Annotated in this window: 55 protein-coding genes, 1 tRNA gene and 1 riboswitch (2 of these 57 only partly in view); of the genes, 37 read left to right on the top strand and 19 right to left on the bottom strand. The window is 69.6% G+C overall.

Annotated elements, in window-relative coordinates; translation table 11 throughout:
* Positions 1-1,537 carry the 3' portion of an acetate--CoA ligase gene (acs, locus tag PY257_RS09155; RefSeq protein ID WP_275741057.1) on the top strand. Its footprint begins 485 nt before the window's first position, so 1,537 of the gene's 2,022 nt are visible here — the last part of the coding sequence; its start codon lies beyond the left edge, outside the window; the stop codon is at positions 1,535-1,537.
* Between the two features lie 89 nt (positions 1,538-1,626).
* Complete coding sequence (locus PY257_RS09150; RefSeq protein WP_275741056.1) at positions 1,627-2,100, top strand: LapA family protein; 474 nt, start codon at positions 1,627-1,629, stop codon at positions 2,098-2,100.
* A 51-nt stretch (positions 2,101-2,151) separates the two neighbouring features.
* Here the strand turns inward: PY257_RS09150 and PY257_RS09145 are convergent, their stop codons facing one another.
* Positions 2,152-2,460 carry a c-type cytochrome gene (locus tag PY257_RS09145; protein WP_275741055.1) on the bottom strand — a complete coding sequence of 103 codons (309 nt, stop codon included), beginning with the start codon at positions 2,458-2,460 and terminating at the stop codon, positions 2,152-2,154.
* A gap of 122 nt (positions 2,461-2,582) precedes the next feature.
* Between PY257_RS09145 and PY257_RS09140 the strand changes: the two genes are divergently transcribed.
* The gene (locus tag PY257_RS09140) at positions 2,583-2,825 is read left to right on the top strand and encodes a TIGR04438 family Trp-rich protein (RefSeq protein WP_275741054.1); all 243 of its coding nucleotides are present in this window, start codon (positions 2,583-2,585) and stop codon (positions 2,823-2,825) included.
* Positions 2,826-2,912: 87 nt separating this feature from the next.
* On the opposite strand, the gene ilvD is transcribed toward PY257_RS09140, so the two are convergent.
* Together ilvD and PY257_RS09130 are read right to left on the bottom strand one after the other, a co-directional pair.
* Positions 2,913-4,607, bottom strand: coding sequence for a dihydroxy-acid dehydratase (gene ilvD, locus PY257_RS09135; protein ID WP_275741053.1), 1,695 nt, complete (start codon positions 4,605-4,607; stop codon positions 2,913-2,915).
* A gap of 435 nt (positions 4,608-5,042) precedes the next feature.
* The gene (locus PY257_RS09130; protein ID WP_275741052.1) at positions 5,043-5,501 is read right to left on the bottom strand and encodes a hypothetical protein; all 459 of its coding nucleotides are present in this window, start codon (positions 5,499-5,501) and stop codon (positions 5,043-5,045) included.
* Positions 5,502-5,550: 49 nt separating this feature from the next.
* Here PY257_RS09130 and lgt point away from each other — a divergent pair, with 49 nt between their 5' ends.
* Entirely contained in the window at positions 5,551-6,363 is an 813-nt protein-coding gene (lgt, locus tag PY257_RS09125; RefSeq protein ID WP_275741051.1) for a prolipoprotein diacylglyceryl transferase, read from the top strand.
* Positions 6,364-6,421: 58 nt separating this feature from the next.
* Complete coding sequence (locus PY257_RS09120) at positions 6,422-7,219, top strand: enoyl-CoA hydratase/isomerase family protein (protein WP_275741050.1); 798 nt, start codon at positions 6,422-6,424, stop codon at positions 7,217-7,219.
* A 190-nt stretch (positions 7,220-7,409) separates the two neighbouring features.
* Here the strand turns inward: PY257_RS09120 and PY257_RS09115 are convergent, their stop codons facing one another.
* Together PY257_RS09115 and PY257_RS09110 are read right to left on the bottom strand one after the other, a co-directional pair.
* The gene (locus PY257_RS09115; RefSeq protein WP_275741079.1) at positions 7,410-8,057 is read right to left on the bottom strand and encodes a LysE family translocator; all 648 of its coding nucleotides are present in this window, start codon (positions 8,055-8,057) and stop codon (positions 7,410-7,412) included.
* 53 nt (positions 8,058-8,110) lie between these two features.
* A complete protein-coding gene (locus tag PY257_RS09110; protein ID WP_275741049.1) occupies positions 8,111-8,557 on the bottom strand; it encodes a universal stress protein in 447 nt (148 codons plus the stop codon).
* Positions 8,558-8,716: 159 nt separating this feature from the next.
* Between PY257_RS09110 and PY257_RS09105 the strand changes: the two genes are divergently transcribed.
* From PY257_RS09105 to PY257_RS09065, 9 genes are all read left to right on the top strand, one after another.
* A complete protein-coding gene (locus tag PY257_RS09105; RefSeq protein WP_275741078.1) occupies positions 8,717-11,032 on the top strand; it encodes a heavy metal translocating P-type ATPase in 2,316 nt (771 codons plus the stop codon).
* Positions 11,033-11,170 (top strand): cbb3-type cytochrome oxidase assembly protein CcoS, encoded by a 138-nt coding sequence (gene ccoS, locus PY257_RS09100; protein ID WP_275741048.1) that lies wholly within the window; start codon positions 11,033-11,035, stop codon positions 11,168-11,170.
* 68 nt (positions 11,171-11,238) lie between these two features.
* Positions 11,239-12,678: a cytochrome-c oxidase, cbb3-type subunit I gene (ccoN, locus tag PY257_RS09095; protein ID WP_275741047.1), complete on the top strand. Its 1,440-nt coding sequence runs from the start codon at positions 11,239-11,241 to the stop codon at positions 12,676-12,678.
* An 18-nt stretch (positions 12,679-12,696) separates the two neighbouring features.
* The gene (gene ccoO / locus PY257_RS09090) at positions 12,697-13,326 is read left to right on the top strand and encodes a cytochrome-c oxidase, cbb3-type subunit II (RefSeq protein ID WP_275741046.1); all 630 of its coding nucleotides are present in this window, start codon (positions 12,697-12,699) and stop codon (positions 13,324-13,326) included.
* Between the two features lie 27 nt (positions 13,327-13,353).
* Positions 13,354-13,494: a cbb3-type cytochrome oxidase subunit 3 gene (locus PY257_RS09085; RefSeq protein WP_275741045.1), complete on the top strand. Its 141-nt coding sequence runs from the start codon at positions 13,354-13,356 to the stop codon at positions 13,492-13,494.
* 22 nt (positions 13,495-13,516) lie between these two features.
* A complete protein-coding gene (ccoP, locus tag PY257_RS09080) occupies positions 13,517-14,431 on the top strand; it encodes a cytochrome-c oxidase, cbb3-type subunit III (protein ID WP_275741044.1) in 915 nt (304 codons plus the stop codon).
* Between the two features lie 12 nt (positions 14,432-14,443).
* The gene (gene ccoG / locus PY257_RS09075) at positions 14,444-15,910 is read left to right on the top strand and encodes a cytochrome c oxidase accessory protein CcoG (RefSeq protein WP_419095682.1); all 1,467 of its coding nucleotides are present in this window, start codon (positions 14,444-14,446) and stop codon (positions 15,908-15,910) included.
* A 20-nt stretch (positions 15,911-15,930) separates the two neighbouring features.
* A complete protein-coding gene (locus tag PY257_RS09070; protein ID WP_275741042.1) occupies positions 15,931-16,224 on the top strand; it encodes a FixH family protein in 294 nt (97 codons plus the stop codon).
* Between the two features lie 63 nt (positions 16,225-16,287).
* Positions 16,288-16,578 (top strand): hypothetical protein, encoded by a 291-nt coding sequence (locus PY257_RS09065; RefSeq protein ID WP_275741041.1) that lies wholly within the window; start codon positions 16,288-16,290, stop codon positions 16,576-16,578.
* Between the two features lie 99 nt (positions 16,579-16,677).
* Here PY257_RS09065 and fnr read toward each other — a convergent pair whose 3' ends face one another.
* Positions 16,678-17,397, bottom strand: coding sequence for a fumarate/nitrate reduction transcriptional regulator Fnr (fnr, locus tag PY257_RS09060; RefSeq protein WP_275741077.1), 720 nt, complete (start codon positions 17,395-17,397; stop codon positions 16,678-16,680).
* A 193-nt stretch (positions 17,398-17,590) separates the two neighbouring features.
* Between fnr and hemN the strand changes: the two genes are divergently transcribed.
* From hemN to PY257_RS09040, 4 genes are all read left to right on the top strand, one after another.
* Positions 17,591-18,973, top strand: coding sequence for an oxygen-independent coproporphyrinogen III oxidase (gene hemN, locus PY257_RS09055; RefSeq protein ID WP_275741040.1), 1,383 nt, complete (start codon positions 17,591-17,593; stop codon positions 18,971-18,973).
* A 3-nt stretch (positions 18,974-18,976) separates the two neighbouring features.
* Positions 18,977-19,657, top strand: coding sequence for a sulfite exporter TauE/SafE family protein (locus tag PY257_RS09050; RefSeq protein WP_275741039.1), 681 nt, complete (start codon positions 18,977-18,979; stop codon positions 19,655-19,657).
* A 300-nt stretch (positions 19,658-19,957) separates the two neighbouring features.
* Positions 19,958-21,250 carry a cyclic di-GMP phosphodiesterase gene (locus PY257_RS09045; protein WP_275741038.1) on the top strand — a complete coding sequence of 431 codons (1,293 nt, stop codon included), beginning with the start codon at positions 19,958-19,960 and terminating at the stop codon, positions 21,248-21,250.
* Positions 21,247-23,670 (top strand): sensor domain-containing protein, encoded by a 2,424-nt coding sequence (locus tag PY257_RS09040; RefSeq protein ID WP_275741037.1) that lies wholly within the window; start codon positions 21,247-21,249, stop codon positions 23,668-23,670. The genes PY257_RS09045 and PY257_RS09040 overlap by 4 nt, the downstream gene beginning before the upstream one ends.
* Before the next feature lie 338 nt (positions 23,671-24,008).
* Here PY257_RS09040 and PY257_RS09035 read toward each other — a convergent pair whose 3' ends face one another.
* Both PY257_RS09035 and PY257_RS09030 read right to left on the bottom strand, forming a co-directional pair.
* Complete coding sequence (locus tag PY257_RS09035; protein ID WP_275741036.1) at positions 24,009-24,326, bottom strand: cell division protein ZapA; 318 nt, start codon at positions 24,324-24,326, stop codon at positions 24,009-24,011.
* Positions 24,323-24,556 (bottom strand): cell division protein ZapB, encoded by a 234-nt coding sequence (locus PY257_RS09030; RefSeq protein WP_275741035.1) that lies wholly within the window; start codon positions 24,554-24,556, stop codon positions 24,323-24,325. The genes PY257_RS09035 and PY257_RS09030 overlap by 4 nt, the downstream gene beginning before the upstream one ends.
* 48 nt (positions 24,557-24,604) lie before the next feature.
* Positions 24,605-24,844, top strand: a riboswitch (cobalamin riboswitch).
* An 85-nt stretch (positions 24,845-24,929) separates the two neighbouring features.
* Here PY257_RS09030 and PY257_RS09025 point away from each other — a divergent pair.
* From PY257_RS09025 to mobA, 7 genes are all read left to right on the top strand, one after another.
* Complete coding sequence (locus tag PY257_RS09025; protein ID WP_275741034.1) at positions 24,930-26,783, top strand: TonB-dependent receptor domain-containing protein; 1,854 nt, start codon at positions 24,930-24,932, stop codon at positions 26,781-26,783.
* Between the two features lie 349 nt (positions 26,784-27,132).
* A complete protein-coding gene (locus tag PY257_RS09020) occupies positions 27,133-27,702 on the top strand; it encodes a bifunctional adenosylcobinamide kinase/adenosylcobinamide-phosphate guanylyltransferase (RefSeq protein ID WP_275741033.1) in 570 nt (189 codons plus the stop codon).
* Positions 27,699-28,577, top strand: a complete 879-nt coding sequence (locus PY257_RS09015; RefSeq protein ID WP_275741032.1) for an ABC transporter substrate-binding protein — start codon at positions 27,699-27,701, stop codon at positions 28,575-28,577. Before PY257_RS09020 ends, PY257_RS09015 begins: the two co-directional genes overlap by 4 nt.
* Positions 28,574-29,593, top strand: coding sequence for a FecCD family ABC transporter permease (locus PY257_RS09010; protein WP_275741031.1), 1,020 nt, complete (start codon positions 28,574-28,576; stop codon positions 29,591-29,593). The genes PY257_RS09015 and PY257_RS09010 overlap by 4 nt, the downstream gene beginning before the upstream one ends.
* Positions 29,590-30,402 (top strand): ABC transporter ATP-binding protein, encoded by an 813-nt coding sequence (locus PY257_RS09005; RefSeq protein WP_275741030.1) that lies wholly within the window; start codon positions 29,590-29,592, stop codon positions 30,400-30,402. The genes PY257_RS09010 and PY257_RS09005 overlap by 4 nt, the downstream gene beginning before the upstream one ends.
* Before the next feature lie 176 nt (positions 30,403-30,578).
* Positions 30,579-31,679 carry a GTP 3',8-cyclase MoaA gene (gene moaA / locus PY257_RS09000; RefSeq protein ID WP_275741029.1) on the top strand — a complete coding sequence of 367 codons (1,101 nt, stop codon included), beginning with the start codon at positions 30,579-30,581 and terminating at the stop codon, positions 31,677-31,679.
* Between the two features lie 159 nt (positions 31,680-31,838).
* A complete protein-coding gene (mobA, locus tag PY257_RS08995; protein ID WP_275741028.1) occupies positions 31,839-32,483 on the top strand; it encodes a molybdenum cofactor guanylyltransferase MobA in 645 nt (214 codons plus the stop codon).
* Positions 32,484-32,511: 28 nt separating this feature from the next.
* Here the strand turns inward: mobA and rnhA are convergent, their stop codons facing one another.
* A complete protein-coding gene (gene rnhA, locus PY257_RS08990; RefSeq protein WP_275741027.1) occupies positions 32,512-32,964 on the bottom strand; it encodes a ribonuclease HI in 453 nt (150 codons plus the stop codon).
* The gene (locus tag PY257_RS08985) at positions 32,961-33,725 is read right to left on the bottom strand and encodes a class I SAM-dependent methyltransferase (RefSeq protein ID WP_419095681.1); all 765 of its coding nucleotides are present in this window, start codon (positions 33,723-33,725) and stop codon (positions 32,961-32,963) included. The genes rnhA and PY257_RS08985 overlap by 4 nt, the downstream gene beginning before the upstream one ends.
* A 19-nt stretch (positions 33,726-33,744) precedes the next feature.
* On the opposite strand from PY257_RS08985, the gene gloB reads away from it, so the two are divergent.
* Both gloB and PY257_RS08975 read left to right on the top strand, forming a co-directional pair.
* Positions 33,745-34,521, top strand: coding sequence for a hydroxyacylglutathione hydrolase (gloB, locus tag PY257_RS08980; protein WP_275741025.1), 777 nt, complete (start codon positions 33,745-33,747; stop codon positions 34,519-34,521).
* Positions 34,518-36,005: a transglycosylase SLT domain-containing protein gene (locus PY257_RS08975; protein ID WP_275741024.1), complete on the top strand. Its 1,488-nt coding sequence runs from the start codon at positions 34,518-34,520 to the stop codon at positions 36,003-36,005. The genes gloB and PY257_RS08975 overlap by 4 nt, the downstream gene beginning before the upstream one ends.
* On the opposite strand, the gene PY257_RS08970 is transcribed toward PY257_RS08975, so the two are convergent.
* Positions 36,006-36,248, bottom strand: a complete 243-nt coding sequence (locus tag PY257_RS08970) for a hypothetical protein (protein WP_275741023.1) — start codon at positions 36,246-36,248, stop codon at positions 36,006-36,008. It abuts the gene before it with no gap.
* Positions 36,249-36,605: 357 nt separating this feature from the next.
* Here PY257_RS08970 and PY257_RS08965 point away from each other — a divergent pair, with 357 nt between their 5' ends.
* On the top strand, positions 36,606-36,839 hold the full coding sequence (locus tag PY257_RS08965) for a hypothetical protein (RefSeq protein WP_275741022.1): 234 nt from the start codon (positions 36,606-36,608) through the stop codon (positions 36,837-36,839).
* 147 nt (positions 36,840-36,986) lie between these two features.
* Here the strand turns inward: PY257_RS08965 and PY257_RS08960 are convergent.
* The 4 genes from PY257_RS08960 to PY257_RS08945 all read right to left on the bottom strand — a co-directional run bounded on the left by PY257_RS08960 (position 36,987) and on the right by PY257_RS08945 (position 41,204).
* Positions 36,987-37,063, bottom strand: a tRNA-Val gene (locus PY257_RS08960).
* Between the two features lie 38 nt (positions 37,064-37,101).
* Positions 37,102-39,327 (bottom strand): RelA/SpoT family protein, encoded by a 2,226-nt coding sequence (locus PY257_RS08955; RefSeq protein ID WP_275741021.1) that lies wholly within the window; start codon positions 39,325-39,327, stop codon positions 37,102-37,104.
* Between the two features lie 10 nt (positions 39,328-39,337).
* On the bottom strand, positions 39,338-40,258 hold the full coding sequence (locus tag PY257_RS08950) for an alpha/beta fold hydrolase (protein ID WP_275741020.1): 921 nt from the start codon (positions 40,256-40,258) through the stop codon (positions 39,338-39,340).
* A 238-nt stretch (positions 40,259-40,496) separates the two neighbouring features.
* Complete coding sequence (locus tag PY257_RS08945) at positions 40,497-41,204, bottom strand: SIMPL domain-containing protein (RefSeq protein ID WP_419095680.1); 708 nt, start codon at positions 41,202-41,204, stop codon at positions 40,497-40,499.
* 176 nt (positions 41,205-41,380) lie between these two features.
* Here PY257_RS08945 and ompR point away from each other — a divergent pair, with 176 nt between their 5' ends.
* Together ompR and PY257_RS08935 are read left to right on the top strand one after the other, a co-directional pair.
* Entirely contained in the window at positions 41,381-42,112 is a 732-nt protein-coding gene (gene ompR / locus PY257_RS08940; RefSeq protein WP_275741019.1) for an osmolarity response regulator transcription factor OmpR, read from the top strand.
* Positions 42,113-42,115: 3 nt separating this feature from the next.
* Positions 42,116-43,648 (top strand): ATP-binding protein, encoded by a 1,533-nt coding sequence (locus PY257_RS08935; RefSeq protein ID WP_419095679.1) that lies wholly within the window; start codon positions 42,116-42,118, stop codon positions 43,646-43,648.
* On the opposite strand, the gene ispF is transcribed toward PY257_RS08935, so the two are convergent.
* Positions 43,616-44,110, bottom strand: a complete 495-nt coding sequence (gene ispF / locus PY257_RS08930; RefSeq protein ID WP_275741018.1) for a 2-C-methyl-D-erythritol 2,4-cyclodiphosphate synthase — start codon at positions 44,108-44,110, stop codon at positions 43,616-43,618. The genes PY257_RS08935 and ispF overlap by 33 nt on opposite strands.
* Positions 44,101-44,931 (bottom strand): 2-C-methyl-D-erythritol 4-phosphate cytidylyltransferase, encoded by an 831-nt coding sequence (ispD, locus tag PY257_RS08925; RefSeq protein ID WP_275741017.1) that lies wholly within the window; start codon positions 44,929-44,931, stop codon positions 44,101-44,103. Before ispD ends, ispF begins: the two co-directional genes overlap by 10 nt.
* 91 nt (positions 44,932-45,022) lie before the next feature.
* Here ispD and mfd point away from each other — a divergent pair, with 91 nt between their 5' ends.
* From mfd to PY257_RS08900, 5 genes are all read left to right on the top strand, one after another.
* A complete protein-coding gene (gene mfd / locus PY257_RS08920; RefSeq protein ID WP_275741016.1) occupies positions 45,023-48,490 on the top strand; it encodes a transcription-repair coupling factor in 3,468 nt (1,155 codons plus the stop codon).
* 215 nt (positions 48,491-48,705) lie between these two features.
* Positions 48,706-48,945: a type II toxin-antitoxin system ParD family antitoxin gene (locus PY257_RS08915; RefSeq protein ID WP_275741074.1), complete on the top strand. Its 240-nt coding sequence runs from the start codon at positions 48,706-48,708 to the stop codon at positions 48,943-48,945.
* Complete coding sequence (locus PY257_RS08910; RefSeq protein WP_275741015.1) at positions 48,942-49,271, top strand: type II toxin-antitoxin system RelE/ParE family toxin; 330 nt, start codon at positions 48,942-48,944, stop codon at positions 49,269-49,271. The genes PY257_RS08915 and PY257_RS08910 overlap by 4 nt, the downstream gene beginning before the upstream one ends.
* Positions 49,272-49,330: 59 nt before the next feature.
* Complete coding sequence (gene serB / locus PY257_RS08905) at positions 49,331-50,044, top strand: phosphoserine phosphatase SerB (protein WP_275741014.1); 714 nt, start codon at positions 49,331-49,333, stop codon at positions 50,042-50,044.
* A 53-nt stretch (positions 50,045-50,097) separates the two neighbouring features.
* On the top strand, positions 50,098-51,339 hold the full coding sequence (locus PY257_RS08900; RefSeq protein WP_275741073.1) for a DEAD/DEAH box helicase: 1,242 nt from the start codon (positions 50,098-50,100) through the stop codon (positions 51,337-51,339).
* On the opposite strand, the gene PY257_RS08895 is transcribed toward PY257_RS08900, so the two are convergent.
* Both PY257_RS08895 and PY257_RS08890 read right to left on the bottom strand, forming a co-directional pair.
* On the bottom strand, positions 51,336-51,644 hold the full coding sequence (locus tag PY257_RS08895) for a DUF6172 family protein (RefSeq protein WP_275741013.1): 309 nt from the start codon (positions 51,642-51,644) through the stop codon (positions 51,336-51,338). The genes PY257_RS08900 and PY257_RS08895 overlap by 4 nt on opposite strands.
* A gap of 217 nt (positions 51,645-51,861) precedes the next feature.
* A complete protein-coding gene (locus PY257_RS08890; protein WP_275741012.1) occupies positions 51,862-53,067 on the bottom strand; it encodes an aminotransferase-like domain-containing protein in 1,206 nt (401 codons plus the stop codon).
* 18 nt (positions 53,068-53,085) lie between these two features.
* Here PY257_RS08890 and nth point away from each other — a divergent pair, with 18 nt between their 5' ends.
* Positions 53,086-53,730, top strand: coding sequence for an endonuclease III (gene nth / locus PY257_RS08885; protein ID WP_275741011.1), 645 nt, complete (start codon positions 53,086-53,088; stop codon positions 53,728-53,730).
* A gap of 16 nt (positions 53,731-53,746) precedes the next feature.
* Positions 53,747-54,748: the 5' portion of a GGDEF domain-containing protein gene (locus tag PY257_RS08880; RefSeq protein ID WP_275741010.1), read on the top strand. The gene runs 150 nt beyond the window's last position; only the first 1,002 of its 1,152 coding nucleotides appear in the window; it begins with the start codon at positions 53,747-53,749; its stop codon lies off the right edge, out of view.

The raw sequence follows: 54,748 nt of genomic DNA, 5'->3' as shown, positions 1-54,748 counted from the left end.
CGCGCGCATCGGCGCCACGCACAGCGTGGTGTTCGGGGGCTTCTCGGCCAAGGCGCTGCAGGAGCGCATCGTCGATGCCGGCGCGGTGGCCGTCATCACCGCCAGCTACCAGATGCGCGGCGGCAAGGAGCTGCCGCTCAAGGCCATCGTGGACGAAGGCATCGCGCTCGGCGGCTGCGAGAGCGTGAAGACCGTGCTGGTCCACGAGCGCACGGCCAGCGCATGGAACCGCGTGGCGGGCCGCGATCAGACCTTCGTCGAAGCGCTGCAGGACCGCAGCACCGAGTGCGCGCCCGAGCCCGTGGGCGCCGAGCACCCGCTGTTCATCCTCTACACCAGCGGCTCCACCGGACGCCCCAAGGGCGTGCAGCACAGCACCGGCGGCTACCTGCTGTGGGCCAAGCTGACCATGGATTGGACATTCGACATCCGGCCCGGCGACGTGTTCTGGTGCACCGCCGACATCGGCTGGATCACCGGCCACACCTACGTGGCCTACGGGCCGCTGGCGGCCGGGGCCACGCAGGTCATCTTCGAGGGCGTGCCCACCTACCCGAACGCCGGGCGCTTCTGGCAGATGATCGAGCGGCACCAGGTCAGCGTGTTCTACACCGCGCCCACGGCCATCCGCTCGCTCATCAAGGCCGCCGATTCGGACGCTGCGGTGCATCCGCGCAACTGGAATCTGTCGAGCCTGCGTATCCTCGGCAGCGTGGGCGAGCCCATCAACCCCGAAGCGTGGATGTGGTACTACACGCACGTCGGCGGCGAACGCTGCCCCATCGTCGATACCTTCTGGCAGACCGAGACGGGTGGCCACGTCATCACGCCGCTGCCGGGCGCCACGCCGCTGGTGCCGGGCTCGTGCACGCTGCCGCTGCCGGGCATCATGGCCGCCATCGTGGACGAGACGGGCCACGACATTCCCGACGGCGCGGGCGGCATGCTGGTCATCAAGCGGCCCTGGCCGTCGATGATCCGCACCATCTGGGGCGACCCGGACCGCTTCGTCAAGAGCTACTTCCCCGAGGAGATGGGCGGCACGATCTACCTGGCCGGCGACGGCGCGGTGCGTTCCGCCGGCGGGCCCGCCGGTTCCGGGGTGGACCGGGGCTACTTCCGCATCACGGGCCGCATCGACGACGTGCTCAACGTTTCGGGCCACCGCATGGGCACGATGGAGATCGAGTCGGCGCTGGTCGCCAAGACCGACCTCGTGGCCGAGGCTGCCGTGGTGGGCCGCCCCGACGACCTGACCGGCGAGGCCATCTGCGCCTTCGTGGTGCTCAAGCGCGCCCGGCCCACGGGCGAGGAGGCCCGCCAGATCGCCAACGAATTGCGCAACTGGGTCGCCAAGGAGATCGGCCCCATTGCCAAGCCCAAGGACATCCGCTTCGGCGACAACCTGCCCAAGACGCGCAGCGGCAAGATCATGCGCCGGCTGCTGCGCAGCATCGCCCGCGGCGAGCAGATCACCCAGGACACGAGCACGCTGGAAAACCCGGCGATCCTCGATCAGTTGGGGCAGACCAACTGATGTAGGACGGGCGCGGAAAATCCACCTTTCTTCCGGTGGCGGCGGGGCATTGGGGTAAAAATGCCCTCTGCCCATCCAAAGGAGTCCCCATGCGCGCCCGCACCATCGTTCTCGCCCTGATCGTCTTGGCCACCGCCGCGCTGGCCACGCTGAACTGGGGCGCGCTGGCGACGCCCATGCCCATTTCGCTGGGCATCGCGGTGGTGGATGCACCGCTGGGCCTCGTCATGCTCGGCCTGACAGTGCTGCTGGGCGTGCTGTTCGTCGCCTACGTGCTGGCGCTGCAGGGCACGGTGCTGCTGGAGACGCGCCGGCATGCCAAGGAGATGCAGGCGCAGCGCGAACTGGCCGACCGCGCCGAAGCCTCGCGCTTCACCGAGCTGCGCAGCTTCATCGAGCTGCAGAACCAGAGCGCGGCGCAGTCGGAGGCCGCGCTGCGCGCTGCGCTGCTGGAGCGCATCGACGGCCTGGAGCACACCCTGGCCGCGCGCATCGAGCAGTCCGACAACGCCACGGCGGCCTACGTGGGCGAACTCGACGACCGCCTGCGCCGTAGCGCCTGAAACCGGACGGCACCGCAGGCCGCGCAGCGAGGCCGGCCAACCGGGGAGGTTTTATTTGATCGACAGCACCCAGGCCGCGAGCTTCCTGGCCTCGGCCTCGGTGACCTGCGTGTTCGCGGGCATGGGCACCGGCCCCCACACGCCTGAGCCGCCCTTGAGGATCTTGGTGGCGAGCTTGTCCGCCGCATCCTTCTGGCCCGCGTACTTGGCGGCCACGTCCTTGTAGGCCGGGCCCACGAGCTTCTTGTCCACCGCATGGCAGGCCATGCAGTTCTTGCTGGTGGCCAGCGCCTGGTCCGCCAGCGCCGGCGCGCATGCGATGAGTGCGGTCAGCGGAAGAAGGGCGGCGGTACGTTTCATCGTTTCTTTCCTTTTGCGGGGCTTGGAGTACATTCGCTCACGGCCATTGTAATGAGCGGGCAGGCCCCCTCTGTCCTTCTGTACCTGCCGGCGGCAAGGGCCGCGGCGATGGAGATGAAACCATGTATGCACTCGGGTTGGGCGTTCTGCTGCTGCTGTTGAAGTACCTCGAAATCGGCCCCGTGGCCACCTGGGACTGGTGGTGGGTGCTGTCGCCGTTCGCGGTCGCCGCGCTCTGGTGGGCCTGGGCCGACAGCACGGGCTACACCAAGCGCCGCGCCGTCGAGAGAATAGAGCAGCGCAAGAAGGACCGCATCGCAAAGCACAAGGAAGCCATGGGCATCCGCCCGCGCAAGCCGCGCTGACCAGGCACCGGCGGCTCCGCAAAAAAAGCCCTGGCGCGCGCGGCGCGCCAGGGCTTTTTTGCATGGTGGGAGCTTGGTGAACGCCGGTCAGAAATCGTCGAGCACCGCGCCCTTGCTGGCGCTGGCGGCGTTGAAGGCGAACTTGGCCAGCACGCCGCGCGTGTAGCGCGGGGCCGGGGCCTGCCAGCCCGCGCGGCGCCGGGCGATTTCGGCCTCGGGCACGTTGAGTTCGAGCTTGAGCGCGTGCGCGTCGATGGTGATCGAGTCGCCCTCCTGCACGAAGGCGATGGTGCCGCCCGCATGGGCCTCGGGCGCCACGTGGCCCACCACCATGCCCCAGGTGCCGCCCGAGAAGCGGCCATCGGTGATCAGGCCCACGCTCTCGCCCAGGCCGGCGCCGATCAGCGCGCCCGTGGGCGCCAGCATCTCGGGCATGCCGGGGCCGCCCTTGGGGCCCAGGTAGCGCAGCACCATCACGTCGCCGGCCACGATTTTTCCGTCCAGAATGGCCTTGAGCGCCGACTGCTCGTCGTCGAACACGCGCGCCGGGCCGGTGATGACCGGGTTCTTCAGGCCCGTGATCTTGGCCACCGCACCCTCCGGGCTCAGGTTGCCCTTGAGGATCGCCAGATGGCCGTGGGCATACATCGGGTCGCCGATCGGGCGGATCACGTCCTGGTCGGCGCGCGGCTGGTCGGGCACGTCGGCCAGCGTCTCGGCCACGGTCTTGCCGGTGATCGTCAGGCAGTCGCCGTGCAGCAGGCCGGCGTTGAGCAGCACCTTCATCACCTGCGGAATGCCGCCCGCGCGGTGCAGGTCCACGGCCAGGTACCTGCCGCTGGGCTTCAGGTCGCACAGCACCGGCGTCTTCTGGCGCACGCGCTCGAAGTCGTCGATGCTCCACTCCACGCCCGCCGCGTGGGCGATGGCCAGGAAGTGCAGCACCGCGTTGGTGGAGCCGCCCGTGGCCATGATGACGGCCACGGCGTTCTCGATGCTCTTCTTCGTCACGATGTCGCGCGGGCGGATGTTCTGGCGGATGGCCTCGATCAGCACCTTGGCCGACTCCCTGGCCGAGTTCTGCTTCTCGTCGTGCGGGTTGGCCATGGTGCTGGAGTAGGGCAGGCTCAGGCCCAGCGCCTCGAAGGCCGAGGACATGGTGTTGGCCGTGTACATGCCGCCGCACGAGCCCGTGCCGGGAATGGCGCGCTGCTCGATCTCGTGCAGGTCGTGGTCGCTCAGCTTGCCCGCGGCGTTCTGGCCCACGGCCTCGAACACGCTGACGATGTTCAGGTCCTGCCCCTTGTAGTGGCCCGGCAGGATGGTGCCGCCGTACACGTAGATGGCCGGCACGTTGGCGCGCAGCATGCCCATCATGCCGCCGGGCATGTTCTTGTCGCAGCCGCCCACCACCAGCACGCCGTCCATCCACTGGCCCTGCACGCAGGTCTCGATGCAGTCGGCGATCACCTCGCGGCTCACCAGGCTGTACTTCATGCCCTCGGTGCCCATGGCCATGCCGTCGGAAATGGTGGGCGTGCCGAATATCTGCGCGTTGCCGCCGGCCTCCTCGATGCCGGCCACCGCCGCGTCGGCCAGCCTCTGCAGGCCCGAGTTGCAGGGCGTGATGGTGCTGTGGCCGTTGGCCACGCCCACCATGGGCTTCTTGAAATCGTTTTCCTCGTAGCCGAGGGCGTAGAACATCGAACGGTTGGGGGCGCGCGACTTGCCTTCGGTGATGTTGCGGCTGCGGCGGTTGATCTGGATGGTCTTGGTGTCCATGCGTTTTGTCTCGTGGGGAAAAAGAGAGCTGCCGAGTATGCGCCGCCCGACTGATTGGCTCCAATCCATTTTCGATGCACTATTGATATGCTCGGCATATGAACCTGGAAACGGCAGGGCAGTTGACCGCTATGCACCTGCCAGCACCGCGCTCGGCGCGCCATGCGGCGTTGCTCCTCCTGGCGGGCAATAGCCCGCCGCGTCGTCGCCCTTGCAGGGCGCAGGCCTGTCGGAGACAGGCCTTCTTCGCGCTGTCCAACAGCACGCAGGTGCTGTTGGAGCCGCAGCGCTCAGCCTTGCCTGGCACCCCGATCACGGCACCGGCGGGCGCATCCAACTGCCGTTTCCAGGTTGAATAGCGCAGGGCCCCCGTGAATCGGGCGCGAGCGGGAAGATTTTTCCTGAGATGGTTTTCCTGAGATGGCGCGTCGCGTTCTACATCGCGCCGCCGCAGTACAGCTCCCAGCGGTTCTTGAAGTCCGCCAGGTACACCCGCTTCTGTACCAGCGCTTCCGCCGCGCCCTGCGCGCGCAGGGCGGCATCGGCGCTGCGCTGCGCCTGCTCGGCCTGGCTCCATGTCTCCAGACCGCCGGGCAGGGCGCGCAGGCCCTGGCCTTCCACGTCGCTGAACTGGCCGCCTTCCACGATGTAGCGGATGTACGGCCCCGCGCCCGGCGCCACCTGGCCGCAGAGCGCGCGGCCCAGCCGGAGTTGGTCGTTGCGGAAGACGGCGCCGCTGCCCGCCGTGCCCAGGCGCTCCCGGATGGCCTGGTGCAGCGCCGCGATGCGGGCCGCGTCGGCATCCGCGGCCTGGCTGGCCGTATCCGCGTTGCAACCCCCCAGCAGTAGCGCCAGCACGGCGGCGAAGGGGCGCAAAGACGGGGCGAGGGGCATGGCGGTTGAAGGGACCAAGGCGGCATTCTAGACAGGCAGAATACGCCCCATGCTCATGTATCCCCACATCGACCCGATCGCGCTGCGTCTCGGGCCTCTGGCCATCCACTGGTACGGGCTGACCTACCTGGCGGCCTTCGCGCTATTCATATTTCTGGGCATGCGCCGGCTGCGGCACCCGCCCTTCGCCGCCATGGCCGGCCCGCAGGCCTGGACGCGCAAGGACGTGGAAGACCTCCTGTTCTTCGGCGTGGCCGGCGTGGTGGCCGGCGGGCGGCTGGGCTACTGCCTGTTCTACAAGCCGGGCTTCTACCTCACGCACCCGCTGGAGGTGTTCGCCATCTGGCAGGGCGGCATGAGCTTCCACGGCGGGCTGCTGGGCGTGATCGCCGCCATGGTCTGGTTCGCCCGTTCGCGCCGCCGGCCCTGGCTGCAGGTGGCCGACTTCGTGGCGCCCTGCGTGCCCACGGGTCTGGCCGCGGGGCGCGTGGGCAACTTCATCAACGGCGAGCTGTGGGGCCGCTTCGCCAGCCCGGACCTGCCGTGGGGCATGGTGTTCCCGCAAAGCGGCTCGATGCTGCCGCGCCATCCGTCGCAGGTGTACCAGTTCCTGCTCGAAGGCCTGCTGCTGTTCGTGCTGCTGTGGCTCTACGCGCGGCGCGAACACGCACGCGGCCAGGTGGCGGCGGCGTTTTTGTTGGGCTATGGGGTGCTGCGCTTCGTCGCGGAGTTCTTCCGCGAGCCCGACAGCTTCCTGGGCCTGCTGCCGCTGGGCATGAGCATGGGCCAGTGGCTGTGCGTGCCGATGATCGTGGCCGGCATCGCGCTGTGGCTGTGGGCGCGGCGGCAGGCAGCGCGATGAGCGCCGCGCCGCGTCGCCCCGAACAAGCGCGTACCGCAGCCTTGGCGAAGGTGCTTCGGTGAGCGGTGCGGTGCTGTACGACTGCGGCGGCGCCGGCCCGGCGCCCGGCGTGGTGGAAGTGGTGCTGGCCCACCCGGGGCGCCTGAACGCCATGACGCGTGCCATGTGGCGCCAACTGCGCTCTGTTTTCGAGAGCATCCAGTGCAGTGCGGACGCGCGCTGCGTGCTGGTTTCGGGGCAGGGCGGCGCGTTCTGCGCGGGCGGCGACATTTCCGAGTACCCCGGCTTCCGCTTCGACGAGGCGGCGCTGCGCGGCTTTCACGAGGACGACGTCTGGGGCGGGCTGCAGGCCATGCTCGACTGCGACGTGCCCATCGTGGCCTGCATCGAAGGCGCGTGCATGGGCGCGGGCGTGGAGATCGCCAGTTGCTGCGACGTCCGGCTGGCCGCCGCCGACGCGCGCTTCGGCGCACCCATCGCCAAACTCGGTTTCGCCATGGCGCCGCGCGAGCTGGCGCTGGTGGCGCGCGCGGCGGGCGAGCTGACCACGCGCGAGCTGCTGCTGCAGGCCGCCGTGCTCGACGCCTCCACGCTGCGGGCGCGCGGCTTTCTCAACCACGTGCTGCCGCAGGCCGATGCGCGGGGCGAGGCGCTGGCCGCGGCGCGCCGCATCGCCGCCCTGGCCCCGCAGGCCGCGCGCCGCACCAAGCAGACGCTGCGCGCGCTGGCGCAGGTGCAGGGCGGGCAGGCGCCCGCCTGGTCCGCGCTGCTGGCCACGGCCTATGGCTATGCCGGCGATGCCGAGCACCGCGAGGGCATCGCCGCCTTCCTGGAGAAACGCCCCGCCAGGTTTTGAGGCTGGGGGAGGGGGTTCGCGGTCTGCCGAGGCGCTCTGCATGCCTCTGTTTTTCGATACTCCCTGGGAGTATATGCCTTCTTCGCCCTGTTCTTCTGCGCTGGCAGAGTGATGGGTGGGGAGTATATTGTTATTGCCGCCCATTGCCGGGCCGCGGCGGCAAGCCCGGCGGCGGCCGGGAGGCTGCCCCTCAGCGGTGCGCCGCCATCAGCAGCCCGCCGGCCCCGATGAAGAAGCCCCCGGTGGCCTTGTTGAGCCGCGCCACGCCCTTGGAGGAGCGGATCACGCGGCGGATCTGCCGCCCGCCCGTGGCGTAGGCCAGCGAGGACACGAACTCCGCCAGCAGGTAGGTGGCGCCGAGCACGGCGAACTGGCGCAGCGCGGGCTTCGCGGGGTCGATGAACTGCGGGAAGATGGCCGCGAACAGGATGATGGCCTTGGGGTTGCTGATGCCCAGCAGGAACTCCTGCCGCACCAGTTGCCGCAGGGATGCGCCGGGCGGCTGCGGCGCGCCCGCGGCCGTCGTGGCGGCCTCGTCGCCGGCCAGCGGCGCGCCGCCGAAGTCCGTGCTGCGCCAGGCCCGCGCGCCCAGGTAGAACAGGTAGGCCGCGCCGGCCCACTTGACCGCGGTGAACGCGGCCTCCGAGGCCAGCAGCATGGCGCCCAGCCCGATGGCCGAGATGGCCAGGAAGATGGCGAACGCCGCCACGCGCCCGCAGGTGCCCACGAGCGCGGCGCGCACGCCGTGGCGGATGCCGTGGTTGAGCGCGCAGAAGTTGTTGGGCCCCGGCGTCAGCGCAATCATCACGGCCAGGGGAAAGAAGAGCAGGGCGTCCATCATGGTGGGTGCGGGCGGGGCGCGGCCGCGATTGCAGGAGCGCCCCCCGGGGCTCAGCGCAGCACCAGCACCGGCACGTGCGAATGCGTCAGCACATGCTGCGTCTCGCTGCCCAGCAGCAGGCGCTTGATGCCCTTGCGGCCATGCGAGGCCATCACGATCAGGTCGCACTTGCTCTTCTTGGCCGCGGCGATGATGGCCTCGGCGATGAAGTCGGACTTCGTGGTCACGGTCTTGGCCTTCACGCCCGCGGCGGCGGCGGCCTCCTCCACCTCGTCGAGCACGGTCTGCGCCGCGTCGGTCCATTGCTTCTCGACGCGCTTGATCTCCTGCGGGCCGACCATCACCGCGCCTTCGAAGTACGCCTGGGGATAGCGCGGCACGACCTTGAGCGCGACGATCGACGCGCCGGACAGCGCCGCGAGTTCGATGCCGCTGGCCACGGCTTTCTTGGACAGCGCCGAGCCGTCGGTGGCGATGAGGATGCGCTTATAGGTCATGGGAGTTCTCCTTTGGTGGTGGGGTGATGGGCAACGAGGTTACGTCAACCGGTACGTCCTGTCTTGATATAGGTCAACACGGGCCAGTGCCGTGGCCGCTAGTCTCGCACAGTGACCACGACCGCCCTGACTTCCGCCGCGCCGCGCGCGTCCGCCGCCATGCCCGGTTTCGCGCCGGACGCGGCGCTCGGCCTGCTCGACGATCCGCAGGAATGGCCCGCGTTCGGGCGCCCCTGCACCGTGGAGGGCGGCGGCGCGAAGGGCGCGCAAGAGGGCGCCTGGGAGTCGCAGGTGGTGCTCGAAGGCATGCACTGCGCCGCCTGCGCGCTGACCATCGAGCGCGCCCTCGCCGGCGTGCCCGGCGTGCTGCGCGCCGACGTGAACGCCGCCACGCGGCGCGCGCGCGTGGTCTGGCGGCCCGGCGCGGTGCTGCCCTCGCGCTGGATGGCCGCCGTGGCGCAGGCGGGCTACCGCGCGCTGCCGGCGGCCGACGCCTTCATGCGCGAGCGCCGGCGGCAGGAGGCGCGGCGCGCGCTGTGGCGTTGGCTGGTCGCGGGCCTGTGCATGATGCAGGTGATGATGTACGCCGTGCCCGCCTACGTGGCCGCGCCCGGCGACATGGCGCCCGACATGGTGCAGCTATTGCGCTGGGCTTCGTGGGTGCTCACGCTGCCGGTCGTGTTCTTCTGCTGCGGGCCGTTCTTCGCCAGCGCCTGGCGCGGCCTCTGGCAGCGCCGCGTGAGCATGGACCTGCCGGTGGCGCTGGGCATGGCCATCACCTTCGTCGTCAGTACGGCGGGCACCTTCGACCCCATGGGGCCGCTGGGACACGAGGTGTACTTCGACTCACTGACGATGTTCGTCTTCTTCCTGCTCACGGGCCGCTGGCTGGAGCTGCGCCTGCGCGACCGCACCGCCGGGGCGCTCGACGCGCTCATGAACCGCCTGCCGCAGAGCGTGGAGCGGCGGCGCGCGGACGGCGGCTTCGAGCGCGTGGCCGTGCGCCGCCTGGCCGTGGGCGACGTGGTGCGTGTGCTGCCGGGCGAGGCCTTCCCCGCCGACGGCACGGTGGTGCAGGGCAGCACGCTGGCCGACGAGGCGCTGCTCACGGGCGAATCCGCGCCCGTGGCGCGGGCCGAAGGCGGCATGGTCACCGCCGGCAGCCACAACCTGCAGTCGGCGGTGCAGGTGCGCGTGGAGCGCGTCGGCGACGCGACGCGGTTCGCGCAGATCGTCGCGCTCATGGAAAGCGCGTCGCTCGACAAGCCCCGGCTCGCACGGCTGGCCGACCGCATCGCCACGCCGTTCCTGCTGGCGGTGATCGTCGCGGGCGTGCTGGCCGGCGCGTGGTGGTGGCCGCAGGACCATGGCCGCGCGCTGATGGTGGCGGTGGCCGTGTTCGTCGTCACCTGCCCGTGCGCGCTGTCGCTGGCCACGCCCGTGGCCATGCTGGCCGCCGCCGGCACGCTGGCGCGCAGCGGCGTGCTGGTGCGCGATCTGCAGGCGCTGGAGGCACTGGCGGGCATCGACACCGTGGTGTTCGACAAGACCGGCACGCTCACCCACGACGGCCTGGCGCTGCGGGCGGTGCATGCCGTGCGCGGCGGCTGCTCCGGCGCCGATGCGCATGCCCTGGCCGCCGCCGTGGCGCGGCATTCGCTGCACCCGGTGGCGCGCGCGCTGGCCGCGGGCGTGCCCGCCGATGCGCTGGCGCGCTGGCAGGTGGGCGCGGTGCGCGAGGAGGCCGGCCAGGGCCTGTGCGCCGAGGTGCGCGGTACGCAAGCCGCCCAGGGGCCGCTGGCCGTGCGGCTGGGCTCGCCCCGGTATTGCGGCGTGGGTGGCGCGGATGGCATGGCGCATGCGCAGCCGCAGGAAGGCCCGCGCGCCTGCCTGGCCGATGCCGACGGCCCCATCGCGTTCTTCGACATCGGCGAAAGCGTGCGCGGCGACGCGCACGCCGCCGTGGCCGCGCTGGCGCGCGAGGCGGTGGCCGTGGAACTGCTGTCGGGCGACCGGCCCGAGGCTGCGCGGCGCGTGGCCGCGCAGGCCGGCATCGCCCATGCGCGGGGCGGCTGCACGCCGCAGGACAAGCTGGCCTTCGTGCATGCCGCGCAGGCCCGGGGGCGCCGCGTCGCCATGGTGGGCGACGGCATGAACGACGGGCCCGTCATCGCCGGGGCCGACGTGTCGTTCGCGTTCGGCAACGCCGTGCCGCTGGCGCAGGCGCGCGCCGACTTCGTGGTGCTGGGCGCGCAGTTGCGGCGCATTCCGCAGGCCGTGGCGCTGGCGCGCCGCACCCTGCGCGTGGTGCGGCAGAACCTGCTCTGGGCCGCGCTCTACAACGCGGTCTGCGTGCCGCTGGCGGTGGCGGGCTGGCTGCCCGCGTGGCTGGCGGGACTGGGCATGGCGGCCAGCTCGCTGCTCGTGGTGCTCAACGCCGCGCGCCTGGCGCGGCCCCTGCCGGAAACCCCCTGAATGGACATCCTCTTCCTGCTCATCCCGCTGTCGGTCGCGCTCGTGCTGCTGATCCTGGGCGGCCTCTGGTGGGCCGTGTACCACGGCCAGTTCGAGGGCGTGGAGCAGGAGGGCGAGCGCATTTTGCGCGACGATTGATATGCGTCAACACGCCCGCGGGGTCGCGCCGCGACACTGGCATTGCAATATAGAGGTAGAGGTACACGATGAATTTTCCAAGTACGCAGGCCGCTGAATACAACGACACCGTCGTGCGGCAGTTCTCGATCATGGCCGTGGTATGGGGCGTGGTCGGCATGCTGGTCGGCGTGGTCATCGCCTCGCAGCTCGCCTGGCCCGATCTCAACCTCGGCATTCCCTGGCTCAGCTACGGGCGCCTGCGCCCGCTGCACACCAACGCGGTGATCTTCGCCTTCGGCGGCAGCACGCTGTTCGCCACCAGCTACTGGGTGGTGCAGCGCACGTCGCAGGTGCGGCTGTTCGCGGCGCCCCTGGCCGCCTTCACGTTCTGGGGCTGGCAGGCCGTCATCGTGGCCGCCGCCGTCAGTCTGCCCCTGGGCTACACCACGGGCAAGGAATACGCCGAGCTGGAATGGCCCATCGACATCCTGATCACCCTGGTCTGGGTGGCCTACGCCGTCGTGTTCTTCGGCACCATCGGCATCCGCCGCGTGCGCCACATCTACGTGGCCAACTGGTTCTACGGCGCCTTCATCATCGCCGTGGCGCTGCTGCACGTCGTCAACAGCGCCGAGGTGCCGGCGGGCTGGATGAAGAGCTACTCGGCCTACGCCGGCGTGCAGGACGCCATGGTGCAGTGGTGGTACGGCCACAACGCCGTGGGCTTCTTCCTCACCGCGGGATTCCTGGGGATCATGTACTACTTCATCCCCAAGCAGGCCGAGCGGCCCATCTACAGCTACCGGCTGTCCATCGTCCACTTCTGGGCGCTGATCTTCACCTACATGTGGGCCGGCCCGCACCACCTGCACTACACCGCGCTGCCGGACTGGACGCAGTCGCTCGGCATGGTGTTCTCGCTGATCCTGCTGGCACCCTCGTGGGGCGGCATGATCAACGGCATCATGACCCTCTCGGGTGCCTGGCACAAGCTGCGCGACGACCCGATCCTGCGCTTCCTGATCGTCTCGCTGTCGTTCTACGGCATGAGCACGTTCGAGGGCCCGATGATGTCCATCAAGACCGTCAACGCGCTCAGCCACTACACCGACTGGACCGTCGGCCACGTGCATTCGGGCGCGCTGGGCTGGGTGGGGCTGATCTCGATGGGCTCGCTCTACTACCTGATCCCGCGCCTGTTCGGCCAGAAGAAGATGTATTCGGTGCCTGCCATCGAGCTGCACTTCTGGACCGCCACCATCGGCATCGTGCTCTACATCGCCGCCATGTGGATCGCCGGCGTCATGCAGGGCCTGATGTGGCGCGCCATCAACCCCGACGGCACGCTGACCTACACCTTCGTCGAAGGCGTGAAGGCCACCTATCCGTTCTACGTGATCCGCGTGCTCGGAGGCCTGCTGTACCTCGGCGGCATGCTGGTCATGGCCTGGAACGTGTGGATGACGGCCATCTCGGGCCGCTCGGTCAACGCGCCCATCCCCGCCGTCAACCCGGCCCATGCATGAGAAGAAGAGGTGCACACGATGAGTGACCACAACCAAACCACCGCCGGCTTCAGCCACGAGAAGGTGGAGACCAGCAACTTCCTGATGATCCTGCTGATCCTGCTCGTGGTGGCCGTGGGCGGGCTGGTGGAGATCGTTCCGCTGTTCTTCCAGAAATCCACCACCGAGCCGGTGACGGGGGTGCAGCCCTACACCGCCCTGCAGCTCGCCGGCAGGGACGTGTACCTGCGCGAGGGCTGCTACAACTGCCACTCGCAGATGATCCGCCCGTTTCGCGCCGAGACGCTGCGCTACGGCCACTACTCGGTGGCCGGCGAATTCGTCTACGACCACCCGTTCCAGTGGGGCAGCAAGCGCACCGGCCCCGACCTGGCGCGCGTGGGCGGCAAGTACAGCGACGAGTGGCACCGCATCCACCTGAACAACCCGCGCGACGTGGTGCCCGAATCCAACATGCCGGCCTACGTCTGGCTGGAGAAGTCGCAGCTCGACCCGGCGGCGCTGGCCCCGCGCATGAAGGCGCTGCGCACGGTGGGCGTGCCCTACACCGACGCGCAGATCGCCGGCGCCGCCGACGAGGTGAAGGGCAAGACCGAGATGGACGCCGTGGTGGCGTACCTGCAATCGCTGGGCCTGGCGCTCAAGTAGCAGCCGGCATACAAGGAGTCGCAAGCGATGGACATCACCTTCCTGCGCGTGGCCGCCACGGTCGTGAGCTTCGCCACCTTCCTCGGCATCGTGGCCTGGGCCTATTCGCGCCGCAACGCCGAGCGCTTCCGCGAAGCGGCGCAACTGCCCTTCGAACAACAAGACTGACCCCCTCACCGGAAACCTCCCCATGAGTGACTTCAACAACCCCTTCTGGTCGGTCTACGTGGCCGCCCTGGCGCTGGTTGGCATCGCCGGTTGCCTGATCCTGCTGTGGGTCACGGCGCGCAAGAAAGTGTCCGCCGGCGCGGACAACACCACGGGCCACGTCTGGGACGAGGACCTGCGCGAGATGAACAACCCGCTGCCGCTCTGGTGGGTAGGTCTGTTCGTCATCACCATCGTGTTCGGCCTGGGCTACCTCGTGGCCTACCCGGGCCTGGGCAGCTTCGCCGGCAAGCTCGGCTGGAGCACGCGCGACGAGTACCAGAGCGAGATCGACAAGGCTGACCGCGAACTGGCGCCGCTCTATGCGCGCTTCCAGTCCATGACGCCCGAGGCCATCGCCGCCGACCCGCAGGCCATGGCCGTCGGCGAGCGCCTGTTCATGAACAACTGCGCCCAGTGCCACGGCTCCGACGCGCGCGGCAGCAAGGGCTTCCCCAACCTGGCCGACCACGACTGGCTCTACGGCGGCGCGCCCGACACCATCCGCGAGACCATCACCAAGGGCCGCAACGGCACCATGCCGCCCATGGCCGCCGCCGTGGGCGCGTCCGACGACGTGAAGAACGTCGCCAACTACGTGCTGAGCCTCTCGGGCAGCCCGCACGATTCGCTGCGCGCCTCGCTGGGCAAGCCCAAGTTCATCGCCTGCGCCGCCTGCCACGGCATCGACGGCAAGGGCAATCAGGCCCTGGGCGCGCCCAACCTCACCGACGACATCTGGCTGCACGGCTGGGGCGAGGGCGCCATCATGGCCATGGTCAACAACGGCAAGATGAGCCACATGCCGACCCAGGAAGGCAAGCTCACGCCCGCGCAGATCCAGGTGCTGGCCTCTTACGTGTGGAGCCTGTCCAACAAGCCGGGAGCCGTGCAGTAGCACGCCCCCGGCATGCCCCCCGCAGCCAGGAGCCAGCCCGTGAAGCCAGCCGCATCCACCGCCCGCAAGACCATTCCCATCGTGCCCGACACCGGGGGCGGGGGGGAGGGCGAGTCGCTCTACGCGGCGCAGAAGACCATCCACCCGCGCGCCATCGCCGGGCGCTTCGCGCACTGGCGCCTGGCCCTCGTCGTGCTGACGCAACTGGTCTTCTACGGCCTGCCGTGGCTCGAATGGGGCCAGCGCCAGATGGTGCTGTTCGACCTGGGCGCGCGCCGCTTCTACCTGTTCGGCTGGGTGCTCTACCCGCAGGACTTCATCTACCTCACGGGCCTGCTGGTGGTATCGGCCCTGTCGCTGTTCCTGTTCACCGCGGTGGCCGGGCGGCTGTGGTGCGGCTTCGCCTGCCCGCAGACGGTCTACACCGAGATCTTCCTGTGGATCGAGCACCACGTGGAGGGCGACCGCTCGGCGCGGCTGCGGCTGGAGGCGTCGCCGTGGACGCGCGAGAAAATCACCAAGAAGTCGCTCAAGCACCTGCTCTGGCTCGCCATCGCGCTGTGGACGGGCTTCACCTTCGTGGGCTACTTCGTGCCGATACGCGAACTCGGCGCCGGCATCCTGCACGGCGCCATCGGCGGCTGGGCCGTGTTCTGGGTGCTGTTCTACGCCTTCGCCACCTACGGCAACGCCGGCTTCATGCGCGAGCAGGTCTGCAAGTACATGTGCCCCTACGCGCGCTTCCAGAGCGCGATGTTCGACCGCGACACGCTCATCGTCCAGTACGACGGCCAGCGTGGCGAGCCGCGCGGCCCGCGCAGCAAGAGCGCCGACCCGGCGGCCTTGCAACTGGGCGCCTGCATCGACTGCACGCTGTGCGTGCAGGTCTGCCCCACGGGCATCGACATCCGCGACGGCCTGCAATACGAATGCATCGGCTGCGGCCTGTGCATCGACGCCTGCAACGGCGTGATGGACAAGATGCACTACCCGCGCGGGCTGATCCGCCTGGCCACCCAGAACGGCATGGCCGGGCGCTGGAGTTCGGCGCGCATGCTGCGCCGCGTGCTGCGACCCCGCGTGCTGGTCTACGCCACCGTGCTTGCGGCGCTGTGCGTGGCGCTGCTGGGCAGCCTGGCGCTGCGCACGCCGCTGAAGGTGGACGTGGTGCGCGACCGCGCCGCGCTCTCGCGCATCGTGGCCGGCGGCAGGCTGGAGAACGTCTACCGCCTGCAGATCATGAATGCGACCGAGGTGCCGCAGGTCTACCGCATCGCTGCCCGCGGCATCGAGGGCCTGGCCGTGGCCTCGGATGAGCGCGTGGAGGTCGCCCCCGCCGAGTCGCGCTGGGTGGCCGTGCGTCTGCAGATTCCCTATGGCGCGGTGGAGCCCGGCTCGCACACCGTGTATTTCGACATCCAGGCCGAAGGGCAGGCCGCCCACGTGGCGGAGAAGTCCGTGTTCCTGGTGCCCCGCTGACCCAACGAAGAGGCTCCCCCATGTCCCCCACGCCATCCCCATCCGCCGCCCCGGTCGCCGCGCTGCCCTGGTGGAAATACGGCCATGTGTGGCTGCTCATTTCCGGCCCCGCCGCAGTGGTGGTCGCGGGCATCCTGACCGCGTGGATCGCCGTCACCCGCGGCGACCCGGTGGTGGACGAGGACTACTACCGCAAGGGCATCGAGATCAACCGCACGCTGGCGGCGGAGCACGCGCGCAGCCTGGCGCCGGCCCTGCAGGCCCGCAACCATGCCGCCACGCCCACGCCCGACCTGCCCGCGCCCAGGCCGTAGCGGCCACATGGCATTGGCATATGGGGCCGGGTGCCCACGGATGAAAAGAGAAGGAGGCAAGCGATGAGGATCAACCGACTGATGTGGGTCGCATGGCCCGCGTTCCTGATGGCCGGCGTGCTGGAGATGCTGGTGTTCGCGCTGGTCGATCCGCAGGACCTGCACTGGCGCGGCCAGCCGCTGGGCTGGTCGCGCGATACGGTCTATGCGCTGGCGTTTTTCGTCTTCTGGGCCGTGGCCATGGCGTCGAGCGCGCTGACGACGCTGCTGTCGCTCTCGCCGTTCGAGCTCAACCGCTGCCCGGTGCCGCCCGGCGAGCGCCCCGGCGATTGCAGCCGCAACCATCGTGCATGATACTCCTGGGGAGTATATGGCTGATTGTGGCTATTTTCCGGCGGTGGCGGCATGGTAGCAGGGGGAGTATATTGCCGGCGCCTGGGGCGCAAGGGCCGCTCAGTGGTGGACTTGCGGGTTGACGATGCGCTTGAGCGCGTCGGTGTCGATGATGCGCACGTGGCGCTGCTTGACCTCGACGGTGCCTTCCTCGACGAACTTCGAGAACGTGCGGCTCACGGTTTCGAGCTTCAGGCCCAGGTAGCTGCCGATCTCCTCGCGCGTCATGCGCAGGATCAGCTCCGACTGCGAGAAGCCGCGCGCGTGCAGCCGCTGCACCAGGTTGAGCAGGAAGGCGGCCAGCCGCTCCTCGGCGCGCATGCTGCCCAGCAGCAGCATCACGCCGTGCTCGCGCACGATCTCGCGGCTCATGATCTTGTGCACGTGGTGCTGCAGGGCGTTGACCTCGCGCGACAGTTCCTCGATGCGGTCGAAGGGCATCACGCAGACCTCGGCATCCTCCAGCGCCACGGCGTCGCAGGTGTGGTGGTCGTTCACGATGCCGTCGAGGCCAATGATCTCGCCGGCCATCTGGAAGCCCGTCACCTGGTCGCGCCCGTCCTCGGTGGCCACGCAAGTCTTGAAGAAGCCGGTGCGGATGGCATAGAGCGAGGCGAACTTCTCGCCATTGCGAAACAGCGTGCCGCCGCGCTTGACCTTGCGGCGCGTGGCCACCACCTCGTCGATGCGGTCCAGCTCGGCGGGCTTGAGCCCCACGGGCATGCACAGCTCGCGCAGGTTGCAGTTGGAGCAGGCGACCTTGATGGTCTGCGGCGTCATGCGGTGCTGGCCGGCTGCCGCATCGGCACTGATCGGGATGTTTCTGGCTTCTTGCATCATGGCTCCTGCTCTCATGAAGTCTGTGACATGGGTCAAATTGTGACCCCGGGGCCGATTCTCGCGCTTGATGCGGATCAAGCAAGGGATGTGGCATTCACGGCACAGTAGCGCCATGCACCAAGGAGCCCCGACGATGAATGCCGTGCCACTCGATCTGTTGCGCCGCTTCGATGTGTCGGGGCCCCGCTACACATCCTACCCCACGGCCGACCGCTTCGTCGAAGCATTCCGCGGCGACGAGTATGTGCAGGCCCTCCAGCAGCGGCGCGTGGGCCCCCTGGGCAAGACGCAGCCGCTTTCGCTCTACGTGCACATACCGTTTTGCGAGTCGCTGTGCTACTACTGCGCGTGCAACAAGATCATCACGAAGCACCACGACCGCGCCGACGCCTACCTGCGCTACCTGGGCCGCGAGATCGACCTGCACACGGCGCACTGCGGCACGGGCCAGGTCGCGAGCCAGTTGCACCTGGGCGGCGGCAGCCCCACGTTCCTCGACGACGACGGCCTGCGCGAGCTGATGGCCATCCTGCGCCGCAGCTTCAGCTTCGTGCCCGGCGGCGAGTACTCCATCGAGATCGATCCGCGCACGGTGGACGCCGCGCGCCTGGCCGTGCTCGCCGAGCTGGGCTTCAACCGCCTGAGCTTCGGCGTGCAGGACTTCGACCCCGCCGTGCAGAAGGCGGTGCACCGCGTGCAGCCGGCCGCGCAGGTGTTCGACCTGATGGACGCAGCACGCGCGCTGGGCTTCGAATCCATCAACGTGGACCTGATCTACGGCCTGCCGCGGCAGACGCCCGAGTCGTTCGACCGCACGCTCGCCCAGGTGGCCCGGCTGCGGCCCGACCGCATTGCGCTGTACGCCTACGCGCACCTGCCCGAGCGCTTCAAGCCGCAGCGGCGCATTGCCAGCGCCGAGCTGCCGGGCGCCGCTGCCAAGGTGGCCATGCTGTCGCAGTCGCTGGAGGCGTTCTCCGACGCGGGCTACGTGTACGTGGGCATGGACCACTTCGCGCTGCCGGGCGACGCGCTGGCCGTGGCCAAGCGCCAGGGCCGGCTGCACCGCAACTTCCAGGGCTACAGCACCCAGCCCGACTGCGACCTGATCGGCCTGGGCGTCTCGGCCATCGGCCGCGTGGGCAGCACGTACAGCCAGAACACCAAGACGCTGGAGGAGTACTACGACCTGCTCGACCAGGGCCGCCTGCCGGTGGTGCGCGGCCTGGCGCTCTCGCGCGACGACCTGGTGCGCCGGGCCGTCATCATGGCCATCATGTGCCAGGGGCAACTGGTGTTCGAGTCCATCGATCTGGCCTGGCTGATCGATTTCCGCAGCTACTTCGCCGCCGAGCTGGAGGCGCTGCGTGCGCTGGAAGGGCAGGGGCTGGTGCAGTTAGACGACAGCGGCATCGAGGTCACGGAGACGGGTTGGTACTTCGTGCGCGCGATCGCCATGGTGTTCGACCGCTACCTGCAGGCCGACCGCAACCGCGCGCGGTTCTCCAGGATCATCTGACCCATGCTCCTCACGCTCGCGGCCACGGCCTTCCTCATGGGCCTTGCGGGCGGCGTCCACTGCGCGGCCATGTGCGGGGCCCCGTGCGCGGGGGTGAGCCGGTTTCCCGCCGCGGGCGCCGCCGCCTGGCGGCGCATGGCCTGCTTCCAGGCCGGGCGGGCCGTGGGCTATGCGGCGCTGGGCGCGCTGGCGGCCACCGCCGTCCAGGGCCTCGCCTGGGTCAGCGCGCAGACGGGCGCGCTGCGCCCGCTGTGGACGCTCATGCATGTCGCCGTGCTGGCCTGGGGCCTGCTGCTGGTCCTGCGGGCCCGCCAGCCGGCCTGGGTGGACCAGGCCGGGCAGCGCCTGTGGCGGCGCCTGCAGCCTTGGATTCAGGCGCCAGGAGGCATTTTCGCAACAGGTGCGCTGTGGGCGCTGATGCCCTGCGGACTGCTGTATTCGGCCCTGCTGGTGGCGTCGCTGGGGGGCGATGCGGTGGGCGGCGCGGTGGCGATGGCCCTGTTCGCGGCGGGCAGCGGCCTGTGGCTTTGCGCTGGGCCGTGGCTCTGGACGCGGCTGCGTTCGCGCCTCGACGGCATGCGCCGGGACTGGGGGACGCGCGCGGGCGGCGCGGTTCTGTGCGGCATGGCGGCGTGGTCGCTCTGGGCCGACGTGGTGCATCGAACTCCGCTTTGGTGTCTTTGATCCTAGAAACGGCAGTTGACCGCTTCGTATCCCTTGCCAGGCCGCATGAAATCGAGCGTTGACGGCTTCGATCGCGTTCACCTCGTGGGTGAGAGCGCTATGCACCTGCCAGCACCGCGCTCGGCGCGCCATGCGGCGTTGCTCCTCCTTGCGGGCAGTAGCCCGCCGCGTCGTCGCGCCTTGCCTGGCACCCCGATCACGGCACCGGCAGGCGCATCCAACTGCCGTTTCTAGGTTGATTGCCCCCATAATCAGCCAAGACGCACCACGCATCACGCAGAAGAAACCCCGCCGGTCTCCATGGAAGAAAGTCCATCGCGCGTTATCGACATCCAGCAGTTGCGTAAAGGCATGTTCGTCCAGCTCGATCTCGGATGGATGGAGCATCCCTTCGCGCTGAACAGCTTCAAGATAGTGACGGACGAGCAACTGCAGACGCTGCGCGGCCTGGGGCTGCGCCAGATCCGTTACTTCCCCGACAAGAGCGATGCCGCGGCCACGGTGCCCGGCGATGAAGCCTCGCCCCCCGACGGCGGGCCGCGCGGCGCTTCCTCTGCGGCGCAGCCCGGGCTCGACCCATTGCTGCGCCCGCAGCTCGCCAGCCTGCTGGAAGCGCAGGAGCGCAGCCTGCTGCAGTGCGAGCGCAGCTTCCTCGAGGCCACGCGCCAGTTCCGCCGCGTGGCCGAGCTGGTACGCCCCCAGCCCGAGGATGCCCGGGCGGTCAGCGAACGGCTCGTTTCCCGGTGCATCGGCGAAATGCTGTCCAACGGCGAATCGGTCATCCGGCTGCTGTCCGAAGGCGCGGGCGAGCGCAACGCCATGCATTCGGTCAACGTCATGGTCATCTGCCTGCTGCTCGGCAAGACACTGGGCATGGAGGGCGACGACCTCACCCAGCTCGGCATGGCCGCGCTGCTGCACGACCTGGGCAAGATGGAGCTGCCCGACCGGGTGCGCTTCTACGACGAATACCTCTGCGCCGCGGAGCTGAAGGTCTACCAGGAGCACGTCGGCCATTCGCTGGCCTTCGGGCGCCAGATGGGGCTCGCGCCCGTCGCGCTCGACGCCATCGGCCAGCACCACGAGATGGTGGACGGCAGCGGCTTTCCGCGCCAGCTCAAGATGGACGCCCTGAGCCCCGCGGGCAAGATACTCGGGCTGGTGAACCGCTACGACAACCTGTGCAATCCCGCGCGCGCGGCCATGGCGCTCACGCCGCATGAGGCGCTGTCGGTGATCTTCGCGCAGATGAAGCTGCGCTTCGACAGCGTGGCGCTCGGCGCGTTCATCCGCATGATGGGCATCTACCCGCCGGGCTCGGTCGTGCAACTGGTCAACGACTGCTTCGCGCTCGTGGTCTCGGTCAACTCCTCGCGCCCCCTGCGCCCCAAGGTCATCGTCTACGAGCCCCGCGTGCCGAAAGAAGAGGCGCTGGTACTCGACCTGGAAAACACGCCCGAACTCGGCATCCGCCGCAGCCTCAAGCCCGTGCAACTGCCCAAGGCCGCGCTCGACTACCTGTCGCCGCGCCAGCGCATCTGCTATTTCTTCGAGAGGGCGGTGGACCCCCAGCCACCCGAGGACACCTCGTGACGTTCGCGCTTTCGGGGCCACTCGTGGAGGGGCTGCTCGAAGCGGTTGTCATGGTCGACGCGCAGAGCCTGCGCATCCGTGCTGCCAACGCCGCCGCCGCGCGGCTCACGGGCCTGCCGCAGGGCGACCTGCCGGGTCTGCCCGTCGCCAGCCTGCTCGCCGCGCCCGAGGACGCCTTCTTCTGGGAAGAGGCCGCCGCAGGCCTGGCCGACACGCTGTACTCGTATTCGCAGCTCGTGCGCCCCGACGGCGAGGTCGTGTACGTGGAGCGGCGCGTCAGCCAGGCCGCGCTGGACGACGGCACGCCGGTCTTCCTGCTGGCGATGACCGACCGCACCGAGCAGCAGCGCACCGAGGACGAGCTGGAAAAGCTCGTGTCCGAACTGCGCGCCACGCTCGATTCCACCGCCGACGGCATCCTCGTCTGCGGGCCCGACGGCGCGGTGCGCGGCTTCAACCAACGCTTCGCCGGCATCTGGGCCGTGCCGGCGGACCTGCTGCTGCGCCGCGACGACAGCGCACTGGCCGCGTTCCTGGCCAGCCGCGTCATCGACGCGCCGCGCTACCGGCAGCGGCTGGCCGAGATCGAGGCCGCCCCGGCGCTGGAGGCCACGGACGTGCTGGCCCTGCACGGCGGGCGGCTGGTGCAGCGGGTCACGCTGCCGCAGCGCAGCCGGGGCCGGCCCATCGGCCGCGTGTATTCGTTTCGCGACATCACCGAGGCCACGGCCGCCGAGGCCGGCCTGCGCCTGGCCGCCCAGGTGTTCGAATCAAGCCTGGACGCCATCTTCATCGCCGGCCCCGACCACCGCGTGCTGCAAGTCAACCCCGCGCTCGCCGCCCTGGTGGGCGAGGAGGCGCAGGCGCTGCTGCGGCGCGACGTGGCTCTGCTGGTGCGCCGCGCCGAGCCGGGCGACATCTACAGCGGCGCCGAGGCGGCCTGGAAGCACCATGGCTTCTGGGATGCCGAACTCCTGCTCGCCCGCGCCGACGGCAGCAGTTGCCCCGTGCACCTGTCGTGGGTGGCGTTGCGCGACGCCGATGGCGCGCTGACGCAGAGCGTCGGCTTCCTGCGCGACCTCACGCAGCAGCACGCCGCGCACCGCCGCATCGAGGAGCTGGCCTACACCGACGCGCTCACCGGCCTGCCCAACCGCACGCTGCTGTCGCAGCGCGTGGAGTTCGCCCTGCGCGTGGCGCAGCGCGAGGGTGCCTGCTTCGCCATGCTGTTCATGGACCTGGATCGTTTCAAGAACATCAACGACTCGCTCGGCCATGCGTTCGGCGACCGCGTGCTGCGCATGGTCGCCGCGCGCCTGCAGGGCGGGCTGCGCGAGGTCGACACGCTGTGCCGCCTGGGCGGCGATGAGTTCGTGATCCACCTGCACGGCGCCGATGCGCAGGCCGCCGAGACCGCGGCCCGCCGCATCCTCGACCAGATGCGCCCGCCGTTCGCGCTCGACGACGTCGAGTTCTCGCTGGGATGCAGCATCGGCATCGCGCTGTTCCCGCAGGACGGCCCCACGCTCGACGACCTGATCCGGCATGCCGACACGGCCATGTACCGCGTGAAGGACAGCGGGCGCAACAGCTTCGGCTTCTACCAGCCGCAGATGAACGCCAACCTGCTGCCGCGCATCAAGATGGAGCACGACCTGCACCGCGCGCTGGAACTGGGCCAGTTGCGGCTGCACTACCAGCCACAGCTCAGTCTGCGCACCAACCGCATCGTCGGCGTGGAGGCGCTGATCCGTTGGCATGACCCCGAGCGCGGCAACGTGCCGCCCGGCGAATTCATCCCGCTGGCCGAGGAGTCTGGCAGCATCGTTCCCATCGGGGCCTGGGTGCTGCAGGAAGCCGTGGGCCAGGCCGCGCGCTGGCTGCGGCAGGGCATGCCGGTGCCGGTATCGGTGAACGTGTCGGCGCTGCAGTTTCGCCAGAGCGACTTCGTGGACACCGTGGCCGTCGCCATCGCCATGGCCGAGCTGCCGCCCGAGTTGCTCGAACTGGAGCTGACCGAGTCCATCCTGATCCAGGACGCCAACGAGGTGCTCGAACGCCTGCGCTTGCTGGCCCAACTGGGCGTGCGGCTGTCCATCGACGACTTCGGCACCGGCTATTCGAGCCTGGCGTACCTGAAGCGCTTTCCGATCCACAAGCTCAAGATCGACCAGTCCTTCGTGCGCGGCCTGCCCGGCGACGCGGGCGACAGCGCCATCGTCAGCGCCATCGTGAGCATCGGCCGCGCGCTGCGCATGGACGTGATCGCCGAAGGCGTGGAGACCGAGGTGCAGCGCGACGCGCTGGTGGCGCTGGGCTGCAGCCGGTTCCAGGGTTTTCTGTGCGCTCCGGGCCTGCCTGCCGCGGAGTTCGAGCGGATGCTGCGCGCCATGCAGCGCGGGCACGATCAGCAGCAGTAGGAAGTGCTGGGCCTGCGCAAACAAGGATGCACCAGCCGTTGCGTCCAAGGGGCGGGCGTCTCGCCTGAACCCGTTTTGCGTAAGTCGTGCGCGAATAGGTGTCTGCGAGTGCCACCGGACCGGCATCCTGAACCGGGGGTTCAGGTGGGCGAGGGCAGCCAGGCGTTGGGTTCATCTGACGCGAGACGATCACGCTTGCCGGGCAATGTACCAAGCCCATGCTCAGGGAGCATTGGTTCAAGGAAATATAAAGCCCGGCAGCACCGCAGACGATGCCATTGTAGGGGCGCAACCCGCTTTTGCGGCACTTGCGGGCCCTGCCGCCGCAAGTAAAAAGATCAGAGCAGCCGGCCGTCGCTGCCGAGCGCGTCGTCTAGGCGCCGCAGCAGGTGCAGCAGGCGCTCGTCCTCGGGCAGGTCCGCGGCAGTGATCGGACGGGGACGCGCGGGCGCGGCCTCGCGGTCGGCCAGCTCGAACGCCAGGTTGAGCGCGGCCAGCACCGCGATGCGGTCGCGCGCGCGCACCTTGCCTGCGTCGCGGATCTGCGTCATCGCGCCGTCCACGCGCCGCACCGCTTCGAGCAGCCGCTCCTCGCGGCCTTCGGGGCAGCCCAGCCGGTAGCTCTGCTGCATGATCTGCACCTCGATCTGCTTCATGGCGCGCTTTCCTTCGAGGGGCCGGGCTGCGGCGGCGCGGGCAGCCGCTCCAGCAGCGCATCGACGCGCGCGCGCGCCGCGTTCAGGCGCGACTTCAGCGAGTCGCGCTCCTGCGTCAGTGCCGCCACCTGGGCTCCCAGCAGCGCGTTGGTGCGCTGCAGTTCCTCGTGGCGCACGAGCAGGCGCTCCACGCGGTCGGCAATCAGGTCGAGAGGGGTCGGGGACGGCATACAGCCCCGCATTGTAGGTCTGGCTTTCCGTGCCGCGGCGCCGTTCGCCGTAGAATCGCCGCCGTTGGTGCTCGCGGTGTGGTTCGCATGCCGCAGTTCAACGGGAAGCAGGAAGGCCGACCCCGCCATGGGGAACGCCCAGCCTGCGCTGCCCCCGCAACGGTCAGCGGACGGATCGCACGATCCACTCTCCATCCACACAGCCACTGGGCGCCTTGAACAAGCGCCTGGGAAGGCGATGGGGGGTGTTCCGCCAGCCCGGATACCGGCCAACGAGGTGGGCGCCATGGCTTCGACGAAGCCGTGGCGCCCGTGGTGCCCAATGACCGGCGGGGAAGCCGGTCGCGGCGACTTTCCTGCTGTTGGTCTCTCGATGAAAACCTGTTTCGTTTCCGCGCGCCGTGCCGCGCTGCCCCTGGCGCTGGCCGCCGCATTCCCGGCCTTTTCCCAAACCCGGGTGGCGCAGGCCGCCACCGATGCCGAGTTGCGCGAAACCGTGGTCACCGCCACGCGCGTGGCGCAGCCCCTGTCCGATCTGGTGGCCGACTTCTCCATCGTCGACCGCGACTCCATCGAGCGCAGCGGCGCCGTGGATGTGGCCGACGTGCTGGCCCGCCTGCCGGGCGTGGAGGTCAGCCGCAACGGCGGCCCCGGCAGCACCACCAGCATGTACCTGCGCGGCGCCGAGTCGCGCTACACCGCTGTCTACATCGATGGCGTGCGCATGGATTCGCAATCTACCGGCGGCGTGGCGTGGGAGCAGATCCCGCTCGCGCAGATCGACCGCATCGAGGTGCTGCGCGGCCCCGCCGCCGCCGTCTACGGCTCCGACGCCGTGGGCGGCGTGATCCAGCTCTTCACCAGGAAAGGCGAGGGCAAGCCCGCGCCCTATGCCGGCGTCGGCCTGGGCAGTCGGGGCACGCGCACCGCCGAAGCTGGCATCAGCGGCGGCACCGGCATGGTGGACTACGCGTTGGGCCTGTCGCACGAGCGCAGCGACGGCTTCAACGCCCGCCCCGTCGCCGGCGCCAACCCCGACGACGACGGCTACAAGCGCAGTTCGGCCAACGCCCGGCTGGGCCTGCAGATCGATGCGCGCCAGCGCCTCGAAGGCACGCTCCTGGCCAGCAACCTGAACTCGCAGTACGACGACGCCGGCCTGGTCGCCGACGACCGCAACCACTACCAGCTACGCGCGGGCGGACTGACCTGGACCGGCAAGTGGAGCGACGCCTACAGCACCCGCGTGCAGGCCAGCGAATCGCGCAGCGCCTACACATCGGAGCCCAATTTCTACGGCACCCGCACCACGCTGCGCAACTACCTGCTCCACAACGAGCTGCGCATCGGCGCGCACCTGGTCACCGCCGCGCTGGAGCGGCGCGAGGACGCGCTGGACAACGCCGCCACCGACTTCGGCCCCGGCCTGGCGCGCAGCCGCTCGCAGAACGCGCTGGCGCTGGGCTACGGCTTCAGCGCCGGCGCCCACACCGTGCAGGCCAACCTGCGCCGCGACAACGACAGCGAGTTCGGCGGCAAGACCACCGGCAGCCTGGCCTATGGCTACGCCATTGCGCCGCAGTGGCGCGCCACGGTGTCGGCGGGCAATTCCTTCCGCGCGCCCACGCTGTACCAGCGCTTCAGCGAATACGGTGCGGCCGGCCTGCAGCCCGAATCGGGCCGCAACATGGAGGCCGGCCTGCGCTGGACCCAGGGCGCCAGCAGCGCGGGCGTCGTGGTGTACCGCAACCGCGTGAGCAACCTCATCAACTTCGGCGCCGCCGGCGCCTGCGCGTCGGCCTTCGGCTGCTACGAGAACGTGGGCCGCGCCGAGTACAAGGGCGTGACGCTTTCGGGCAGCCACCGCGTGGCCGGCGTGGCGCTGCACGGCTCCATCGACTGGCAGGACCCGCACGACCTGGAGACCGGCAAGCAGCTCGCGCGCCGCGCGCGCCGCCATGCGAGCCTGGGCGCCGACACGGTGGTCGCGGGCTGGGCCGTGGGGGTCGAGGCGCAGCTCTCCGCCGCGCGCTGGGACAACGCCGCCAACACCCTGCGCCTGGGCGGCTACGGCCTGCTGAACCTGTACGCCAGTACGTCGCTGGCGCGCGACTTCACGCTGGTCGCGCGGCTCGACAACCTGGCCGACAAGGACTACCAGCTTGCCGACGCCTACGCCACGCCGGGTCGCATGCTCTACGTCGGCCTCAAATGGGCGCCGCAGTGACAATGCGCGGCACATGCTGCGACTTGCGCAAACCAGGATGCGGGGCCGGCGCTGGCAAAAGCCGCCGCGGGTCGATGAACCTGGAAACGGCAGTTGACCGCTTTGCATCCCTTGCCAGGCCGCAGGAAATCGAGCGTTGCCGGCTTCGATGGGGTTCACCTCGTGGGTCAGAGCGCCATGCACCTGCCAGCACCGCGCTCGGCGCGCCATGCGGCGTTGCCCCTCCTTGCGGGCACCAAGCCCGCCGCGTCGCCCGGTCTTGCCTGGCGCCCCGATCACGGCACCGGCAGGCGCATCCAACTGCCGGTTCCAGGTTGAAGCATGTTTTGCGCAAGTCCAAGTCCTTCCCATGCACACGGAACTGATCCTCGGCGGCCAGAAGAGCGGCAAGTCGCGCCGCGCCGAGCTGCTGGCGCGCGGCTGGCTGGCCGCGTCGCCGGCGCACCGCGCGGTGCTGGTCGCCACCGCCCGGTACGGCGACGAGGAGATGCGCGCGCGCATCGCCCGCCACCAGGCCGAGCGCGCCGCGCGCGTGCCCGGCCTGCTGTCGGTGGAAGAGCCGCTGCGCCTGGCCGAGGCCATCGCGCGCGAAAGCCGCCCCGGCACGCTGGTGGTGGTGGACTGCCTGACGCTCTGGCTCACCAACCTGCTGATGCCGCTGCAGGAATATGAGCAAAATAGGCCTCCAGCGCTTGATTTACCTGCGCAGACAGCTATGCTTTTGGAAGCAATCCGGCAGGCGCCGGGCCCGCTGGCGCTGGTCTCCAACGAGATCGGCCTGGGCGTCATCCCCATGGGGCGCGACGTGCGCGGCTTCGTCGATGCGCTGGGCCGGCTCAACCAGGACGTGGCGGCGGCTTGCGCGCGCGTCACGCTCATGGCCGCCGGGCTGCCGCTGGCGCTGAAGGACGCCGCATGATGCGCCGGCGCTGCCTGCTCCTTCGCCTGTTCCTCGCGGCCCTGCTCGCGCCGCTCGCGGCCCAGGCCGGCGACGTGACCGACGACCGGGGCCGTACCGTGCATTTCGCCCAACCGCCCGTGCGCATCGTCAGCCTGCTGCCTTCCCTCACCGAAACCGTCTGCGCCCTGGGCCAGTGCCAGCGCCTGGTGGGCGTGGACCGCTATTCCAACTGGCCCGACGCGGTGCGCAAGTTGCCGCAGGTCGGCGGCGGGCTGGACCCATCCATCGAATCCATCGTCGCGCTCAAGCCCGACGCGGTGCTGCTCTCCGTCAGCTCGCGCGCCAGCGAGCGGCTGGAGGCGCTGGGCATACCCGTGGTGGCGCTGGAGCCCAAGACCCACGCCGACGTGCGGCGCGTGCTGGGCGCCGTCGGGCAACTGCTCGACGTGCCGCCCGCCGAGGGTGCCGAGCGTGTCTGGCGCGTGATCGACGCGGGCGTGCAGGCCGCGGCGCAGTCGCTGCCGGCCCATGCGCGCGGCGTGCGGGTGTACTTCGAGGTCAGTCGCGGGCCGTACGCGGCGGGCAGCACCTCCTTCATCGGCGAGACGCTTTCGCGCCTGGGCGTGCGCAACGTGGTGCCGCCGGAACTGGGCCCGTTCCCGCGCCTGAACCCCGAGTTCGTGGTGCGCGCGCAGCCCGACGTGCTGATGGTCGGCAACCGCAGCATGCAGCCGCTGGTCATGTACCCGGGCTGGGACGGCATGGCCGCAGTGCGCACGGGCCGCATCTGCGTGTTCGACCCCGACGACGCCGACGTGGTGGTGCGCCCCGGCCCGCGCATGGCCGAGGCCGCGCGCACCATGGCGCGCTGCCTGGCGGACAAGGCACCATGACGCCACCCGCAGGCCACCGCCGCGCCGCCTGGCTGGGTGCGGGCCTGCTGGCGCTGGCCGCCGTGCTGCTGGCGCTGGGCGCGGGCGTGGGCAGCACCGGCTTCGAAAGCCTGGCGCGCATGCGCAGCGACCCCGCTGCGTGGCAGATCGTGTGGGACATCCGCCTGCCGCGCAGCCTGGGCGCGTGGCTCGCGGGGGCGCTGCTGGGCCTGTCGGGCGCGGTGGCGCAGGGCCTGTTTCGCAACCCGCTGGCCGACCCGTACCTGCTGGGCAGCGCCTCCGGTGCGGCGCTGGGCGGCGCGGTGGCGATGGCCTTCGTGGGGGCCGCGCCCGGCGGCGGCGGCGCGTGGCCGGCGCAACTGGGCGTCACCGGGCTGGCCTTCGTGGGCGCGGCGGGCGCGGTGCTGCTCACGCTGACGCTGGCGCGGGGCGTGCAGCACACGCTGCGGCTGCTGCTGGCCGGCGTGATCGTCGGCGTGGTGCTGGGCGCCGTGCGCGACCTCGTGCAGCTCGCGCACCCGCGCATCCTCGAATCGATGCAGGTGTTCACGCTCGGCAGCACGGCCTTCGTGGGCTGGAGCGCCTGCGCGCTGATGGCGCTGGCGCTGGGCGTGTGCATGCTCGGCGCGGCGCTGATGGCGCGAGCGCTCGACGGCCTGACGCTGGGTGAGGCCACCGCCGCCAGCCTGGGCCTGCCGCTGGCACCGCTGCGTATCGGGCTGGTGGTGGTGATGGCGCTGGCCACCGGCGTGGCGGTGGCGCAGACCGGGCTGATCGCCTTCGTCGGGCTGGCCGCGCCGCACCTGGTGCGCTCCATCGTGCGCATCACACATGCCGCGCACACCGCGCTGGCCGCCTGCATGGGCGGCGCGCTGCTGCTGGCCGCGGATATCCTGGCGCGCTGGGTGCTGGCGCCGCAGGAGGTGGCCGTAGGCGTGCTGACGGCGCTGCTGGGCGGCGGCTACCTGCTCTGGCGCATGCACCGGCGCACGCGCGACGGGGGGTCGGTGCTATGAAAAAAATAGCTATACGCGCCCATTCCGTAAGCGTTAGCGCCGGAAAACACTTGATTCTCGACGGTGTTTCTCTGGACCTGCATGCAGGCTGCTGGACCAGCATCGTCGGCCCGAACGGTGCGGGCAAATCCACGCTTCTGCGCGCGCTGGCCGGGCTTGTTCCGCATGCGGGACGGGTGGATCTGCCGGGCCTGCCTGCGCACGCGACGACCGCACGCGATCGAGCGCGCCACCTGGCCTGGCTGGGCCAGAGCGAAGGCAGCCCGGACGACCTGAGCGTCTACGACGTGGCGCTGCTGGGCCGCCTGCCGCACCGCGCCTGGCTGGCGCCGCCCGGGCCCGCCGACCACGCCGCCGCGGAGCAGGCGCTGCGCGCCACCGGCGCGTGGGATTGGCGCGCCCGCCCCATCGGCCAGCTTTCGGGCGGCGAGCGCCAGCGCGCTCTGCTGGCGCGCGCGCTGGCGGTGCAGGCCGACGTGCTGCTGATGGACGAGCCGCTCGCCAACCTGGACCCGCCGCACCAGGCCGACTGGCTGGCCACGGTGCGCGCGCTGGTGGGCCAGGGGCGCACGGTGGTCAGTGTGCTGCATGAAATCTCGATCGCGCTGCAGGCCGACGCCATGGTCGTCATGGCCGGCGGGCGCGTGCTGCACCAGGGTGCCTGCGCCGACGCGGCCACGCACCGCGCGCTCGAAAACGTGTTCGACCACCGCGTCGCCGTGCGGCAGTTCGATGGCCAGTGGCTCGCCCTTCCCAAGCCCCCAAGCAACGACGTGCGCAAAACAGCCTATCAGGTGGGGACTGCGTAACTTCAGTGAAGAAATACGGTTCAGCCCAGCGCGTTTCGAGCAGCATCATGGGCACGAAGCCCGGCATGAGCCCGCCGGTCGCCCGGGCCCCAGGGCAGCAGGCCCGCGCAGGAGCTGATGACCGCCGCGCCCACGACTGCGCAGCGCCGGCTTGCCGGACGCGGGACAATACGGACATGGCACGCGTCATCCCCCTGCTCGACCAGCGCCTTGCGGCATCCGCCTTTCCCGGCGCCGGACCCGGTGCGGGCGGCGGCCCGCTCGCGGACCGGCTGGCGCGGCCGCTGCGCGACCTGCGCATCAGCGTGACCGACCGCTGCAACTTCCGCTGCGGCTACTGCATGCCCAAGGAAGTATTCGGCAAGAGCTATCCGTATCTGCCGCACGCGGACCTGCTGAGCTTCGAGGAGATCGCGCGCCTGACGCGCCAGTTCGTGGCGCTGGGCGTGCGCAAGATCCGGCTCACGGGCGGCGAGCCGCTGCTGCGCAAGGACATCGAGCGGCTGGTGGAGCAGCTCGCCGCGCTGCGCACGCCGGAGGGCGAGGCGCTGGACCTGACACTCACCACCAACGGCGCGCTGCTGCGGCACAAGGCGCGGCTGCTGCGCAATGCCGGCCTGAACCGCGTGACGGTGAGCCTCGACGGGCTGGACGACGCCGTGTTCCGGCGCATGAACGACGTGGACTTTCCCGTGGCCGCGGTGCTCGACGGCATCGCCGCCGCGCGGGAAGCCGGGCTCGGCCCGGTGAAGGTCAACATGGTGGTCAAGCGCGGCGTCAACGACCATGAAATCCTGCCCATGGCGCGCCATTTCAAGGACACGGGCATCGCGCTGCGCTTCATCGAATACATGGACGTGGGCAGCACCAACGGCTGGCGCATGGACGAGGTGCTGCCCTCCGACGAGGTGCTGCGCCGCGTCGGCGCCGAGCTGCCCCTGTGCCCGCTGGCGCCCGCCGCCCCCGGCGAGACCGCCGCCCGCTGGGCCTACGCCGACGGCGGCGGCGAGATCGGCGTGATCAGCAGCGTGACCCATGCCTTCTGCGGCGGCTGCAACCGCGCCCGCCTGTCCACCGAGGGGCGGCTGTACCTGTGCCTGTTCGCCAGCCAGGGCCACGACCTGCGCGCGCTGCTGCGCGGCGGCGCAGACGATGCCACGCTGGCCGGGGCCATCAGCGGCATCTGGCGGCAGCGCGCCGACCGCTATTCCGAATTGCGCGGCACACCCGGCCTGCCCGCGCAGCGGCATGTGGAAATGAGCTACATCGGCGGCTGAAAATGGACCGCCCCCGAAGCGCCTGCGCCGCCGCCCCCTCCAGCGGGTGCCATCAGCGGCCCGGCAAAGCCGGTTGCGCAGCGGCTGTCGGCATGGCCTGCTGCGCAGCCTTCGGCGCCCAGGGGCTTCTTCATATGCCGCTGGTGGAAGACTGACGGCATGACCACTTCCCAGAATGCGATCATCACCGGCCTGGTGCTGGCCGGCGGGCGCGGTACCCGCATGGGCGGCGCGGACAAGGGGCTGGAGCCGTTCCACGGCGTGCCGCTGGCGCAGCACGCGCTGCGGCGGCTGGCGCCGCAGGTCGGCCCGCTGCTGCTCAACGCCAACCGCAACGCGGCGGCGCATGCGCGGTTCGGCGTGCCGGTGGTCGCCGACCTGCAGGGCGATTTCGCCGGCCCGCTGGCCGGCATGGCCGCGGGGCTGGCGCACTGCGCCACGCCGCTGCTGGCCACCGTGCCCTGCGACACGCCGCTGTTTCCTGCCGACCTGGTGGCACCGCTGGCCGCCGCGCTGGATGCGGCGCAGGCCGACATCGCCATGGCCGCGGCCCGCGACGGGCACGGCGCGCTGCGCAGCCAGCCCGTGTTCTGCCTGCTGCGCGCCACGCTGCGCGAAAGCCTGGCCGCCTACCTGCGGGCGGGCGGGCACAAGGTGCAGGCGTGGGTGGAGCAGCACGCCCATGTGGTGGTGGACTGCGGCGCGGTTACCCCGGCATTCTGCAATGCCAACACGCGCGAGGAGCTGGCGGCGCTGGAGCGTGCATCGCTGGATGCTATCAAAAAAATAGCTGCTCCCGCTTGATTCATGGGCGCTGGAGGCACTTTTTGCTTCAATTTTTCCCGGCCCGCACCAGGTCCACGCCGCGGTTGGCCAGGCCGTCGGCGCGCTCGTTCTCCACATGGCCGTTGTGCCCGCGCACCCAGTGCCATTCGATGCGGTGGCCGCTGGTGGCGACCAGGCTGTCCAGGCGCTGCCACAGGTCCACGTTCTTGACTGGCTGCCCGGTGGAGGTGCGCCAGCCGCGCGCCTTCCAGCCGCGCACCCATTCGGTGATGCCACGGCGCACGTATTCGCTGTCGAGGTAGAGCGCCACCTCGCAGGGGCGCTTGAGCGCGGCCAAGCCCTCGATCACCGCCGTCAGCTCCATGCGGTTGTTGGTGGTGGCGGCCTCGCCGCCGAACAGTTCCTTTTCCGTCGGGCCCGAGCGCAGCAGCACGCCCCATCCGCCGGGCCCCGGGTTGCCCTTGCAGGCCCCGTCGGTGTACATCTCGATCCGGTTCAAACGCTGACCTTGTTCTCTTGTCGTGTGGAAATCGCCGCGGGTTGCCGCCGGTTGGCCACGGAGACAGGTGCCGCGGCGATGGCCGGCGACGCGCTCCAGACCGGCTCGATGAGCCGCATGCCGTGCACCCGCTTCACTGCGGAGAGGCAGTACGCGGCCCCGAATATAGGCCACCAGCGCTGGCCTACCGCGTCCATCCAGCGCCAGCGCTCCAGCCAGCGGCTGCTGCGCACCGCGGGCCGGTAGCAGCCAAAGCGGCCCGACTCCACCTCGAACGACAGCAGCCGCAGCCAGTCGCGCAGGCGCCAGTAGCCGATGGGCTCGCCGCCCGTGGCCGCGCTGGTGCTCGGATAGCCGCGCGGGCGGCCGTGCCGCAGCCCCCAGAGGCTGGCGGGGTTGAAGCCGCAGATCACCACGCGGCCTTCGGGCACCAGCACGCGCTCCACCTCGCGCAGCGTGGCGTGCGGGTCGGCGCTGCATTCGAGCGCATGGGGCAGCAGCACCAGGTCGAGGCTGCTGGCGGGGAACGGCAGGGCCGCGAAGTCGGTCACCAGCGCGGGCCGTGCCGGCGCGCCCGCGGGCAGCGGCGCATCCACGGCCAGCCACTGGTGCGGCATGCGGTTGGCGCGCAGCGCGGGCAGCGCGGGCAGGCCGAGCTGCAGCGCGTGGAAGCCGAACGCGTCGGCCACCGCCTCGTCGAAACGCGCCTGCTCCCATGCCAGCAAATACTGTCCGGGGGGGGTCTCGAACCAGGAGGGCAAACCTATAATTTCATTGCTCATGACGTTGATACCGCTGCCCGCCTTTTCCGACAACTACATCTGGATGCTGCGCGACGGCCATCAGGCCGTGGTGGTCGATCCGGGGGACGCGGAACCCGTGTTCGAGGCGCTGCGGCGCGATGCGCTGCAGCTCTCGGCCATTCTAGTCACGCACCACCACGCAGACCATGTCGGTGGGGTGGCAGCGCTGCACGCGCATACCGGCGCCGCCGTCTACGGCCCGGCGCACGAGGCCGTTCCGCAGCCCTGCGCTGGGCTCTCGGCGGGCATGCACGCGGACATGCTGGGCCTGCGCTTCGAGGTGATCGACGTGCCGGGCCACACGGCGGGGCACATCGCCTACTACTGCGCCGGCTACCCCGGCGCGCCGCTGCTGTTCTGCGGCGACACGCTGTTCTCGGGCGGCTGCGGGCGCGTGTTCGAGGGCACGCCCGCGCAAATGCTCGCCTCGCTCGACCGCCTGGCCGCCCTGCCCGGCGCCACGCAGGTCTGCTGCGCACACGAATACACGCTGGGCAACCTGCGCTTTGCCCGTGCCGTGGAGCCCGGCAACGCCGAACTGCTCCACTACAGCGCGCGCTGCGAAAATCTGCGCGCGCATGGCCAGCCCACGCTGCCCTCCACGATCGCACAGGAACGTGCCGTCAACCCCTTCCTGCGCACGCAGGAGGCCGGGGTGGCCGCCGCGGCCCATGCCTTCGATGCCCATGCACCAACCCGCGACAGGGTGGCCGTGTTCGCCGCCCTGCGCGAATGGAAAAACGGATTCCGATGAAGAAACTCCTGCAAGCCGCCACCCTGGCCTGCCTGTTCTGGCTGGCCGGATGCGCCACCAGCACGGCGCCGTCGGCAACCGCACCGCAAGCATCCTCCTCGACGAATTCCGCCCATACGCCGCAATACCCTGCGGGGCCGCTGGCCCCCATCACCGCCGCGCAAGCCGCTGCCATGGGCGTGGCCATGATGTCGCCGCCTGCGGACCTGTGGGAGCGCATCCGCCGCGGCTATGCCATGCCCGACCTCGATGGCGACCTGGTGCGCGACCGCGAGCAGTGGTACGCCAGCCGGCCAGACTACATCCAGCGCATGACGGAGCGGTCGAGCAAGTACCTGTTCCACATCGTCGAGGAGCTGGAGCTGCGCGGCATGCCGACCGAGCTGGCGCTGCTGCCCTACATCGAAAGTGCCTTCAACCCGCAGGCGGTGTCGAGCGCCAAGGCCGCCGGCATGTGGCAGTTCATGCCGGCCACCGGCAACGACTTCCAGTTGCGGCAGAACATCTTCCGCGACGACCGCCGCGACGTGCTGGCCTCTACCCGCGCGGCGCTCGACTACCTGCAGCGCCTGCACAACCAGTTCGGCAACTGGCATCTGGCGCTGGCCGCCTACAACTGGGGCGAAGGCAACGTGGCGCGCGCCATTGCGCGCAACCAGAAGGCCGGGCTGGGCATCACGTATGCCGAGCTGTCCATGCCCGCGGAGACCCGCCTGTACGTGCCCAAGCTGCAGGCCGTGAAGAACATCGTCGCGCATCCAGAGCTGTTCCATGCCGAGTTGCCGCCCATCGAGAACCACCCGTACTTTCAGGCCGTCGACATCGCGCGCGACATCGACGTGGAACTCGCGGCCCGCCTGGCCGACGTGGATCTGGAGGATTTCAAGGCTCTGAACCCTTCGGCCCATCGCCCCGTGATCCTGGCGGCAGGCACGCCGCAGATCCTGCTGCCGTGGGACAACGCGCAGGTCTTCCGCCGCAACTTCGAGGCTTACACCGAAGGCCAGTACGCGAGCTGGACCGCCTGGACGGCGCCCGCGACCATGAACGTGGCAGCGGTGGCCCAGCGCGTGGGCATGCGCGAGGCGGACCTGCGCAGCATCAACGGCATTCCGCCGCGCATGCTCATCAAGGCAGGCTCCACCCTCATCGTGCCGCGCTCGGCCAAGATGCAGGACGACGTGGACGACCACGTGGCCGACCATGCGCAACTGTCCCTGACGCCGGAGATCGTGACGCGCCGCACCACGGTCAAGGCCGGCAAGCGCGACACGGTGGCCAGCATCGCGCGGCGCTACAAGCTGAACCCAGCCAGCGTCGCCGACTGGAACAACGTCAAGCCGGGCGCCGCATTCAAGGCTGGCCAGCAGGTCGTCGTGTACCTGCCGGTAAAGGTGCATGCGCCCGTGGCGCGCGGTGCTGCGAAGTCGCTGAAGGCCGCGGCCATCAAGCCCGTCTCGGCCGGGAAAGGCGCCCAGCGCTGACTACAGATGGCCGGTCTGCTGCTTGGTCATGCCCGCGACGAGTTGGTTGCAGATGTTGCGGCCCGTGGTCGTGATGCGCAGGGCACCGCCGTTCCATTCCAGCCAAGACAGCGCCACGAAGTCCTCGATGGCGGCCTCGCTGACCTCCGAGGCACGGTTCTTCTTGAGCAGATCGGCAGTATCAAGCAGCATGGCGCGCAGTGCCTCCTGTCGTTGCGGGGAAACGGAGGAAGTCATCGCCATGGTGGAGCCCAATCAAAGTGATGCCGGAATCGGCCCGTTCACCATAGCACGCACCGCGAGCGCTGGCAGCATGACGGATTGCGCTATAATCGCGCGCTGCTCCTTTTGGGGCAATGCCTGCGCAGGCAAATGCCGAATCTCACGGCGGCACGTCGGACAAGAGCTTTCACGACGATAAAAAAACCAAGAGTGCTCCCGCATGTGAATGTGCCGTAAGCGTGGGCCGCGTAAGAGCCCACGGCCAATTCCCCAAGCCCGCCCCTGCGCGGGCTTTTTTTTCGATGTTGCCTGTTGTATCAGGGACTTGCCGCTGTCGCCAGGCACTTCCAGAATTCCAGTTCCGCATGGATCAAGGAGATGGTTTTGTCACTGGAACTGCTGCGAGAGATTGCGGCCAAGCCGCTGCCCCTTACCGTGACGGATGTCCGCGACATCGACAGGCTGCGGGTGCTGCGCGCCGCCGATCTGGTGGCGGCATTGCTGTCCGCACCCGGCGTGGAAATAGGTGCATTCGCTCGGGTGCTTGCCATTACCCCCCAGGGGCACGAGGCGCTGAGCCAATCGGTTTCTCCGGGGCCAAGCCTGCAATAAGGGCGATGGCGCGGCGGGGCGGGGCGCATCCGAGACAGGCACAAGAAAAAGCCGCTCTTGCGAGCGGCTTGGGATATGGGGAACTCCGGCTGTTCCCTGCAAGCCTCCCGCAACTCCGCAGCATCGACTACCGCGGGCGGAGAGACTTGGTAGGCGCAATTGGACTCGAACCAACGACCCCCACCATGTCAAGGTGGTGCTCTAACCAGCTGAGCTATGCGCCTGCATGAATCTTGTTGAGCCTTCGAGTATAGCAGCAAAATCAGCGACGGCGCGCGGATCGCACGCCCGCGACATCCGCAACCTGGCTCAATACTTTGCCCAGGCGGCCCGCATCGGCCACCTCGACCGTGAAGGTCATCCATGCCGTGCCCTTGAGCGATTGTGTCTGCACGCCGATCACGTTGGTCTTCTCGCGCGCGAAGACGTCCGATATATCGCGCAGCAGCCCTTGGCGGTCGGCGGCCTCGACCGAAACGTCTACCGGATAGACCGCGGCATCCTGCAGCTTGGGGCGGCCCCATTCCACGTCGATGACGCGCTCGGGGCTGCGCGCGGCCATCTGGCGCAAGTTGCTGCAATCGGACCGATGGATGCTCACGCCCTTGCCTTTGGTGACGAAACCGCCGATGTCGTCGGGCGGCGCAGGCTTGCAGCATTTGGCCAGTTGCGTCATCAGCGAGTCGATGCCGACGACCAGCACGCCGCCCTTGGGCGGCTTGTCGCCGCTGCCACGCGATTTGCGCAGCAGCGGGTATTCGCCGGGCACAGGCTCCGGCCCGGGTGGACGCAACAGGCTTTCAATGCTGCGCAGCGAGAATTCGTCCTTGCCTACCACTTCGAACAGTGCATCGGGCGTATCGAAGCCCAGGCGCGAGGCGATGTCTTCGAACTTCATCGCCGTCTTGCCTTCGCGCTGCAAGAGCTTTTCGACGGCTTCACGGCCACGCGCCACGGTCTCGTGCATGACCTGCGCGTTGAACCATGCGCGCACCTTGGCGCGCGAGCGCTGGCTGGCCAGGTAACCCAGATCAGCGTTCAGCCAGTCGCGCGACGGCCCTCCTTCCTTGACGGTGGTGATCTCGACCGTCTGACCGTTGTGCAAGACAGCGTTGAGCGGCACCATGGCGCCATCCACGCGCGCGCCGCGGCAGCGGTGGCCGATACTCGTGTGGACGGCATAGGCGAAGTCCACGGGCGTCGCGCCCTGCGGCAGTTCGACGATGGCGGCGTCGGGCGTGAGCACATAGATGTGGTCCTGGAACAGCCCGCGGCTTTGCTGTGAGCCCGACAGATCGCGTCCCCAGGCCAGCAATTGGCGCAGCACGGCGATCTTGGCGTCGTACTCGCTGCTCGCGGATACGCCCGCATAGCCCTTGGTGCCGGCCTCCTTGTAGGCCCAGTGCGCGGCCACCCCGTGCTCGGCGTGGTTGTGCATGGCCTGCGTACGGATCTGTATCTCGATGGCCTTTCCGGCGCCGTCGCGCACCACCGTGTGCAGCGACTGGTAGCCGTTGGGTTTGGGGCGCGCGATGTAGTCGTCGAACTCCTCCACGATGGGCTGGAACTGTGCATGCACCCAGCTCAGCGCCGCGTAGCAGTCCTTGACCGTGGGCACGATGACGCGCAGCGCGCGGATGTCGAACACCTGGTCGAAGTCGAGCGACTTGCCGCGCATCTTCTTGACGATGCTGTAAATGTGCTTGGGCCGCCCCTGCACGATGGCGCTGATGCTGTGGGCGCGCAGATCGGACTCGAGCCGCGCCCGCAACTGCTCCATGTGCGCCTCGCGCTCGGTGCGCTTTTCGTCTAGCAGATGCGCGATTGCCTTGTAAGTTTCTGGCTCCAGGAAGCGAAACGCCAGGTCTTCCAGCTCCCACTTGACCTGCCAGATACCGAGCCGGTTGGCAAGCGGGGCGAATACGTCTAGCGACTCGCGCGCCAGGCTGGCGGCGACGGGTCGCTTGGCTGCGGCGCAATAACGCAAGGTCTGCAGCCGCGACGCCAGCCGCAGCAGCACGACGCGCAGGTCGCGCGAGAACGCCAGCAGCATCTTGCGCACGTTCTCTATCTGCAAGGCCTCGTCACCCGGCTGCTGCTCGCCGAAGCTGGCCGCACGGGCCTGCTCCTGCACGCGCATGAGCTTGGTGGTTTCGACCGCCAGCGCGGCGAAGCTCTCGCCGAACGCCTTGGCAATCACTTCGTGCGGCCGGTTCAGGTGCTCGCAGGCGTGGACCAGGTAGCTCGCGGCCTGCATGGCCTCCGAGCCGCCCAGGCTGCGCAGGATGGCCGCGACGGCATCGGCATGGGCCAGTGTGTTTTCACCCGAATCCAGCGTTTCGGCGGCGATGAGCGGCTCGGCGAAGGCGCGCGCGCGCGACAACGCATGCGCCTGCTCGGGCAGCGCACTCGCCGTCGCCGCGATGAGCTGCGGCACCGCCGCGGTGCGGATGCCCAGCACCGGCTGTTCTGCTGTCAGGCTTTTCATCGTGGCGGCTTTACGCGTCCTCTTGCAGCAGGAACGACGCCGCCAGCGCAACCTGGTCGTCAGCCACGAACGTGGGCGCGTGCCCTATGCCCGGCAGTTCCACAAGCCGCGCGCGCGGTCCGCGCTGGCCCATGGCACGCGCGGTCGCCTCGGACAGGAGGTCCGACTGCCTGCCTCGCACCAGCAAGGTCTTCGCTGTGATGGCGTCATAGAGCCGCCATAGCTGCGCCTCGCCCTCCGCAGAGGCTTCGCGCGTGACTGCGCGGAACGGCACTGCGATCGCGGGGTCGTAGTGCAGCGCAAAGCCGCCCTCTGGCAGCGGGCGCACCATGTGACGCGTCAACTCCAGCCACTGCGCCGGCGTGTGCGGGCCGAAACCGGCCGAGATGAGCGCCAGCGCATCGGCGGCCTGCTGCAGCGACGCGAAGCGCACGGGCTGCCCCAGGTACTGGCCGATGCGCGCCAGGGCTTCCCACTGGATGACCGGCCCTACGTCGTTGAGCAGCAGGCGCCGCACGGGGGCGGGCAGCGGCAGGCCCGGCTGGCCGGCAACGACCATGCCGATCAGCCCGCCCATGCTGGTGCCCACCCAGTCCAGCATGTGGATCGGCGCCTCGGCATGCAATTGCGCCAGCAGCGCCAGTATGTCTGCGGCATACAGCGGTATCTGGTAGCCAGCGGGGTCGCGCAGCCAGTCGCTCTGGCCGCGCCCCACGACATCGGGACAGACCACCCGCGCGTGTGCACCCAGGGCACGCGCCAGCACGTCGAAGTCGCGCCCCTGGCGCGACAGGCCATGCACACACACGATGACGTGGGAATGGCCTGGATCGTCCGTGCCGTTCCATTGCCAATACGCCATGCGGTGGTGGTCCGGCGCCGTACTGCTGGCACCAGCGCAGCGCACGTAATTCAGCGTAGGTTCAATCATGAGGATTCATGGGCGCCGCAGCACTCGGTAATGGCTGCGTTGCATCGTAATTCATCCGGAGATTGTCCATGCTTCACGGAAAACTGCCCTCGCCACAGGGTCCGCCAGCGGCATCGGCCCGGGTATTGCCGAAGCACTTGCCAGTTCTGCTCGCCGGCGGGCAGCAACGTCCGCAGTACGGCATGGCGCATGGATGGCGGCGGGGGGAGTGCAGCAGGCCTGCGGCTCCTGCGCGCCTTCACCGCATCTGCACAGAGCCCGAGACGGTGACGGTCACGGTGCTCCTGCCCGCCTCGACCGGCACGGCGGCATCCACCATCGCAGCCTTGGCCTCCATCGCCATCGCGCGGAGCCGCGGCCCCGGCTGCGATCCGCTGCTGTCCACCGACACCTCGCGCAGCGCATAGCCTGCGAAGCCGAAGCCCTTGGCCAGGTCCGCCGCCTTGAACTTGAACCGCTCGATCGCCTGGGCCTGGGCATCCGCTTCTGCCTTGGCACGCTGCTCGCGGCTGAGCCCAAACGCCACGCGGGCCGTGGCCAGGGTCTGGACCTTGGCGGCAGCGGCAGTGATGCGCGGGAAGTCGCGGCCTTCCAGCACGAGTTCGGCGCTGCCCTGCCAGCCGTTGATCTTGCCATCCTTGCCGTAGCGGGGATACAGGCCGAAATTGCCCGTGCGCACGTCAAGCTGCCCAGGCAGAACAGCCTTACGGGCTTCTGACAACGCGGCATCGAGTGCCTGCGTCAACTGGGACTGGACCACCGCCGCCTCGGCACCTTCGCGGGTTGTGGCAAGCGTCAGACTCAGAAGATCCTGCTGCACCTCCACCGTGGCTGCGGCGGCAAACTGCACCACGTTCTGCGGCACGGGCGCCGCAGTTTGCGCCGTAGCGGGCGCGGTAGCCACTCCCGCCGCGAACATGAAAACTGCCAGGATGAGGGAATGCATCAGCTTGTCTTCCAATCGTTTTTCACACCAGGTCCCGGATAGTGCCCACAGGGATGCATCTGCGTTGCGTGCGGGGGCAACACCTGTAACACTTGGTCAGGATGTGGGGGAAAGACCGCTTTTCCGGGCGTCACGCCTTCAAAATCGGCTCTGTTACAAATTCAAAAAGGCACGACATGACCCAAACCGCTGGCCGTACCGACAAGGTTCTCGTTGTTGACGACGACGCGCGAATCCGCGACCTTTTGCGCCGCTACCTGACCCAGGAAGGGTTCGAGGTGATGGTGGCGGAAGACGCCAAGGCGCTCAACCGCCTGCTGCTGCGTGAAACCGTGGACCTGATCGTGCTGGACCTCATGATGCCTGGAGAAGATGGCCTGTCGATCTGCCGCCGCCTGCGCGCGGCCAACGACCGCACCCCCATCATCATGCTCACCGCCAAGGGCGAGGACGTGGACCGCATCGTGGGACTGGAAGTCGGCGCCGACGACTACCTCGGCAAGCCGTTCAATCCGCGCGAGCTGCTGGCGCGCATCCACGCCGTGCTGCGCCGCCGCCCGCCGCAGGAAGCGCCGGGCGCGCCCTCGGGCGACAACGAACTGGTAACCTTCGGCCCCTTCACGTTCGACCTGGGCACGCGCGCGCTGCAGAAGAACGGCGAGGAGCTGCCGCTAACCACCGGCGAGTTCGCCATGCTCAAGGCCCTGGTGCGCCACCCGCGCCAGCCGCTTTCGCGCGAGAAGCTGGCGCTGCTGGCGCGCGGGCGCGAGTTCGAGCCGTTCGACCGCAGCCTCGACGTGCAGATATCGCGCCTGCGCAAGCTGGTGGAGACCGACGCGGCGGCTCCGCGCTACATCCAGACCGTGTGGGGTGTGGGCTACGTCTTTGTTCCGGACGGCACGAACTGATGCATGGACATGCTGTCTGAAGGGCGCGCGAGGGTGAGCAACTCGACCATCGACCCGCATGCCATGGGCACCAGCCCAGCGCCGCTCGAAACGGAGGGCGCAACATGGGACCCACGCTCCCGCGTCGGGCTGAACCTGTTCTGGCGCACGTTCTTCCTGCTGGGCATCTTGCTGATCGGCAGCATTCTCGCGTGGCTGCAGACGCTGCGCGCGTTGGAGTTCGAGCCGCGCGCCATCCAGACGGCGCAGCAGATCGCCTCGCTCGTGAGCCTGAGCCGCGCGGCGCTGGTGCATTCCGACGCCATCGCCCGCGTGTCGCTCATCAAGACCATGGCCGACCAGGAAGGCGTGCGCATCCTGCCGCGCGAGCCCGGCGACCGGTTCGAGCTGATGGCCGACGACGCGCTCAGCACGCGCCTGACGCAAGAGTTGTCCAGCCGCCTGGGCAGCGGCACCATCGTCGCCAGCAGCGTGAACGGCAAGCCGGGGCTGTGGGTCGGGTTCACGATCAACGGCGACGCCAACTGGCTGCTCATGGACAGCGCCCGTTTCATCCCCGCGGGCGGCAAGACCTGGCTGACCTGGCTGGTGACGGCCGCCGTGCTTTCGCTGGCCGGAGCCGCGGCAATAGCGCGGCTCATCAACCAGCCGCTCAAGCAGTTGAGCTTCGCCGCCAACCGCGTGCGCGAAGGCGACTTCGCGGCCAGCCACCTCGACGAGCAGGCCGTCACCAGCGAGATCCGCGAGGTCAACATCGGCTTCAACCGCATGGCGCAGAAGCTCGCCAAGATGGAGCAGGACCGCGCCGTGATGCTGGCCGGCATCTCGCACGACCTGCGCACGCCCCTGGCGCGGCTGCGCCTGGAAACCGAGATGAGCGTGCACGACAACGGCGCGCGCGACCACATGGTGGCCGACATCGTGCAGCTCGACGCCATCATCGACAAGTTCCTCGACTACGCCCGCCCCGACCACGTGGAACTCAAGCCTGTGCCGCTGCACGAAGTCATCGCCTCGTGCGTGTATGCGGTGAAGGACCATGCCGACCTGCAGATCAACCTCGCGGTCGCGGAAGACATGCAGGTGCTGGCCGACGACGTGGAACTGGGCCGCGTGATCTCCAACCTGCTGGAGAACGCCCGCCGCTACGGCAAGTCGCCCGGCACCAGCGTGGCGCACGTGGACATCGCGGCCAAGGCGCGCGACGAATGGGTGCTGCTCAAGGTGCGCGACCACGGCCCCGGCGTACCGCAGGAAACGCTGTCCAGCCTGACCAAGCCCTTCTTCCGCGGCGACTCCGCGCGCACCGAAGCCACGGGCGCCGGCCTGGGCCTGTCTATCGTGGACAAGACCGTGCAGCGCATGGGCGGCGTGTTCGCGCTGGCCAACACCACCTCGGGCGGACTGGCGGCGCATATCCAGTTGCTGCGCGCCTCGGTGTTGCCGGCGGGCGACAAGGCGGCCCGCACGCCGGCAGCGCGCCTGCAGGCGTTGCGGCACGACTCAGCCGTTGCCGCCGCCCAGCCCCAGAAGTAGTGCCACCGCGCGCGCCTCGATCGCCTGGCCCTGCCCCACGGGGCCGAGCCGTTCGGCGGTCTTGGCCTTGACGTTCACCTGGTCTTCGCGCAGGCCCAGCGCCTGCGCGATGCATGCGCGCATCGCCGGTATGTGCGGGCCCAGGCGCGGCGCCTGGGCGACGACAGTGCTGTCGATGTTGGCGATGCGCCAGCCCTGCGCCGCCACGCGCCGCGCCGCCTCCGCCAGCAGCGCCACCGAATCGGCGCCGCGGAACGTGGGGTCGGTATCAGGGAAATGCGTCCCGATGTCGCCCAGCGCCGCAGCGCCGAGCAGCGCGTCGGTCATGGCGTGCAGCAGCACGTCGGCATCCGAATGGCCCAGCAGGCCCAGGTGGAAGGGAATCCGCACCCCGCCGATGATCAATGGGCGGTCGGGCACCAGCGCGTGCACGTCCCAGCCTTCGCCAATTCTCATGTCCATCCAGCGTCGTCCTTCGAATGATCGGGATCGGCTATCACGCCGCCGCCGAAGCGCTCCAGCGTGGCGCCGTGCCGGCGCGTGGCCAGCACGGCCTCGGCCAGCGCGAAGTCCTCGGGGTAGGTGACCTTGAAGTTCTGCGCCCCGCCTTCCACCAGGCGCGGGTGCAAGCCCATGGCCTCGACGGCACCGGCCTCGTCCGTCACCTGGGCGCCCGCGCGCTCCAGCGCGTCTTGCAGCATGCCGATGCGAAACATCTGGGGTGTCTGCGCCAGCCATTTGTCGCTGCGGTCCACCGTGCCCGCCACCCGGAAACCGCCCGGCCCGGCGGTGGCCGTCTTCAGCGTGTCGGGCAGCTTGTGCGCCAGCAGGCCGCCCACGGCGTCATGGGCGCAGGCGTCGATCAGCGCGTCGATCTGCGCCGTGGTCACCAGGCAGCGCGCGGCGTCGTGCACCAGCACCCAGTCGTGGGCGGCGGCGCCGCGCGTGCGCAGGGCGCGCAGCCCCGCCTCCACCGTGGCCGCGCGCGTGGCGCCGCCGCAGTCCACGGCGAAGAAGGCGGCATGCGCATGGGCCTGGAAGAACAGGTCGCCCGGCGCCACGGCCACCAGCGTGCCCGCGAGCCGGGCCACGCCGGCAAAGGCCGCCAGCGTGTGCAGCACCAGCGGCTGGCCGGCTACGTTCTGGTATTGCTTGGGCCATGCCGCCATGCCGCCGCCCGGCGGTGCGGCGCGCACGCCCGTTCCAGCGCACGGCACCAGCGCCCAGAAGCGGCCCGAAACCGCACTGGAGACGGTGGCGGGAAACGGCAGCACATCGCTCATGGAGGCGCCATTCTAGAATCGACCGCAGTTGCGCACCCTTCGGGCCCCCTGCCCGCAGGGTGCTCTCCATTTGGCATACGCCGCGCTTCGCATGGACCTTCCCTCTCTCCTCCCTGGCAAACGATTCACCCTGCCCCTGCCACCGGGCTCCGCCGACGCACTGCTGCTGTCCCGCGTGGCGGAGCGCGCCCGCACGGCGCGCCGGCGCACGGCCATCATCACCGCCGATGCGGCGGACGCGCGCCGGCTGGCCGAAGAGATCGCCTTCTTCGCGCCCGGGCTGCGCTGCGCCCTGTTCCCCGACTGGGAAACGCTGCCCTACGACACCTTCTCGCCCCACCAGGACCTGATCAGCGAACGGCTGGCGGCACTGTGGCGCATCAGCCAGGGCGAGGCCGACGTGGTGGTCGCACCCGCCACCACGGCGCTGTACCGCCTGGGGCCGCCATCGTTCCTGGCCGGCTACACCTTCCACTTCAAGGCGCAGCAGAAGCTCGACGAAGCCAAGCTCCGCGCGCAGCTCACGCTGGCGGGCTACAGCCACGTGACGCAGGTGGTGAGCCCCGGCGAATATGCCGTGCGCGGCGGCCTGATCGACCTGTTCCCCATGGGCTCGCCCGTGCCCTACCGCGTCGACCTGTTCGACGACGAGGTGGACAGCATCCGCACCTTCGACCCCGACAGCCAGCGCAGCCTGTACCCGGTGCCCGAGGTGCGCCTGCTGCCCGGGCGCGAGTTCCCCATGGACGACACGGCCCGCGCACGCTTTCGCCAGCGCTGGCGCGAAATGCTCGAAGGCGACCCGACCAAGAGCCGCATCTACAAGGACATGGGCAACGGCGTGGCCACGGCGGGCATCGAGTACTACCTGCCGCTGTTCTTCGACGAGACGGCCACCGTGTTCGACTACCTGGGCGCCGACGCCACCGTGGTGCTGCACGGCGACATCGAGCCCGCGTTCCAGCGCTTCTGGCAGGACACGAAAGACCGCTACCGCCTCGTGCAGGGCGACCCGGAACGCCCGGCCCTGCCGCCCGAGACGCTGTTCCTGACCGCCGAGCAGTTCTACGCCCGCGCCAACCAGCATGCCCAACTGGCGCTGCGTCCCGGCGTGCAGGACGTGGCCGACAGCGCCATGTTCCAGAAGCTCGGCGACCTGTCCGCCGCGCGCGGCACCGAAGACCCGCTGGCCCGGCTGCAGGCCCACATCGAGGCCACGCCGCAGCGCGTACTGCTGCTGGCCGAAAGCGATGGCCGCCGCGAAAGCCTGCTGGACTTCCTGCGCGCCAGCGGAGTGAACCCGCCCGCGTTCGACAGCCTGGCCGAGTTCGAGGCCAGCGACGAGAAGGCCGGCATCGCCACCGCGCCGCTGGCCGCGGGCTTCGCCTGGGTGGAACAGGGCATCGACTTCGTCACCGAGACCGAACTGTTCTCCGCCGGCCCCACCACCCGCCGACGGCGCCGGCAGGAACAGGTGAGCGACATCGACGCGCTCATCAAGGACCTGTCCGAACTCAGCGTGGGCGACCCCGTGGTGCATGCGCAGCACGGCATAGGCCGCTACCGCGGGCTGGTGAACATGGACCTGGGCCAGACCGCCAGCGCCGACGGCACGCCCGAGGCGCAGGAATTCCTGCATCTCGAATACGCCGACCACGCCACGCTCTACGTGCCCGTGAGCCAGTTGCACCAGATCAGCCGCTACACGGGCGTCTCCGCCGACGAGGCGCCGCTGCACAAGCTCGGCAGCGGCCAGTGGGAGAAGGCCAAGCGCCGCGCCGCCGAGCAGGTGCGCGACTCGGCGGCGGAGCTGCTCAACATCTACGCCCGCCGCGCCGCGCGCGAAGGCCACGCCTTCCGCTACCCGGCACAGGAATACGAGGTGTTCGCGCAGGACTTCGGCTTCGAGGAAACCGCCGACCAGAGTGCCGCCATCCACGCCGTGATCCAGGACATGGTGAGCCCGCGCCCCATGGACCGCCTGGTCTGCGGCGACGTGGGCTTCGGCAAGACCGAGGTGGCGCTGCGCGCGGCCTTCATCGCCGTGCTGGGCGGACGCCAGGTGGCCTTCCTGGCCCCCACCACGCTGCTGGCCGAGCAGCATTACCAGACGCTGGTGGACCGCTTCGGCAAGTGGCCCGTGAAGGTGGCGGAGATGAGCCGCTTCCGCTCGGCCAAGGAAATCAGCGCCGCCGCCAAGGGCCTGGCCGAAGGCAGCGTGGACATCGTCGTGGGCACGCACAAGCTGCTCAGCGAATCGGTGCACTTCAAGAACCTGGGCCTGCTCATCATCGACGAGGAACACCGCTTCGGCGTGCGCCACAAGGAAGTCATGAAGGCCATGCGCGCCGAGGTGGACGTGCTCACGCTCACCGCCACGCCCATCCCGCGCACGCTGGGCATGGCGCTGGAGGGCCTGCGCGACCTCAGCGTCATCGCCACCGCGCCGCAGCGCCGACTGGCCATCAAGACCTTCGTGCGCAACGAGGGCACGGGCGTGATCCGCGAAGCCGTGCTGCGCGAACTGAAGCGCGGCGGACAGGTCTACTTCCTGCACAACGAGGTGGAAACCATCGAGAACCGCCGCCAACAGCTCGAAGCCATGCTGCCCGAGGCCCGCATCGCCGTGGCCCACGGCCAGATGCCCGAGCGCGAGCTCGAGCGCGTGATGCGCGACTTCGTGGCCCAGCGCTACAACATCCTGCTGTGTTCGACCATCATCGAGACCGGCATCGACGTGCCCACGGCCAACACCATCGTCATCAGCCGCGCCGACAAGTTCGGCCTGGCGCAGCTGCACCAGCTGCGCGGGCGCGTGGGCCGCAGCCACCACCAGGCCTATGCCTACCTGATGGTGCCCGACATCGAGGGGCTGACCAAGAACGCGGCCCAGCGGCTCGAAGCCATCCAGCAGATGGAGGAGCTGGGCAGCGGCTTCTACCTGGCCATGCACGACCTGGAAATCCGCGGCACCGGCGAAGTGCTGGGCGAAAGCCAGAGCGGCAACATGATGGAGATCGGCTTCCAGCTCTACAACGACATGCTGTCCGAAGCGGTGAGGGTGCTGAAGGCCGGCAAGGAGCCCGACCTGCTGGCGCCGCTGTCGGCGGCGACCGAGATTAACCTGCACGCCCCGGCCCTGCTGCCCGACAGCTACTGCGGCGACGTGCACCTGCGGCTGTCGTTCTACAAGAAGCTGGCCACGGCCAAGACCAGCGACCAGATCGACGGCCTGCTCGAAGAGATCGTGGACCGCTTCGGCAAGCTGCCCGCGCAGGCGCAGACGCTGATCGACGTGCACCGCCTGCGCGTGCTCAGCCAACCCTACGGCGTGGTGAAGGTGGACGCGGCGCCCGGCGTCATCAGCATCACCTTCCGGCCCAACCCGCCGATCGACTCGATGCGCATCATCGGGCTGATCCAGAAGAACCGCCACATCAAGCTCGCCGGCAACGACAAGCTGCGCATCGAGCGCGAGCTGCCCGACCCCAAGGCCCGCGCCCAGATGGTGCGCGACGTGCTGCGCAGTCTGGGGCAGCCGCAGGCCGAAACGGCATGACTTCCGCAGCGGCGCCAGCCCGGCCGTACGCATCCCGCAGAACCAGATGGCAGAGAGTGCCTTTTGATTCAGTGTCGAATCAGGCTCCAGCGCTTATCCCATAAGCGAATGCAGCTATCAAAACAGAAGCAAATACCGCTGCCGGGCAGCATGCCGGGCAGCAGATACTCACCTCCATGTTTGCCAAAATTTGGCAGGAAAACTACGATGCGGCCATGAGCACCATGAACATCTCGCTGCCCGATGCGCTGAAAATCCATGTGGACGCCCAGGTGTCCAGCGGCGGCTACGGCACGGCCAGCGAATACGTGCGCGAACTGATCCGCAGGGACCAGGAACGCATCCGCCTGCGCGAGCTGCTGCTGGACGGGGCACGCTCCGAACCCATGGGCGAATTCGACGCAGCGTACTTCGACAGCCTGCGGCAGTCCATTCGGACCGGCTCCGCGCAGTGACCGCCAGGCCCGCCATACGCCGTGCCCGCGCCAGCCGGGATGGGCATGAAGCCATCGGCTACTACCTGGAGCAGCAGGCGCCGCAGACCGCCGAGGCCTTCGTCCTGGCGCTGGAGCAGGCCATCGCGCACATCCGCCGCCACCCGGCCACCGGCTCGCCCCGGTATGCGCATGCGCTGGGCCTGGCGGGTTTGCGATGCTGGCCCTGCAAACGCTTTCCCTACCTGGTGTTTTACCTGGAGCGCCCGAACCATATCGACATCTGGCGCATCCTGCACGGGCAGCGCGACATCCAGGACAGCCTGCTGGGTGGCGATGAAAGTTGAACATCGAATCCAGCCCCAGCGCTTATTCCGCCAGGGCTTGAAGCTATCAAAATAGAAGCATGAACACCATCCCCTATGCCCCCGGCCTCGTCATCCAGCGCTTCACCCCGCCACTCAGGCTGGCCGACTTCCGGCTCATCGCGTTCGACATGGACTCGACGCTGATCAACATCGAGTGCATCGACGAGATCGCCGACGCCGTGGGCAAGAAGGCCGAGGTGGCCGCCATCACCGAAGCCACGATGCGCGGCGAGATCAAGGACTTCAAGGAAAGCCTGCGCCAGCGCGTGGCGCTGCTGCAGGGCGTGCCCGTGGCGGCGCTGCAGCAGGTCTACGACGAGCGCCTGCGCATCAACCCCGGCGCCGAACAGCTCATCGCCGCCTGCAAGGCTGCGGGCCTGAAGGTGCTGCTGGTCTCGGGCGGCTTCACCTTCTTCGCCGAGCGCGTGCGCCAGCGCCTGGGGATCGACTTCGCGCGCTCCAACCTGCTCGAGGAAGCCGGCGGCATCCTCACGGGCCGCGTGGTACCGCAAAGCTGGGGCGACATTTGCGACGGCGCGGAGAAACGCCGCACGCTGCTCGAAGTGGCCTCGCTGCTCGGCGCCAGCCCCAGGCAGGCCATCGCCGTGGGCGACGGCTCCAACGACCTGCCCATGATGGCCGAGGCCGGGCTCTCCGTGGCCTACCACGCCAAGCCGCGCGTGCGCACCCAGGCCATGCTGGCCATCGACAGCGGCGGGTTGGACCGGGTACTGGAAGTGGTGCACGCCTGATGCCGTCCGCACCGCTGCCCGCGACCCCGCCCGGCCAGAACCCGGCGGCACCCATGACCTTCGTCTCCTTCGGCCTGTCCCCCGCGCTCGTCTGCGCCGCGGACGCATCGGGGTTTTCTGCACCGACACCCGTGCAGGCGCAAGCCATACCGGCCATCCTGCGCGGTGCCGACGTGCTGGCCCTGGCCCAGACCGGCTCGGGCAAGACCGCCGCCTTCGCGCTGCCCCTGCTGCAGCGGCTGCAGGAAGGCGCGCCTGCCGCAGCGCCCCGGCGTATCCGCGCGCTGGTGCTGGTGCCCACGCGCGAGCTGGCGGCGCAGGTGGGCGAGGTGCTGCGCCGCCTGGCCCAGGGCCTGCCGCAGCCGCTGAAGGTGGCGGTGGTGTTCGGCGGCGTCTCCATCAATCCGCAGATGATGGGCCTGCGCGGCGGCGCCGACGTGGTGGTGGCCACGCCCGGGCGCCTGCTCGACCTGGTGGAGCACAACGCGCTGAAGCTTTCCCATGCCGGCATGCTGGTGCTCGACGAGGCCGACCGCCTGCTGGACCTGGGGTTCGCCGACGAACTGGCCCGCGTGCTGGCGCTGCTGCCGCCCCGGCGGCAGAACCTGTTCTTCTCCGCCACGTTCGCGCCAGCCGTGCGCACCCTGGTCGAGGGCCTGCTGCGCGAGCCGCTGCGGGTGGAAATCCCGCAGGCCCCGGGCAGCGAGCCCGCCATCCTGCAGCGGGCGATCCAGGTCGATGCCGCGCGGCGCACCGCCCTGCTGCGCCATCTGGTCAAGGAGAACGGCTGGCAGCGCGTACTGGTCTTCGTCGCCACCCGGCATGCCGCCGAACTGGTGGCGGACAAGCTCTACCAGGCGGGCATCTTCGCCATCGCCCTGCATGGCGACCTGGGCCCGGCGGCGCGCAAGCAGATGCTCGACGAGTTCAAGGACGAGCGCTGGGAGGTGCTGGTCACCACCGACCTGGCCGCGCGCGGCATCGACATCGCGCGGCTGCCGGTGGTGGTGAACTATGACCTGCCGCGCTCGGCCACCGACTACGTCCACCGCATTGGACGCACCGGCCGCGCCGGGGAAAGCGGCCTGGCCGCCAGCTTCGTGAGCGCGGGCACCGAAGCGCATTTCCGCCTGATCGAAAAGCGGCAGCACATGAGCCTGCCGCGCGAACAGGTCCCGGGCCTCGAGCCCACAGAAGCGGCAGCGCCGCCAGCGCCCGGGGCCGGCGGCATCAAGGGCCGCCGCCCGAGCAAGAAAGACCGGCTGCGGGCCGCTGCCGCGCGCAGCGGCGGCTAAGCGGCAGCGGCGCCGTCCACGGGCCGGGCCAGGCGATGCCCGTGCGTGGCCAGGATTTCCACATAGCACTGCTCGCCGCCCTCGCCGGCCACCATGTCGACCAGGCCGATGAGCGTGGCCAAGTGGACGGACTGCGCATCTTCCTGCGTGCGCCCGAACCTGCAGTCGAAATCCCAGTAGTCCACGCCGGGCGGCAGCGCGCGCCGGCGCTCGCGCCGGAGGTACTTGCGGATCTCGTGCTTCACCGCGTCGAGCACCCGGTCCGGGTGCCTGCCTTCGATGCGCAGTTGGAAAGTCTTTCTCATGGGGTCCTTCGGGGGGCGAAGCGCCCTAGTGCAGTGTTCAACGCCAAGCAGCACATGAAACCGCGCCTTTTGCCGCATGGCGGCGTTGCAAAAACCATAGCGATAGCGACGGCTATCGCTGTGGTTTGCGCCTTGCCCTGCGCCACAACGCATCGCTTTTATTGGTGCCGCCAAGCATCGAATACTGACTACTAGATGGACGTACGCGGGAGGGGGATTATGCGTGGCTACACAGCGCCAGCGCCAGGCGCTCCACGCCTTCGCGGATCTTGTCCACGTCGGCGGTGGCGAAGCTCAGGCGCAGCGTGGCCGCATCCGGTTCGGTGGCGTAGAACGGCGCACCGGGCACGAAGGCCACACCTTTCTCGATGGCGCGCTTGGCCAGTACCCCGGCATCGGCCACCTTGCCGCCCGCGCCCGTCAGCCGGGCCCAGACGAACAGGCCGCCGCCGGGCTCGCTGAAGGCGATGGCGTCGCCCAGCTCCTTGCGCAGCGCGTCGCACATGGCGCGGGCGCGCTCGGCGTACACCGCGCGCACGTGCGCCAGCGTGGCCGGCATGCGCCCGGCGCGCAGGTATTCGGCGGCGGTGGCCTGCGCGAAGGTGCTGGTGTGCGCGTCGCTGAACTGCTTGCACATCGTGGCCTTGGCGAGCAGTTCGGCAGGCCCGCTGAGCCAGCCGATGCGCAGGCCCGGCGACAGCACCTTGCTGAGCGAGCCGCAGTAGGCCAGCCAGTCGCGGCTGCCGGGCACGTCAGTGCTCAGGGCCAGCAGCGAATCGGGCGGCGGCTCGCCGAAGTACAGGTCGCCGTAGGGGTCGTCCTCCACCACCAGCGTGCGCGTGCGCGCGGCCAGCTCCAGCACGCGCTTGCGGCGCTCCAGCGTCAGGGTGGCGCCCGTGGGGTTGCCAAAGGTGGGGATCAGGTACACGAGCTTGGGGCGGTGCTCCGCGATCAGCCGCTCCAGCTCGTCCACCCGCGCGCCGTGGCTGTCCACGGGCGCGGCAATGACCCGCGCGCCGTACAGGCGGAAGCACTGGATGGTGGCCAGGAACGTGGGGCCTTCGACGATCACGGCGTCACCCGGGTCGATCATGGCCTTGCCCAGCAGGTCCAGCGCCTGCTGGCTGCCGGTGGTGACGATCAGTTCCTCGGGCGCGAGGCCCACGCCCTTGGTTGCCATGAACTGCACGAGCTGCTCGCGCAGCGGCTGGTAGCCCTCGGTGGCGCCATATTGCAGCGCGGCGCCAGGCGCGTGGGTCAGCACGTGGCTGCTGGCTTCGCGCAAGCCCTCGACGTCGAACATCGCCGCGTCGGGGAAGCCGCCCGCGAAGCTGATGATGCCGGGCTTGCCGAGCAGCTTGAACAGCTCGCGGATGGCGGAAGTTTCGACGTTGTCGAGCCGTGCGGCGAAGGGGAGTGCCATGGGAGAGAATCAAGGGCAATGAAGAAAGAAAACATCGGGCCGTTCTTCGCCACGCTGCAGGCGGCCAACCCAAGACCCGAAACCGAGTTGGAGTATACGAGCCCGTTCGAGTTGCTCTGCTCCGTGCTCCTCTCGGCCCAGGCCACCGACGTGAGCGTGAACCAGGCCACGCGCCGCCTGTACCCGGTGGCCAACACGCCGCAGGCGATCCTGGCGCTGGGCCAGGAAGGACTGGAGGGCTACATCAAGACCATCGGCCTGTACCGCAGCAAGGCCCGGCACCTGATGGAGACCTGCCGCATCCTGGTGGAGCGCTTCGGCGGCGAGGTGCCGCGCACGCGCGAGGAGCTCGAATCGCTGCCCGGCGTGGGCCGCAAGACGGCCAACGTGGTGCTCAACGTGGCCTTCGGTGAGCCGACGCTGGCGGTCGATACGCACATCTTCCGTGTGGCCAACCGCACCGGCCTGGCGCCGGGCAAGACACCGCTGGAGGTGGAGCTGAAGCTCATGAAGCGCGTGCCGTCCGCCTACCTGCTGCACGCCCACCACTGGCTGATTCTGCTGGGCCGCTACGTCTGCCAGGCGCGCAAGCCGCAGTGCTGGCAGTGCCGCGTGGCGCCCTGGTGCGACTACCAGCCCAAGACGCCCGCGCCGGCGCGCTGAGTCGGCCCCACGCCCTATGCCGCAGCTCCACCTGGGCCTGGAAGCCCGCAGCATCCTGCTAGTGCTGGCGGTGCTGAGCCTGCAGATGGCGTTCGTGCTGTTCGCGCTGCGGCGCAGCTACCCGCACCTGCGCAGCCTGCGCGCCTGGGCCGCGGCGCCGCTGCTGTGCGGCATCGCGTCGGCACTGATCGGGCTGCGCGGGATGATTCCCGACGCGATCTCGATCCTCGCGGCCAACCTGCTGCTGCTCACGGGCCTGTGGCTCTACTACGCCGGCAGCCAGCAGATGGTGGACCTGGAGCCCGCGCCCTGGCGCTGGAGCGTGCCGCTTGCGGCGGTGGTCGCGCTGCTGGCCTGGTTCACCTACGGGCGCGACGACTTCGAGGCGCGCGCCGCCACCATGGCGGCCAGCATCGCCGTGGTCTGCGCCCGCCATGCATGGCTGCTGGCGCGCCGGCTCCAGCCCACGCTGGGCACGCGCCTGACGTTCTATACCGCGCTGGCGGCCATCGCCGTCAAGCTGATGCTGTTGTGCTTCACCTTCGGATGGTGGAGCGGCTACGCCGACCCGGCGGGCAAGACGCTGGCACTGACCTTCTACTTCATTGGCTCCGCGATCACCATGCCGCTCGCCAACCTGGGCGTCATCCTCATGGTCACCGAGCGGCTGCGCGGGGTGTTCGAGCAGCTCGCCACGCACGACGCGCTGACCGGCGCGCTCTCGCGCCGCGCGCTGCTCGACGCCTGCGCGGAGGAGCTGGAGCGCTCGCGCCGCCGCGGCCACGCCATGGCGCTGCTGCTGCTGGATCTGGACCACTTCAAGGCCGTCAACGACACCTACGGCCACCAGACCGGCGACCGCGTGCTGGCCGGCTTCGCGCGCCGGGTGCGCGACACGCTGCGCATCCAGGACCGCTTCGGCCGCTACGGCGGCGAGGAATTCGTCGCCCTGCTGCCCGAAACCGACCTGCCCGCCGCCCAGGTGGCCGCCGAACGCATCCGCCAGCGCGTCTCCATG

The organism is Curvibacter soli (assembly GCF_029211125.1).
Taxonomy (GTDB): Bacteria; Pseudomonadota; Gammaproteobacteria; order Burkholderiales; family Burkholderiaceae_C; genus Curvibacter_A; species Curvibacter_A soli.
Note: the sequence above shows the minus strand (reverse complement) of the source record. Positions and strands in the feature narration are given on the sequence as shown.

Excerpts from the sequence above, each read along its gene's own strand:
- PY257_RS09150 (WP_275741056.1), top strand. The coding sequence starts at position 1,627 with ATGCGCGCCCGCACCATCGTTCTCGCCCTGATCGTCTTGGCCACCGCC.
- PY257_RS09145 (WP_275741055.1), bottom strand. The coding sequence starts at position 2,460 with ATGAAACGTACCGCCGCCCTTCTTCCGCTGACCGCACTCATCGCATGC.
- PY257_RS09140 (WP_275741054.1), top strand. The coding sequence starts at position 2,583 with ATGTATGCACTCGGGTTGGGCGTTCTGCTGCTGCTGTTGAAGTACCTC.
- ilvD (WP_275741053.1), bottom strand. The coding sequence starts at position 4,607 with ATGGACACCAAGACCATCCAGATCAACCGCCGCAGCCGCAACATCACC.
- PY257_RS09130 (WP_275741052.1), bottom strand. The coding sequence starts at position 5,501 with ATGCCCCTCGCCCCGTCTTTGCGCCCCTTCGCCGCCGTGCTGGCGCTA.
- lgt (WP_275741051.1), top strand. The coding sequence starts at position 5,551 with ATGCTCATGTATCCCCACATCGACCCGATCGCGCTGCGTCTCGGGCCT.
- PY257_RS09115 (WP_275741079.1), bottom strand. The coding sequence starts at position 8,057 with ATGGACGCCCTGCTCTTCTTTCCCCTGGCCGTGATGATTGCGCTGACG.
- PY257_RS09110 (WP_275741049.1), bottom strand. The coding sequence starts at position 8,557 with ATGACCTATAAGCGCATCCTCATCGCCACCGACGGCTCGGCGCTGTCC.
- PY257_RS09105 (WP_275741078.1), top strand. The coding sequence starts at position 8,717 with ATGCCCGGTTTCGCGCCGGACGCGGCGCTCGGCCTGCTCGACGATCCG.
- ccoS (WP_275741048.1), top strand. The coding sequence starts at position 11,033 with ATGGACATCCTCTTCCTGCTCATCCCGCTGTCGGTCGCGCTCGTGCTG.
- ccoN (WP_275741047.1), top strand. The coding sequence starts at position 11,239 with ATGAATTTTCCAAGTACGCAGGCCGCTGAATACAACGACACCGTCGTG.
- ccoO (WP_275741046.1), top strand. The coding sequence starts at position 12,697 with ATGAGTGACCACAACCAAACCACCGCCGGCTTCAGCCACGAGAAGGTG.
- PY257_RS09085 (WP_275741045.1), top strand. The coding sequence starts at position 13,354 with ATGGACATCACCTTCCTGCGCGTGGCCGCCACGGTCGTGAGCTTCGCC.
- ccoP (WP_275741044.1), top strand. The coding sequence starts at position 13,517 with ATGAGTGACTTCAACAACCCCTTCTGGTCGGTCTACGTGGCCGCCCTG.
- ccoG (WP_419095682.1), top strand. The coding sequence starts at position 14,444 with ATGCCCCCCGCAGCCAGGAGCCAGCCCGTGAAGCCAGCCGCATCCACC.
- PY257_RS09070 (WP_275741042.1), top strand. The coding sequence starts at position 15,931 with ATGTCCCCCACGCCATCCCCATCCGCCGCCCCGGTCGCCGCGCTGCCC.
- PY257_RS09065 (WP_275741041.1), top strand. The coding sequence starts at position 16,288 with ATGAGGATCAACCGACTGATGTGGGTCGCATGGCCCGCGTTCCTGATG.
- fnr (WP_275741077.1), bottom strand. The coding sequence starts at position 17,397 with ATGACGCCGCAGACCATCAAGGTCGCCTGCTCCAACTGCAACCTGCGC.
- hemN (WP_275741040.1), top strand. The coding sequence starts at position 17,591 with ATGAATGCCGTGCCACTCGATCTGTTGCGCCGCTTCGATGTGTCGGGG.
- PY257_RS09050 (WP_275741039.1), top strand. The coding sequence starts at position 18,977 with ATGCTCCTCACGCTCGCGGCCACGGCCTTCCTCATGGGCCTTGCGGGC.
- PY257_RS09045 (WP_275741038.1), top strand. The coding sequence starts at position 19,958 with ATGGAAGAAAGTCCATCGCGCGTTATCGACATCCAGCAGTTGCGTAAA.
- PY257_RS09035 (WP_275741036.1), bottom strand. The coding sequence starts at position 24,326 with ATGAAGCAGATCGAGGTGCAGATCATGCAGCAGAGCTACCGGCTGGGC.
- PY257_RS09030 (WP_275741035.1), bottom strand. The coding sequence starts at position 24,556 with ATGCCGTCCCCGACCCCTCTCGACCTGATTGCCGACCGCGTGGAGCGC.
- PY257_RS09025 (WP_275741034.1), top strand. The coding sequence starts at position 24,930 with ATGAAAACCTGTTTCGTTTCCGCGCGCCGTGCCGCGCTGCCCCTGGCG.
- PY257_RS09020 (WP_275741033.1), top strand. The coding sequence starts at position 27,133 with ATGCACACGGAACTGATCCTCGGCGGCCAGAAGAGCGGCAAGTCGCGC.
- PY257_RS09015 (WP_275741032.1), top strand. The coding sequence starts at position 27,699 with ATGATGCGCCGGCGCTGCCTGCTCCTTCGCCTGTTCCTCGCGGCCCTG.
- PY257_RS09010 (WP_275741031.1), top strand. The coding sequence starts at position 28,574 with ATGACGCCACCCGCAGGCCACCGCCGCGCCGCCTGGCTGGGTGCGGGC.
- PY257_RS09005 (WP_275741030.1), top strand. The coding sequence starts at position 29,590 with ATGAAAAAAATAGCTATACGCGCCCATTCCGTAAGCGTTAGCGCCGGA.
- moaA (WP_275741029.1), top strand. The coding sequence starts at position 30,579 with ATGGCACGCGTCATCCCCCTGCTCGACCAGCGCCTTGCGGCATCCGCC.
- mobA (WP_275741028.1), top strand. The coding sequence starts at position 31,839 with ATGACCACTTCCCAGAATGCGATCATCACCGGCCTGGTGCTGGCCGGC.
- gloB (WP_275741025.1), top strand. The coding sequence starts at position 33,745 with ATGACGTTGATACCGCTGCCCGCCTTTTCCGACAACTACATCTGGATG.
- PY257_RS08975 (WP_275741024.1), top strand. The coding sequence starts at position 34,518 with ATGAAGAAACTCCTGCAAGCCGCCACCCTGGCCTGCCTGTTCTGGCTG.
- PY257_RS08970 (WP_275741023.1), bottom strand. The coding sequence starts at position 36,248 with ATGGCGATGACTTCCTCCGTTTCCCCGCAACGACAGGAGGCACTGCGC.
- PY257_RS08965 (WP_275741022.1), top strand. The coding sequence starts at position 36,606 with ATGGTTTTGTCACTGGAACTGCTGCGAGAGATTGCGGCCAAGCCGCTG.
- PY257_RS08955 (WP_275741021.1), bottom strand. The coding sequence starts at position 39,327 with ATGAAAAGCCTGACAGCAGAACAGCCGGTGCTGGGCATCCGCACCGCG.
- PY257_RS08950 (WP_275741020.1), bottom strand. The coding sequence starts at position 40,258 with ATGATTGAACCTACGCTGAATTACGTGCGCTGCGCTGGTGCCAGCAGT.
- PY257_RS08945 (WP_419095680.1), bottom strand. The coding sequence starts at position 41,204 with ATGCATTCCCTCATCCTGGCAGTTTTCATGTTCGCGGCGGGAGTGGCT.
- ompR (WP_275741019.1), top strand. The coding sequence starts at position 41,381 with ATGACCCAAACCGCTGGCCGTACCGACAAGGTTCTCGTTGTTGACGAC.
- PY257_RS08935 (WP_419095679.1), top strand. The coding sequence starts at position 42,116 with ATGGACATGCTGTCTGAAGGGCGCGCGAGGGTGAGCAACTCGACCATC.
- ispF (WP_275741018.1), bottom strand. The coding sequence starts at position 44,110 with ATGGACATGAGAATTGGCGAAGGCTGGGACGTGCACGCGCTGGTGCCC.
- ispD (WP_275741017.1), bottom strand. The coding sequence starts at position 44,931 with ATGAGCGATGTGCTGCCGTTTCCCGCCACCGTCTCCAGTGCGGTTTCG.
- mfd (WP_275741016.1), top strand. The coding sequence starts at position 45,023 with ATGGACCTTCCCTCTCTCCTCCCTGGCAAACGATTCACCCTGCCCCTG.
- PY257_RS08915 (WP_275741074.1), top strand. The coding sequence starts at position 48,706 with ATGAGCACCATGAACATCTCGCTGCCCGATGCGCTGAAAATCCATGTG.
- serB (WP_275741014.1), top strand. The coding sequence starts at position 49,331 with ATGAACACCATCCCCTATGCCCCCGGCCTCGTCATCCAGCGCTTCACC.
- PY257_RS08900 (WP_275741073.1), top strand. The coding sequence starts at position 50,098 with ATGACCTTCGTCTCCTTCGGCCTGTCCCCCGCGCTCGTCTGCGCCGCG.
- PY257_RS08895 (WP_275741013.1), bottom strand. The coding sequence starts at position 51,644 with ATGAGAAAGACTTTCCAACTGCGCATCGAAGGCAGGCACCCGGACCGG.
- PY257_RS08890 (WP_275741012.1), bottom strand. The coding sequence starts at position 53,067 with ATGGCACTCCCCTTCGCCGCACGGCTCGACAACGTCGAAACTTCCGCC.
- nth (WP_275741011.1), top strand. The coding sequence starts at position 53,086 with ATGAAGAAAGAAAACATCGGGCCGTTCTTCGCCACGCTGCAGGCGGCC.